The organism is Limnobacter sp. UBA3528, from assembly GCF_002377005.1.
Classification (GTDB): domain Bacteria; phylum Pseudomonadota; class Gammaproteobacteria; order Burkholderiales; family Burkholderiaceae_B; genus Limnobacter.
Genome location: NZ_DFOZ01000002.1, coordinates 56,499 through 97,261 on the forward strand (window position 1 = coordinate 56,499; position 40,763 = coordinate 97,261).

Sequence of the window (40,763 nt, forward strand, 5' to 3'; positions counted from 1 at the left end):
CTGCCCTTGATCGGTATCTGGGTGAAAATGATCTCCGTGCCGTATCACTTCCTGTACCCCATGATTCTGGTGTTCTGTTGTATCGGGGTATTCAGCTTGGGTAACAAGCTGTTCGATGTGTACCTGTTGGCAGGTTTCGGTGTCTTGGGCTACATTTTCTCGAAATTGAGGTGTGAACCTGCGCCTTTGTTGCTGGGCTTTATTTTGGGTCCAATGATGGAGGAGTACTTACGCAGGGCTTTGTTGCTCTCGCGTGGCGATTTCTCGGTGTTGGTGACACGCCCAATCAGTGCAACCATGCTGGCCATTGCAACCATTGCCCTGATCGTGGTGTTCATGCCTTCTATTCGCAAAAAGCGGGAAGAAGCATTCCACGAAGAATAAGTCTGAAACAGACGCACCGTGATTTAGGGCCACTGAAGCATTGTTTCAGTGGCCCTTGTTTCTTCCATGCACGTCTTCAGTATGAATTGAGTTGCATTGTGTTGTATTATCCATGTCGTAGCCCAGTAGCATTTGGACAGTACGAATGGACAGTCAGTTTCCCGCCGCATCCCCAGAAGAATCGAATTTCGGTGACAGCAAATTAGACCCGAATCAGGTCGTTCCCCTTTACCACCAAATTTATCTGATACTGCGAGAGCGCATTATCGAAGGTCACTACGACACCAAGCCATTGCCCGGTGAATTGGTGCTGGCCGAGCAGTTCAATGTGTCCAGGGTCACCATGCGTCGAGCACTTCAAGACTTGGTCAAAGAGGGTTTGGTTGCGAGGGGGCGAGGCAAGGGCACATTCGTCAAGCCGCGCACCGAGTCACGCAATTCTTCGGTGGGGCAAAGCCAGTTGCTGAGTGCATCGGCTATGCGTCTGCAGGCCAGCGGCGATTCTTCCGATTTACAACTCATCACCTCCAAGCGCATTTTGCCGCCACCCGATATCGCGACGCTTTTGCACTTGCCCAGCGATGCCATTGTCGAAAAACTGATTCGCATTCGTCAGCTTGATGGTCAGCCCGTGGCCCACTTAACCAGTTTTATTCCTCAAGATTTGTCAGGGCGCATTTGCCGTCGCCGTCTGCGGGAGTTTCCAATACTGGTGCTGCTTGAGGAAGCTGGGGTCAAAGTGGCCAAAGCCCGTCAAACCATTTCTGCGAGGCTCGCCGATGCCTCGGTGGCGTATGCCCTGGGTGTCCCCGTGGGTGCACCGTTATTGGCTATTTCGAGAGTGGCTTATGACGAAAACGGCAGACCTGTGCAGGTGCTTAAAGGCCTGTATCGCCCCGATCGGTACGATTACCGAATTGAGTTGTCGCGCAAGCAGGCCAAGGGTCAAAGCTCCTGGCAGCATGTGAATGAAGTCGAGTTTGCATTTGAAATGCATCAACAAGACCTCACGCACTTCTAAAACGGGTTTTGTTATTTAAGTGGGTCCACAGGGCGGGAATTCCGGTTCTCGTCTACCGCCACATAGGTGACATACGCCTCAGTTACTTTGGCTACATCATCTGGTTTCAAGCGACGTTGGGCAAATACCTCCAAATAAATTTGCATCGAGGTTCTGCCCACTTTCACCACTTCGGCATAAAAACTGCACAAATCACCCACAAACACGGGTTCCTTGAAAATAAATTCGTTCACCGCCACGGTCACAATTCTGCCTTTGGCATGTGCTGTGGCGGGTACAGAACCAGCCAGATCCACTTGCGCCATAATCCATCCGCCAAACACGTCGCCCGACGCGTTGGAGTCTTTCGGCATCGGAATAACCCGGATCACGGGTTCTCGGTCGACGGGTAACAAAATTGGTTTGGGTGTGTTCATGTTCAGGCGCTTTGTTGTTGGTTTAGCCGTTGATTGTAACGCTGGGCGCCTAGAGTCTGCATTTCATTCTAGGTGCTCGCTACCAACCCAATTTCATGAAACAGACGATAATGGTTTTTTATTGAGTCCATGAGTTGAGGAAGTGATGGCTGCAGGTTGGGTAACGGTGTTGCAAATGGTGCCTTGGGGCGAGGTCATTAAAAATGCGCCCAAGGTCGCCGATGGTGCGGTCAAGCTGTGGAACAGCGTGTCCAAGAAAAAGGTTTACGATGAAAACGGCAGTGAGGTGACCGATGTGCTTGTGGCCACTGATATTGCCGCAGTCGAACAACTGGAGCACCGCCTTTATGCCGCGGAACAAACCATTTCCGATTTGCAGGCCCAGGTGGTTCAATCCGCTGAGGTGATCAAAGAATTGGCCAGTCAAAATACACAGCTGGTGGCACAAATTGAATCCAACCGCAAAGCCGTCACTGTGCTGGGTGTGGCTTTGGCCTTGGCAATTTTGGCTGGCTCGGTTCAGGCGGTGATTCTGTTCAGCGCCTGAACCTGGGTATGGCGGCTCTCAGGCTGATTTCTTGCCGCCGTGTTCATCGTCCAGTGCGTCTTTGGCCATTTTGTCGATAACAGCTGGTACGAAAGGTTTCAGCTTCAGTCCCAAACGTCCTTTCGCGGTCATCACCCATTCGCGTTTGCGTTCAACCATCGCGTCCACAATCTCGTTGATGCATTGCTCAACAGTCATGGCACCTTTTTCGCGCAGGCCCGAAACACCGGCCCGTTCGCCATTCGGGTTCAAGCCGTTGCGGCGAATTTCGGTGTCCACCACACCCGGGAAAATGGCGCATACATCTACGCCAGTGCCCATCAGCTCAATGCGTAATGCTTCCATAAAACCACTCATTGCAAACTTGCTGGTGCAATAGGTGGTGCGGGCAGGTACGCCAGTTTTACCGGCCAGGCTGGAAACGCCGACAATCAAACCTTTGGATTTTTTGATGTGAGGCAGGGCCTTGTGAGTAATCCAAACCATACTCATCACGTTCACGCGGAACAGTCGCTCAAAGGTGCCCAAATCGGTGATGTCTTCAAACCAGGCGTGCATTGAAACACCCGCATTGTTCACAATCATGTCAATGCCGCCAAAGGCTTTCACAGACTCTTCCACCAGGTTCTCGCATTGGGCCTGTTCCATCACGTCACAGGCCACACAGTGCACCTGGCCGCCAGCCGCTTCAACCTGCTTTCCAACTTCCTGCAGTTTTTCCAGTCGGCGTGCTGCCAACACCAGTTTGTTGCCCGGAGCCAGTTTGATAGCCAACGCGGCACCAATGCCCTCGGATGCACCGGTAATTACGATCACTTTGTTCTGAATACTTGCCATTTGAAATTGTCTCCTGCGTTTTTGATTGGCTGGGCGAATGGTAGCATTGCCCATCGCCTCTTTTTTTGTACCGAGAAGTATCGCATGCGCAGAACCGCACCGGTGGAATCCGCCCCGCCAAGACCCCGAAAACGAAGCGACTGGGGCACCATTGCCCAGCTTTTGCCTTACCTTTGGGAATACAAATGGCGAGTCATGTTCGCGATCGCCTGCCTGGTGCTTGCCAAAGTCGCCAACATGGGCGTGCCTTTGGTACTCAAGGAGATCATTGATGAGTTAACGCCGCTTTTGCAAAGCAACGCCTTGCTGGCTGCTGCCTCCATGCCAATCGTGTTGTTGGTCGCGTATGGCTTGTTGCGCTTATCCACCACCGTGTTTACCGAACTGCGCGAATTCCTGTTTGCCCGGGTAACTCAAAATGCAGTCCGGGCCATTGCCATTCAGGTATTCGATTACCTGCATGCACTTTCACTGCGTTTTCATTTGAACCGGCAAACCGGTGGAGTGACCCGAGACATCGAGCGGGGGTCCCGTGCCATTTCAAGCCTGGTCAGCTACACCCTTTACAGCATTCTCCCCACGCTCATCGAGATTGTGCTGGTGGTGGGCTATTTGTTCATCAATTACGACATCTGGTTCTCGGTCATCACGGCAGTTGCGCTAACCCTGTACATTTTCTTCACCGTGAAAATCACAGAGTGGCGACTGCATTTCCGCCGCACCATGAACGATCTCGACTCCAAAGCGAATGTGCGGGCAGTGGATTCGCTGATCAATTACGAGACCGTGAAGTACTTCGGCAACGAAGCCTTTGAATCGAAGCGTTACAACAAAAGTATGGCGGCCTGGCAAGAGGCGGCCATTCGCTCACAAAAATCCCTCACCCTTCTGAACACTGGTCAAAGCGCGATCATTGCGATTGCTGTCACGCTGGTGTTGTGGCGGGCAACAGCCGGTGTGCTCGATGGCTCCATGACTTTGGGTGATTTGGTACTGGTCAACGCCTTCATGATTCAGTTGTACATTCCGCTGAATTTTTTGGGTGTGATCTACCGTGAAATCAAGCAAAGCCTGGCTGACATTGAACGCATGTTTGGCTTGATGGACGAAAACCTTGAAGTCAAAGACAAGCCCGGTGCCCCTGATTTGAAAGTGAACGGTGGCGCGATTGAATTTCGCAACGTGAACTTTGCCTACGACGAACGCAGAATGGTGTTGAAAAACATGTCGTTCACTGTGCCTGCAGGCCACACCGTGGCGGTGGTGGGGCACAGTGGCGCGGGCAAGTCTACCTTGTCACGCTTGCTGTATCGTTTTTACGAAGTCACCGACGGCGCCATCCTCATCGACGGCCAGGACATTCGCGATGTGGCGCAAATTTCACTGCGCAAGAACATCGGCATTGTTCCCCAAGACACCGTGCTGTTCAACGACACCATTGCCTATAACATTGCTTATGGCAGACCTGATGCCACACAGGCTGAAATTGAGGCTGCCGCCAAGGCTGCTCACATACATGAATTCATTGTGAATCAGCCCGATGGTTACAAAACACAGGTGGGTGAGCGAGGGCTGAAACTCTCCGGCGGGGAAAAACAGCGCGTGGCGATCGCCCGCACCATCCTGAAAAACCCGGCCATCCTGATATTCGATGAGGCCACTTCAGCCCTGGATTCCAAATCAGAACGCGCCATTCAGCAAGAGCTGCAAACGTTGTCGCGCAACCGCACAACGCTCATCATTGCCCACCGCTTAAGCACGGTGGTGCATGCTCACCAAATTCTGGTGATTAGTCAGGGTGAGGTCATTGAAAGTGGCAGCCATGAATCACTACTTGACAAGAATGGTGAATACGCCCGAATGTGGCTGATTCAACAGCACAGTCAACCCAACGCGTCTGCCCATGGAAACCAAATGGCTTGAAGATTTCATTACGCTGGCCCAAACCAAGAACTTCTCAAAAGCGGCCAACTTGCGGTGCGTAACCCAACCCGCTTTCTCGCGGCGTATACAGGCGCTTGAGGGCTGGCTGGGCTGTGAATTGATCGACCGGGGCTCTTACCCCACACGCTTGAGCCCACAAGGCGAGGTGTTCTACGAGCAGGCGCTCACCATGCTGGAGCAAATTCGGCAAGCCCGCACCATTGTTCGCGGTGGCAGCTTGCAAAGCCGGCAGCCCATTCGCCTGGTGGTGCCGCACACCTTGGCCTGTAGCAAAGCGCCACATTGGGTTCGCAGTTTGAAAACCAAGCTGGTCGACCGACTGCCTGACCTGAGTTTTCAATTGACAGCCAGTAATGTGCACGATGCAGTGCTGTACTTCACCGACGGTGCCAGCGATTTTCTGATCTGCTACCACCACAGTCGAGAACCGATTGAACTCGATCCCAGCAAGTTTGAAGTGCGGGTGTTGGGTATTGAACGATTTGCACCTTACAGCGCAGCAAGCGCTGAGGGCAATCCAATTTATTCCCTAGACCCGCTGGCGCCTTTGCCTGTGCCTTACCTGTCGTATTCCAAGCATGCTTACCTGTCGAAGATGACTGATATTGCGATGGAAGCGGGGCCGCTGTTCCTGAAAAAATCGCTGTTTGAAACAGACATGTCTGAAAGCTTGAAATCGATGTGCGAAGCGGGTTTGGGTGTGGCCTGGTTGCCTGAAAGCGCGGTGGTACCCGGTTCTGGTCTTTGCAAAATCCCGGGGCCGTATTACACCGACATGGAAATTCGCCTGTATCGCCGCATTCACCGCCACACCGAGAATTCCGCTGCCCACGAACAGGTGGATTTAATTTGGCATTATTGGCCAGACTGATCCCTCTCTGTGGATAACCCTTATTAGGGTTTCTTTGGATATGCGGGAAATGCATGGTTTAATGCTGATTAAGTATTGGAGTGCAGGCCACTAAAGATTTAGCATGGCCCACATTCAAATTCGTCAGGGGATGACATGGTCAAGCAGCACTCAGAGCATCGCGTGGAAAAAGATCTTCTTGGTGAAAAGAAGATTCCCGCCGAAGCCTACTGGGGTGTACACACCAGTCGAGCCCTCGACAATTACCAAATTACCGGATTTGCGCTGTTCAACGCGCCCGAGCTGATCAACGCACTGGCCGCAGTCAAATGGGCGGCCACCAAGGCCAATGCAGACCTGGATACTATTCCCCTCGACTTGGCCAAAGCCATTACCCAGGCTTGCAAGGAAATTCGTACCGGCAAGCTTCATGACCAGTTTGTGGTAGACGTCATTCAGGGTGGGGCAGGTACTTCCACCAACATGAATGCCAACGAGGTGATCGCCAACCGTGCCATCGAAATTCTGGGTGGTAAAAAAGGCGATTACAAAATGGTGCATCCCATCGAGCATGTCAATGCTTCGCAAAGCACCAACGATGTATACCCCACCGCGGTAAAAATTGGTCTGATCAACGCCATCTCAGGCTTGTTGCTTGCCATGGACGAACTCAAAGAAGCATTTGGCGAAAAGGCTTTCGAGTTCCGGAAAATCCTGAAAATTGGCCGCACCCAGTTGCAAGACGCCGTGCCCATGACTTTGGGCCAAGAGTTTGCAACCTTCTCGGTCATGTTGGGTGAAGACATGGCGCGCCTGCGCGAAGCGACCAGCCTGATTTCTGAAATCAATCTGGGTGCCACTGCCATTGGTACTGGCATCAACACAGATCCGGAGTACGCAGCGCGCGCGCGTCATTATCTGGAAGAAATTACCCAATTGGGCCTCGTAACCGCCGCAGACCTTGTAGAGGCTACCCAGGACACGGGCTCATTTGTTCAACTTTCCGGGGTGCTCAAGCGGGTGGCCGTGAAGTTGTCCAAAATGTGCAACGATTTACGTCTGTTGTCCTCTGGCCCCCAAGCCGGCCTGAACGAAATCAACCTGCCGCCACGCGCTGCGGGTTCGTCCATCATGCCTGGCAAGGTGAACCCGGTGATCCCCGAAGTGGTCAACCAGGTCGCGTTTGAGGTGATCGGAAACGACGTCACCGTGACCATGGCAGCCGAGGCCGGACAACTGCAATTGAATGCATTTGAGCCCATCATTGCATGGAGCCTGTTCAAGAGTATTTATCACTTAACCGCCGCTTGTAAAACGCTGACGAAAAATTGCGTATTGGGGATTACCGCAAATGAGTCACTTTTGCGTCAAAGGGTCGAGGAATCAGCCAGTTTGGCCACCTCACTGAACCCTTACATAGGCTATGATCAAGCATCTGAGATTGCAAAAACTGCACTGAAGACTGGCCGGAAGGTTTCCGAGCTTGTTCTCGAAAAAGGCTTACTGTCAGAGCAGCAGTTGAATGAAATACTCAGACCCGAGGTTCTCACCCGTCCTCGGAGAATAAAACTTTAGTACCGCCTCGAACCTGGTTCGCATGGCGTAGGGTGTGTGCACAGTTTGTGCTTAATTTTTTCATTCAAGGAGCAAAAATGAAAAGGAATCTCCTCGCAGCAGCGTTGGCCGTGGCCAGTGTAGCCGCTGTTCAGCCCGCAGTTGCCCAAGATCTCACGGGTACTTTGAAAAAGATTACCGAAACCAAAACCATCGTGGTTGGTTACCGTGAGTCCTCCGTTCCATTTTCATACCTGGACAACAACCAAAAACCCATCGGTTACCACATGGACATGTGTAACAAGGTTGTTGATGCAGTCAAAGCCAAGTTGAAAATGCCAAGCCTGAATGTGCAATTGCAACCGGTTACTTCTGCAAACCGCATTCCTTTGTTGCAAAACGGCACCATTGACATGGAATGTGGTTCTACCACCAACTCCGTGGCTCGTCAGGAACAGGTTTCTTTCGCAAACAGCACCTTTATCACCAGCGTGAAAATCGTGGTGAAGAAAAACAGTGGCATCAAGTCGCTGGCTGATCTGGATGGACAGCCCATTGCAACAACTTCCGGTACTACTTCGGTTCAGTTGATCAAGCAAAACGAGAAGGGTGCGAATATCAACTTCAAGGAAATTTACGGCAAAGACCATGCTGAAAGCTTCCTGTTGGTGGCCAACGACCGCGCCAAGGCTTTCGTGATGGACGACATTCTGATCGCTGGTTTGGTTGCTCAAAGCAAAAACCCCGATGAGTTCATGTTCCTGCCCGAAATTCTGCGTACAGAACCCTACGGCATCATGCTGCGCAAGGACGATCCCCAGTTCAAGGCTTTGCTCGATGAAACCGTAAACGGCATGATCAAGTCTGGCGAAGCTGAAAAGCTGTACACCAAGTGGTTCATGAACCCGATTCCTCCGAAGAACGTGAACCTGAACTTCCCGATGTCTCCGTTGTTGAAGGAAGCATTCGCGAATCCAAACGACAAAGGCGTTAAATAACCTGCCCTAGTCAGTCACGGGCCGGCTGTGCGTTTTAAACGTGAGCCGGCCTTTTACTTGTATTGGCCGAGAATATTGACTCGGGAGTATCCAAAATGAATAGCGACCTGAATTGGCTGTTGTTTTTTCAGCCGATCGTGGAAGGCGAAACCCTGGTTTGGTGGGAAATGTTATTTTCCGGCTTGCTGTGGACCCTTGCCACATCTGCAGTTGCGGGCGTCATTGCCTTCACTGTGGGTTCTTTGATGGGTGTATTGCGCACAGCCTCCAGCAAACCTCTGGCGTTTCTGGGCAATGCGTATGTGGAATTATTCCGCAACATCCCGTTGATTGTTCAATTTTTTCTCTGGTATTTTGTCGTGCCAGAGTTTATCCCGGCCCTGAAAGAGTGGTCGATTGAGCAAGACCCCACCTTCGTACAATTTCTAGCCTCTGTGGTTTGTCTGGGCTTGTTTACCGCGTCCCGGGTGGCTGAGCAGGTCAAGTCAGGCATCTTGTCGCTGTCTCGTGGGCAACGTGCAGCAGGCTATGCCCTGGGCTTGACCGAGGGTCAAACCTATCGCTTCGTGTTGTTGCCGATGGCTTACCGAATCATTGTGCCGCCCATGACCTCCGAGGCCATGAACCTGATTAAAAACTCATCGGTGGCATTAACCATTGGCCTGACCGAACTCACGTTCAGAACCCGTGAAATGGGTGAGGTTACCTTTGCGTTTTTTGAGGCCTACATTGCCGCCACGGTGCTGTACGTGATTGTGGCCATGTCGGTGAACCGTGTCATGGCTTTGGTCGAGCGCCGAACCGCGGTGCCCGGTTACATCACGGGGGGTAAATAATGAATGACTTTGACTTCAGTGCAATCAGCACTTCATTGCCCTACCTCATGCAAGGTTTGGGCTACACGGTGCAGCTTACCGTAGTGGCGTGTCTGGGCGGTATTTTCTTCGGCACACTTTTGGCATTGGCGCGTTTGTCCAGCATCAAGCCATTGGCAATGATCGCAGCAGGTTACGTGAACCTCATGCGTTCCATTCCCTTGATTTTGGTGATCTTCTGGTTCTACTTTCTGGTGCCGGTGGTTCTGCAGTCCGTGATGGGTTACGAACGTCCGCCGCAAATTGGTCCCGACCGGTCTGCCTACATCACTTTCATCATGTTTGAAGCCGCATTTTTCTGTGAAATCATGCGGGCCGGTATTCAAAGTATTCCCAAAGGGCAGGTGGCTGCCGCGCAGGCGTTGGGTTTGAACTACCGCTTGACCATGGCAAAAATTGTGCTGCCACAGGCTTTCCGCAACATGCTTCCCGTGTTGTTGACCCAAACCATTATTTTGTTCCAGGACACCTCGCTGGTGTATGTGTTGTCTGTTACCGACTTCCTGGGTGCTGCGTCGAAAATTGCGCAGCGCGACAGCGCGTTGGTTGAGATGTACACCTTTGTGGCCCTGGTTTATCTGGCGATCTGTTTCAGCATGTCCATGCTGGTCAAGGCGCTCCAGAAAAAAACTCAAATCATTCGATAACAGGAGAGCACTGTGATTGAAATCAATAAAGTAAGTAAGTGGTACGGTAGTTTCAAGGTGCTCACCAATTGCACAACCTCTGTTAAAAAAGGGGAAGTGGTGGTGGTGTGCGGTCCTTCGGGTTCTGGCAAATCAACCCTGATCAAAACAGTCAACATGCTGGAGCCTTTTCAAGAAGGCACGATCACGGTAGATGGCATCTCGGTGGGTGCCAAAGGCACCGATCTGCCCAAGTTGCGTTCACGCGTGGGCATGGTGTTCCAGAACTTTGAATTGTTCCCGCACCTGACTATCACCGAAAACCTGACCTTGGCGCAAATCAAAGTACTGGGTCGTTCGAAGGAAGAGGCTGTTGCCAAGGGTTTGGGTTTGTTGGATCGCGTGGGTTTGAAAGCCCAGGCCGAGAAATTTCCCGGGCAGTTGTCGGGTGGTCAGCAACAGCGTGTTGCGATTGCACGCGCATTGTCGATGGACCCAATTTGCATGTTGTTTGATGAACCTACCTCAGCGCTCGATCCTGAAATGGTGAACGAGGTGCTGGATGTGATGGTGGAATTGGCCCAAGAAGGCATGACTATGATGTGCGTAACCCATGAAATGGGTTTTGCACGCAAGGTTGCTGACCGGGTTATTTTCATGGACCAAGGCAATATTGTTGAAGACTGCACCAAAGAAGACTTTTTTGGCACACCACGCTCCGAGCGTGCGCAGTTGTTTCTCTCGAAAATTCTGGGTCACTGATCCGGAGTTCTGTGCTGCCAGGGCTTGGGCTCTGGCGGCAGCACCTTGATTCAACGCTGCGCCTGGATGCGGGCGCGTGCTGAAGAATTCCCACCTAGCCAAGCTTGCCCAACCGCCTCGCCCAAGGTGATGTGCGCGGCTGTGGCCGTTTCTTCTCCCATCTGCAATGGATGCCGCAAGCGCAATGGCGCCTTGCGGAGCCGCTTCGCGTCTAATCCATTTCAGATGAGGAAACGGCGGGCGAGACGTGAATGTTGGGCACACTCAGCTGGGTAGGAATTCTTCTAGCGCAAGCGACATGCAAGCTTGTGCTGCATCGGCGATGTATCAGCGATAATCCCGCGTCGCAACGCTGTGCGGGCATGTCATCTCAGTGAAAGCACCTGACCCTGCGCAAACGGGGCTTGCGCAGGGTCAGGTGCTTGACTAGTATCACGCACGCCGCACGCCAATCAGCGCTCACGTTTTTGCTGCATCAACTCTCGTGTCTTGGCGTATTTCAAGAAGCTGTTGAAGCACCCAATTGCAATGTGAACCAGCCCGGGCCAACCATCCAGAAAGCCCTTTCGCATCAGGTAGAACTTGATGAACCGCACTACCGGCGACAGCATCAGTTTTCCAAGCCCTGGCCATTTTCCGCGCACAGCCAAGCTGTGTGCCTGAATACTGGTGTATCGGTTTTGCTTGGTCATGTAGCTTTCAAGGCTTTCTGCAGATTCATGCAGCAAGTCGCCTTCAAGCTTTTCAAAGCGGGCACCTGAGGAGCTGCTTTCTACTTTTTCATGGACTGCGTCATTGCTCCAGTTGGCCATCTTTCGGTTGAACAAGCGGCGTGAATAGTCCGGGTAGCCTTCACCATGGCGAAGGTAACGACCCAAAAAAAAGTTGCAGCGGGGCATTTCAAACCCGGCAACATCGCTGGGTAAAAGGCCCTGTTCGTCTTGTTGAATGACCGCTCGAATAGTGCGTTCCAGCTCGGGCGTTACTCGTTCGTCTGCATCCAGGCAAAGTACCCAGTCGTAGGTGGCTTGGGCCACTGCAAACTGTTTTTGTGGTCCGAAGCCAAGCCAGTTTTGCTGCACAACACGTGCACCGAATTTTTCCGCAACTTCAACGGTGTTGTCACTGCTGTTGGAGTCCACCACGACCAGGTCAGCGCAAAATTGCAGCCTTTCCAAGGCTGCAGCGAGTTGTTTGCCGGCATTCAAGGTGATCAGCACGGCGGACAAGGCAATGCGGTTGTTGGCTGCTGTGTTCAAATTTATCGTTCCTTGGCTGAGCGGATTCGGAATGGTTACTCGCTTGCCGCTTACAATGATGCGGTTGCGATCACCCTAAGCGCTAGATGAAGCGTATCTTAATTGTTAAGACCACTTCCATGGGCGATGTCATTCATGCCTTGCCGGTTTTGAATGATGTTCATGCCCACGATCCTTCCATTCAGATCGACTGGATGGTGGAGGAGCCATTTGCTGACCTCGTGCGTGGCAGTAGCCATATTCACGAGGTAGTCCCGGTTAATTTACGCAAGTGGCGCAAGCAGGGACTTCGTTACACCTGGCAGCAATGGAAACTGTTGAGAAACAGATTGGCTGACAGGCAATACGATGCCATTGTTGATTTGCAGGGTCTGATCAAAAGTGCAGTGCTGGCGCGCACGGCCAAGGGTACCCTGATGGGCCCTGGTTTTTCTTATGCCAAAGAAAGCCTGGCTTGTCTCTTTTATTCCAAGCGGGCTGGCTGGGATCCGCAGGCCCATGCGGTCGAGCGTTTGCGAGAATTGGCAGCGGGGCTGTTGGGCTATCGTTTGCTTGGGAAGCCCGTTTTCTATGACGTTGTCCCTCAAAAGGTACTTCCTGCCATTCCCCGCGGCGCGGAAATCTGGTTTTTACATGCCACGGCCCGTGATGAAAAAAAATGGCCAGTCGTCAAATGGCGAGAATTGGCACATCGATTCTCCGACCTCGGATATGCAGTCAAACTGCCTTGGGGCAGCGATGCTGAACAACAGCAGGCAGAAAAAATTGCATCTGGTATTGCCCGGGTTGAAGTGCTGCCCCGCATGGCTTTGGGCGAATTGCGTCTCCGCCTGGAAAAGGCTGGTCTTGTGATTGGCGTGGACACCGGTATAACGCATTTGGCGGCCGCGCATTATTTACCCATGGTCGCTTTGTTTTTTGCCACGCCGGCCTGGCGATTCGCCCCGCGCTTTAACCCTCATGCCATTAGTTTGGGTGATGTGGGTCGAGAGCCTGCTGTGGGCGAGGTGTTCGAGGCGGCAACGCGTTTGCTACGGGGAAATAAACTTTGAGTGTATCGGCTCGCATCTTTTTGTGGCTTTACAGCCTGATTCTTTTTTTGTTTCAGCCAGTTTTAGCCTTGTATTTGCTCAAACGCGGTATTCGGCAGCCTGAATATCGTCAGGGGTGGGGTCAGCGTTTTTTGGCGAGCCTGCCTGAATTCAGATCTGTGCCCGGGGGGCAAAAGCGAATCTGGGTGCATGCTGTGTCAGTGGGCGAGGCCCATGCCATTTCCCCTTTGGTGCAGCATTGGGCCAAGGTTTATCCTCAACATGAATGGGCAGTTTCTTGTACCACGCCAACCGGTTTGGCCACATGCCGCCAGCTTTATTCGACATTGAATCAGGTTCAATTTTTTTATCTACCTTACGATCTGCCTTATCTGGTTGCGCGCACACTCAAACAAGTGCGCGCGCATTCCCTGTGGGTGGTTGAAACAGAGCTGTGGCCCAATTTGCTGTTGGGGGCAGCCAAGGCCAAAGTACACACTGCCTTGCTCAATGCCCGGGTTTCGCCCACCACTGGCAGGCGATTGGCGCAACTAAGACTGTTGAGCCAGCCCGTGTTGCAAAGTGTTGGTACCTTGATTGCGCAAACACAGACCGATGCGGCTGTGTTCGAGAAACTTGGTCGACCTGTAGATGCGGTGTGTGGCAACCTGAAATTTGATGTGGCGCTGAAGCCTGAGTTGGCCACCACGGGGCGCGCCTGGAGAGAGGCTACCCAGGCTGAGCAGGTGGTGTTGTTTGCCAGCAGTCGGGAAGGGGAAGAGGCGTTGTTACTCGATGCCTTGAACCGCTGTCAGTTTTTCAAACGCATGCCCAAAGCCAGTGTGTGGATTGTGCCGCGTCACCCTCAGCGTTTTGATGAGGTGTTTGAATTGATGGCGGAGGCAGCCACACGGATGGGCGTTGCTCGTCCCGTACGTCGAAGTGCCTCTTTCAATGCAGGCAGCAATATTGCCCTGGCAGGTTTTGGACAAGCCCGTTTGGTGTTGGGCGACTCCATGGGTGAAATGCCGGCCTATTACAGCGTGGCCGATCTGGCTTTGCTGGGTGGTTCCTGGTTGCCTTTTGGTGGGCAAAACCTGATTGAGGCCTGCGCCTATGGTTGCCCGGTATGGATGGGGCCCAATACTTTTAATTTTGCCAAGGCCGCAGAGGATGCGCTGGCCGCGAGAGCGGCTCGCCGATTCGAACATTTGCTGGCGGCATGTGAATTTTACTTGAGTGGTTTTCAAGGCTTCGATGAGGCCAAGAAAGCAGCCTTTGCGTATGCTCGAGGGCATCGTGGGGCTACCCAGCGTAGCTTCGATGTGCTGAACCTGCCAACACAATTGCCTGCGGCTGATAGGCTCAGTGAACCAAAAGCTGATTGATTTGCTGCACGCTTTCAGCATTCAACTGCCCCGCCACCGCTTGAAGCTCAAGCATATTGATCAGGCTGGTGTACTTGGCCTTTGACAGGTCGCGTTGCGTGGCATTGAACTGTTGCTGGGCATTCAATACGTCGACGTTGATCCGAATCCCTACTTCGTAGGCAGTTTTGTTGGATTGCAGTGCCAGTTCACTTGAGGCCAGCGCAGTTTCAAGGGCTTTGACCTGTGCAAGGCTGGTTTGAACTCCCAAAAATGCCGACTTCGCAGCCTGCGTGGCGTTTCTGCTTGCGAGTTCTACATTGTTTGTCGCTTTTTCCAGCAGTGCTGCTTGTTGGCGCACCTGGCTTTGAGTACCGCCACCGCTGAAAATCGGTATGTTCATTACCAAGCCAATCGTGGTGCTATCCACACCCAGGTCGAAGGGGCGTCCACTATTGCCATCAAAAATCTGCTGCTCGGTTTCAACCATTTGGGCGGTCAGGTCAAGAGTCGGCAGGTGACCATACCTGGCCTTGTTACTCTCGCCTTTGGCAATCAGTTTTGCCAGCCTCGCTTGCTGAGCTCTCAGGTTATTGTTTCGTGCTTGCTCGGCCCACGCTTCCGCGGTGTTTGGCGTGGGCGCACTCAGTTGCGTGGTCGGTGTCAGTGTGGCCAGTTTATCCACTGGAATACCCACAATGGTTTCAAGTTGTAGTTTGCGCTGAGCCAGCTGGTTCTGGGCGGCCAGTTCTTGAGCCACAGTCAGATCGAATCGGGCTTGTGCCTCTTGTTGGTCGGTAACAGTGGCACTGCCCACCTCAAAATTGGCTTTAGCCAAAGCAAGTTGCTCTGTAATGGCGACCTTTTGATCACGAATGCTGGCCAGGTCGTCTTGCGCAGTCAGTAAATCGAAATAGGCGCGGGTCAACCTTAAAACAAGGTCCTGTTCGGCCTGCTGAAAACTGAGCTTGGCCACTTCTCCGCTCAACTGGCTTTGTTTGTAAGTTTCCCAAGCCTGGGGGCGAAACAGTGCCTGGTTCAGTACCAGGCTGTAGGTGCCGGGGTTGCGGCTGGCGTCAATCGACATGCCAAACGCATCATAGGTGTTGTCCTGTTTTTCAATACGTGCTCCAAGATTGATGTTGGGCAGCAAAGCTGAAAATGCCTGGTTTTCAGTTTCAAGGTCGGCTTGCAATTGTGAAGCCGCCGCTCGAAAGGCAGGATCATTCTGTTTGGCCAGGCTGTGCAGCGCAAGCAGGTTTTGGGGAGTTTGGTTTTGTGGCGTATGGGTTTGCGCCCATGCCGAGTGGCTGGCGATTGCACAAATCAGCAACACCAGCAAAGCGCTGAGCAGCAAGTATTTGAAGCCCGATGTGTGTCGTATCAGAACGGGTTGATCGGGCTGGGTCATGAGTCCCGTGTCCTTAGAATACGAATTCGCTGGCTTTGGGTGCGTTGGTCAACACCTTGGTCATGGTTTCAAACAAAGGCGTTGTAATCAGTTGGCCATCGCGAGATTTCCGAGCCAGCACCAACTGCATGGCTGGAGCCTGACCGATCACTGCCATCAGGCGCCCCAGCGGATTGACTGCTTCAAGCAAGCCGGCAGGCATGATAGGAGTCGCGCCCGACAGCACGATCGCGTCAAACTGGCCAAGCGTTGGAGCCAGCTGAAATCCACAGCCCTCAAGCACCTTCACGCGTGTAATTCCATTTTTCTTCAAGTTGCTGCGAGCCAGTTCAGCAACAGCCGGGTTCAATTCGATGGTGGTGACATGGGCGCACTGTTGCGCCATCAGCGCGGCCATATAGCCTGTACCTGTGCCAATCTCCAAAACTTTTTCATGTGTGCCCAGTTCCAGCTCTTGAAGAATGCGGGCTTCCATTTTTGGGCTGAACATGGCTTCACCAGTGTCGGCGCCATTGACGCGAATGGGGAGGTCACAATCGGTAAAGGCCAGTTTCTCCAGCCCGGAACACACAAAATTCTCGCGTTTGATAATTTCAAGCAAATCAAGCACCTTCTGGTTCAACACGTTCCAGGGGCGGATTTGTTGTTCAATCATGTTGAAACGGGCTTTCTCGAAGTCCATGGCGGGTTCTCGCGTGGGGAAAATGGATAACTCGCTATTTTAGCAAATTTTATGCAACACGCGATGTCTGCGGGCAGGTCAAACCATTCAGCACCATTTGAATATGCGCTTCAATGTAGCGCATCGGGTTGGTTTCCACGCCGCAACAACCGTCCATGGTTCGCTTCCACAGCCCGAGTGTTACCAACGGCGCGCACAGCACTTGTGCGGCGTACTCCGTGTCGATGTCGGTGAATTCTCCGCGGGAAATGCCACGTTTCAGCACAGATTCCAGGTAGTCCCACCAAGGGCGAACGACCTCGTCATAGAAAAAGCGCGCCAATTCGGGAAAGGCATTGGCCTCAGAAAGCACAATTTTTGTGATGCTGCTCAGCTTGGTTGATCCGTATTTCAGCCACCACAGGTGAATGGCTTCGCGAATCAGGGTGGCCGAGCTTTTCTCGGGTTCCAGCAGGCTTTTTGCTTCTTCCACAATGGGTGAAACATGTTCCTTCACCACGGCTTTCAGCAATTCTTCCTTGTTGGAGTAATAAAGGTAGACCGTACCTTTGCTCACGCCTGCGCTTTTGGCCACGTCTTCAAGGCGGGCTCCAGCGAATCCTTTTTCGCTGAAAATGGTCAGTGCGGCATCGAGTAGTTCTTGTGGGCGCTCTTGTTTTCTACGCGTCCAACGGGGTTGAGCATTCGCCAGACATTGCTTCATAGGTGTACTTCTTTTTTTATGATGGTTGATTGCACTATAGTGGTTCATTCTTCACCGAGTCAACGTGATCGGCCCAAATCGGTGCTTGTTGGGTTGTAGAATATGACGGTTTGGTAAATCTTGGAATTTCGGAGAATTCAGCATGTCAATGGCCGATCGCGATGGCTTTATCTGGTTTGACGGCAAACTTGTGCCGTGGCGTGAAGCTCAAATTCACGTGCTTACCCACAGTTTGCATTATGGTTTGTCAGTGTTTGAAGGCGAACGTGCCTATAAAACTGACAAAGGGCCTGCCATTTTCAGGTTGAAAGAGCACACCGACCGCCTGTTCAATTCGGCCCACATTTATCGCATGAACATGCCATACACCCGTGAGCAGATCATGGACGCCTGTTGCGAAGTAGTGCGCGCCAACAACCTCGATTCCTGTTATATCCGCCCAATTGCCTTCTACGGCTCTGAGAAAATGGGTGTATCACCCAAGGGTGCAGCAACCCATGTGGCAATTGCGGCCTGGCCTTGGGGCGCCTATCTGGGTGAAGAAGGTTTGCAGAAAGGCATTCGGGTAAAAACATCGTCCTACGCACGCCATCATGTGAACGTGACCATGGCACGTGCCAAGTTCGCTGCCACTTACGCCAACTCAATTCTGGCCAATACCGAGGCAGTGCAAGACGGATACGACGAAGCGCTGCTGCTGGATGTGGATGGTTTTGTGGCCGAAGGCGCAGGCGAAAACGTATTCGTGATTAAAGATGGCTGTATTTTTGAGCCTGAAATCGCCTCGGCCCTGGTCGGCATTACCCGCTCAACCATTATTTCTCTGGCCCGTGAAATGGGACTGGAAGTAAAAAGCAAGCGCCTGACTCGCGACGATATTTACATTGCTGATGAGTGTTTCTTCACAGGTACTGCCGCGGAGGTAACGCCTGTACGCGAACTGGACAACCGAACCATCGGTGCCGGCACACGTGGCCCAATCACTGAAGAATTGCAAAAGCGATATTTCGATGTGGTGTATGGTCGAAATGAAAAATACGAACACTGGCTGACCCGGGTGTAAAACATCATGATCAGTGACAAAAAAGCAAAACACGAAACTGTGCAACTTGACGGCGACCAGCTGCCCGCGTTTTGTCCCAACCCGGCCATGCCGGTTTGGAACACACACCCCAAGGTGTACCTGGATGTGACCAAAACAGGCAAGGCGACCTGCCCTTATTGCGGCACGGTGTATACCTTGAAGCCTGGTGCAAAAGTACACGCACATTGAAGGTTTTAATTGTTGCTCCCAATTGGATTGGCGATGCGGTCATGAGCCTGTCGCTGATCCAAGCCTTGCATCAAGACAACACCCTGCGGTTTGCTGACGGCCGCCCCTGTGAAATTCATGTGCTCGCTCCGCCGGTGACAGCACCTGTATACCAGTTCAGCCACGCTGTTCGTGCTGTGCAGGTTGAACCCTTTTCCCATGGCAAATTACAGTGGCGCTTGCGCAAACAAGTGGGCGCCTCCCTTGCCGGGCGCGGCTTCGACATGGTGGTGGTTTTACCCAATTCCCTGAAATCAGCACTGGTGCCCTGGTTTGCTGGCATACCAAAACGGGTTGGCTACAGCGGAGAACTACGCACGGCGGTGCTGACGCATGCTCTGTCCAAGCCTTCCAAAAAAGCCAAGCCACCCATGATCGAGTGGTACGGACAACTTGGGGCTTATTCCGCTGATGTACTTGAGTTTCCGGTGTTGAATGTTGAGGCGGGCATGCGCACTGAGGCATGTGCCGAGTTTGATCTCCAACCCGGTTTTTTGGCCATTGCGCCAGGTGCTGAGTTCGGTCCAGCCAAGCGCTGGCCAGCCGGGCATTTTGCTGAAGTGGCCACCGAGTTTTTGCTGCGCAACCCCGCCCAGAGGGCTGTGCTGTTTGGTGGCCCCAAGGATTCTGGTTTTTGTGGGGAAATTCTCGGTCTGCTGCCTCTGGATTTGCAAACCCGCGCCTGTAGCCTGGCGGGTAAAACAAGTTTGGCGCAGGCTGTCGCGTTGATGTCGGCGGCAAGCCAGTTGCTGACCAACGATTCCGGCTTGATGCATGTGGCCGCTGCCCTGAATGTCCAGGTGCATGCCGTGTTCGGCTCCAGTAGCCCGCACCACACGCCGCCCTTGAGCAGCAAGGCCAAGGTGTATTACCTCAATCTGGAGTGTAGCCCCTGTTTTCAGCGGGAGTGCCCACTGGGCCACACCGATTGCCTGAAAAAGCTCCACCCGAAAATGGTGTCCGAACAGCTGGTGCCTGCTTCTCAGGGAGTATGATCTTACAAGCCCATTTTCAACGCACCCTGGCCTTACCATGCGTGATTACATCCTGACAATTTCTTGCCCCGACACCACGGGCATTGTTTACAACGTCAGCAAATTTTTGTTTGACCAACAGTGCAACATTCTTGACTCTGCCCAATTTGGTGACGAGTCCACCAATCTCTTTTTCCTGAGAGTGCATTTCTCATTGCCGCTTGAAAGCCAGTTGACCGAAGTGGAATTGCAGGCCAATTTCGCAAAGGTCGCAGCGCCTTTCGCCATGAAATACCAGTTTTTTGATGCCCGTGTGAAGCCTCGCGTGTTGCTGATGGTATCCAAGTTCGGGCATTGCTTGAACGATCTGCTGTTTCGCTGGAAAAGTGGCCAGCTTCCTTGTGAAATTCCTGCCATTGTTTCCAATCATCAGGATTTTGCGTTGCTGGCAGCCTCGTATGGTGTGCCGTTCTACCACTTGCCCGTGAAAGCGGAGGCCAAGGAGCTTCAGGAAACACAAATTCGCCAAATTATTGAGCGCGAAAAAATTGACTTGGTGGTGCTGGCCCGTTACATGCAAATTTTGTCGCCTGAATTGTGCCGCGACATGTTGGGACGTGTGATTAATATTCATCACAGCTTTTTGCCCAGCTTCAAGGGCGCCAAGCCCTACCAACAGGCCTTTGATCGGGGTGTCAAGTTGATTGGGGCAACAGCGCACTATGTGACCTCCGATCTGGATGAGGGGCCGATTATTGAACAAGACGTGGCGCGCGTTGACCATTCATTAACCCCAGAGGAATTGACCGCCCGAGGGCGCGACACCGAATGCATGGTGTTGGCCCGTGCGGTGAAATGGCATTGTGAGCACCGCGTGGTTTTGAACGGATCAAAAACAGTGGTGTTTCAGTGAGCCCCGTTAAAAACATCATTCAAAACACATTAATACCCATTGGAGTGCGTTGAATGTCCCGAGCCAAAGTTATTCATTCTTCACCGCAAGACATCGAGCAAGCTTTTTACGAGGCACTCGAAGCGGCCGATCTGGAAGCCCTGATGGACCTTTGGGCTGATGATGAGCATGTGGTGTGCATTCACCCTGGCGGCCCACGTGTGGAGGGTTATCACGATGTGCGTGACTCGTGGAAAGAAATTCTTTCTGCGGGCGCTCTGCAAATTCGTGTGGTGCCTGTGCACCGAGTAGAAGGCGTGATGGTGTCGGTGCACAACATTGTTGAGCAAGTGATGATGAGTAGCTCAAGAGGTGAACCCCATGTGGTGCAAGTGAATGCGACCAATGTGTATCACAAGGGACCGAATGGCTGGAAAATCGTGATGCATCACGCAAGCCCAGCCATGGATTCCGAAGAAATGGTCGAGGACGACCTGTCCGACTTCGACCCGCAGCCTACGCTGCATTAACCGGGCTTAGGCAGTATGGTGTATCGTCCGCCCTGGTGGCTTCCCGATGGCCACTCTCAAACCATCATGGCCGCTCGTTGGGCCAACAAACCCAGCGTGCACTATCACCGTGTGCGCTGGAACACGCCAGACGGCGATTTCATCGACCTTGATTTCACAGAATCTCCTGAACACGCGGCAAAACATCACACACTCTGGGTGCTTTTTCATGGATTAGAGGGTTGCTCGCGCAGTCACTACAGCCTTGCCGTGATGAATCAGGCTCGCTTGGCAGGGGCCTTGGGGGTGGTTGTGCATTTTCGGGGTTGTTCGGGCGAAAACAATTGGATGCCGCGCGCCTATCATTCTGGCGATTCTGCCGAAATGGACTGGATTTTGCGCCGCCTGCGCACTACCCTTCCTGGCGTAAGAAGCATGCATGTCACCGGTGTTTCATTGGGCGGCAATGTGTTGTTGAAGTGGTTGGGTGAGCAGCAGGAACAGGCTGGTGAAATAATCAGTTCCGCAGTGTCTGTGAGTGCGCCAGTTGATTTGCTGGCGGGTGCTGTGTCGCTCGCCAAAGGATTCAACCTTGTGTACACGCGCATGTTTTTAGGTACTTTGATTCCAAAGTCAATTGACAAGGTCAAGCGCTTCCCCGAATTGGGCAAGGCTGAAGACATCGCCAATTGCAAAGACTTCTTCGACTTCGACAATCGTGTCACAGCACCCTGGCACGGGTTTCGGGATGCAGAACATTATTACGCCGTGTCCTCGGCCAAGCCTTTGTTGAAACACATTGCAGTGCCCACGTTGATGATTCACGCAAAAAATGATCCCTTTATGAGCGGTCAACATTTGCCGACACCGAATGAAGTTTCTTCGAAAGTAAAGTGCCTGTTTACCGAGCATGGCGGCCATGTGGGCTTTGCCAATGGTCGCAGCTTGCGCTTGGGGCTGGACTGGTTGCCCAAGCAGTGCGATGCTTTCTTTGCGCAGCACTCGGCGAAGCACACAGGAGCAAGTGGTGGATGATCTTGTTGAAAAAGCACTGGCACGTTGGCCCAATGTGCCGGCCATCGCCGGTTGGCTCAAGCTGAGCCTGCAGGGCGACTGGTTGCTCACCGGGCCGGTGCCGGAAGGATTGACAATCAGCCATCCGCGGATTTTGAATTTCATGGCGCGCAATTACGGCTGTGAGGCCGATGGCCGCTACTATTTTCAGAATGGCCCTCAAAAGGCTTATGTGCACCTGGCCTACACACCTTGGGTGTATCGAATTCACCCGCTGGAGCACGGCGCTTTAATGTTGAGCACTCACACCGGCCTTGTGTGTTGGCCGTTGGGCATGTATCAGGATGAACAGGGTAGGGTGCTGATTGAGGGAGAGCACGGCATTGGTCTGTTGCACAGCAATGACATGGACCTGCTTGCTGAGGGTCTGCACGAGAGCAATAGCGAGCTGGTTCACAATGCCAGTTGGGCGGTGCCCGAAGTAGACCCCGATACCCTGATTGCGGCCCGCACCAAACTGCGTCGCGATAAAAACACGTCCACGGGGCAACGCACTTGCACGTTGAAATTGGTGCCCATCGAATCAAGCACGGTGGCGCAACGTTTTCAATTCAACCCGAATCCCGAAGTTAACCAGCAGGATCCAAATTCGTGAAACCGAACCAGAATCAACGCGGTGCGTCAGTCACCGCATTGCTTGCCTTTGTGTTGTTTGTGGCGTTGTTGTATGTGCTCTACAACCAGTCGAGCATCGAAAACCTGTTCACCAGTCGCCCCGAAAATGTCACACCACGCGTGGTGGAGGCACGGGGTGATCTCGCCGCTGGCGAAAAAAGCGTGGTTGAGCTGTTCGAGGTGTCCAAGGCCTCCGTGGCGTACATTTTTACGGAAAGCGTGCAGGGTCAACTGTTTTTCAGGCGTGTGGCTGAAGGTACAGGCTCAGGCTTCATTTGGGACGATGCCGGTCACATTGTGACCAATGCCCATGTGGTGGAGGGTGCCAGTCGCATTCGCGTTCAGCTTGATGATTCGGAACCACTGCCGGCTCGTTTGGTGGGTATTGCGCCCTCGTACGATCTCGCAGTGATCCGTTTGGTGAACAAGCCCGCCAACTTGCGGCCTATCCCTGTGGGAACGTCTGGCGACTTGCTGGTGGGGCAATCGGTATTTGCAATTGGTAACCCCTTCGGTTTGTCCAAAACGCTCACAGCGGGCATTGTCAGCGCCCTTGGGCGTACCCTGCCTGTAAGCAACGGGCGCGAAATACCCGATGTCATTCAAACCGATGCGGCCATCAACCCAGGCAACTCGGGGGGGCCTTTGCTGGATTCCGCTGGGCGCCTGATCGGTGTCAACACCGCCATTCTTTCTCAAAGCGGTACTTCGGCAGGTGTTGGTTTTGCAATTCCTGTTGATTTGGTCAATGAAATTGTGCCGCAATTGATTGAGCGTGGCACTTTACCCCGCCCCGGTATCGGAATTGCGGTGGCCGATGAGTCGCTGGCCCGCCGCCTGGGTATTCGTGGCATTGCAGTCATGGGTGTTGAGCCGGGTTCGCCTGCAGCCCAGGCTGGCTTGAAACCCTTTGATTTGCAGGCTGGTGTGGTGGGCGACATCATTATCGCCGTAGACCGCAAGCCAGTGGCCAATGTGTTGCAGCTGTCCAAAGCACTGGAGACAATCGGCGTGGGCGGCACTGCCAAGCTGCTGGTGATGCGGGGCGATGACACGCGAGAAGTGGCTGTCAGCATCGTGGATCTGGAAGCACGTTAATGGTTGAACCAACAGACGAGCACTCGGATCTGGATCGACGTTTTGGCGGAATAAGTCGCCTGTACGGTGATGGCACACATGCGTTTCTCAACCAGCGCGTTCATGCCCTGGTGGTGGGTGTGGGGGGCGTGGGTTCGTGGGCAGTTGAGGCTTTGGCGCGCAGCGGGGTGGGGCGCATTACGCTGGTCGACATGGACCACGTTGCTGAAAGCAACATCAATCGGCAAATTCAGGCCTGTGATGCCACCTTGGGGCGAGAAAAAATCAAGGCTTTGGCTGATCACATTCATGGCTATTTTCCGCAGTGCCAGGTTACCTTGGTGGATGCATTTCTGGAACCAGACAATGCACAGGCGCTATTGACTGAATTTGCTGCTGCGGCTGGCGAATACAAAGTGGTGCTGGACTGTTGCGACAATGTGCGTGCGAAGGTGGCCATGGTGACCTGGACCAAGCGTTTGAACCTTTCCGTGGTGTTGTCTGGCAGCGCTGGCGGAAAAACCAAACCTTGGCTGGTGCAACCGGCCGATTTGCGAGATACCATCAACGATCCCCTACTGGCCAAGGTGAGGTACACACTGCGCCGCGAGCATGGATACGCCAAAGACCCCAAGAAAAAACTGGGTGTGGCGGTTTTTTATTCAGCAGAGCAAGTCAAGCGCAGTGACACCTGCGAACCAGCGGCTGGCCTGAATTGCGCGGGTTACGGCTCGGTGGTCACAGTGACTGCCACCATGGGTATGCAAATGGCCGCATGGGCCATCGCGAACTGCATGGATAAACGCCAGATAACTAACGCTTAAACAGGTCGCCGAACAGGTCTTCGGCTTTTTCAACCTTGGGCGCCACCACGTAGGCGCAGTAGGGTTGCATGGGGTTGTTCTCGAAATATTCCTGGTGGTATTTCTCAGCCGGAAAATAATTCAGCAACGGCGAAATCTCGGTCACCACTTTGTCTCGGAAAATTTTCCGTTTCTCCAAGTCTTCGACGAACGCCACGGCTGTGTCGCGTTGCTCGGGCGTGTGAAAGAAAATAACCGAGCGGTATTGGGTTCCCACATCATTGCCTTGACGGTTCAAGGTGGTGGGGTCGTGGATGGCAAAAAAGACCGCCAGAATTTTGCGGAACGAAACGATTTCGGGGTCGTAGTGCAGCCGAATTACCTCGGCATGCCCGGTTCTCCCGCCGCACACCCTGTCGTAATTGGGGTTGGGGTCGCTGCCCCCGCTGTAGCCCGATTCACACAACTCAATTCCCTTGAGTTGCCGGAAAACGGCTTCCGTACACCAGAAACAACCCCCGCCCAAGGTTGCCTGTTCTATCTTGCTCGACATAGATCAAAGCCTGTTTTTATTGTTCCCACAATCGCTAAGTGAATCTTTAAGTGGAACCCAAGTCAAGCCTTTTGGTCTGAATTTTAAGTGTCAAGCGTTGTATACTCGGCGCGAACCCATCACAACTTTAAGGAGATGACTGTGATTTCATCCGCGTTTGCGCAATCCGCAGCCGCTGGCCCGGAAAGTGGCCTTTTAAGCTTCTTGCCCCTCATTTTGATGTTTGGCGTACTTTATTTCTTGGCCATTCGTCCTCAAATGAAGCGTCAGAAAGAACACAAAGCCATGGTTGAAGCCCTGCAGAAAGGCGATGAAGTCATTGCCTCGGGTGGTTTGCTGGGCAAAATCAGCAAGATCAACGAGTCGTATATCACGCTGGAAGTGGCTGAAATGGGTGACAAGCCCGTTGAAGTTGTGCTGCAACGCGCTGCTGTACAAAGCCTGCTGCCCCGCGGCACCCTGAAAGAAACACGTTAATTTGCTGTCATGAATCGATACCCTGCCTGGAAGTACCTGATGATCGCCATTGTTTTGGTGCTGGGTGTGTTGTACACCCTGCCCAATTTTTATGGCGAAGCGCCTGCTGTGCAGGTTTCAAGTGGCAAGTCCACATTGAAATTGTCACCTGATCTGGCTGGTCAATTGTCCAGCCAGCTTGAGGCGCAGGGTATCAAGCCCGACGGGGTGTTTTTCGAAGAAACACTGGGCGGTGGAACGCTTAAACTCAGGTTCAACTCGTCTGAAGAGCAGCTTAAGGCCAGGGACTTTCTTCAAAGCAAGCTCAACCCAGACCCGGCAGACCCCGACTACATTGTGGCCCTGAACTTGTTGTCTCGTTCACCCGACTGGTTGACCAACATCAATGCCCTACCGATGTACCTGGGCCTCGATTTGCGAGGTGGTGTGCATTTCCTGTTGCAAGTGGACATGGACGCCGCGCTCGAAAAACGCAAAGACGCATTGCTGGCCAGTGCCAAGCAAACCCTGCGTGAAGAAGATTTGCGGTATGCCAGTGCGCCGCGCACGCCTGCTGGCTTTAACCTGACTTTCCGCGATGCAGAAGCTCGCAACAAGGCACAAGCTGCTTTGGCCAAGGAATACCCGGACTTGCAGTTGGCCACGCCTGAGAACAGCTCGGAATTTGCGCTTGTGGCAACGCTGGCACCAGAAATTGAACAGCAGGCGCGCGAATATGCATTGCGGCAAAACATCACCACGCTGCACAACCGAATTAATGAACTGGGTGTGGCCGAGCCTGTGATTCAACGCCAGGGGGCAGACCGCATCGTGGTTCAGCTACCTGGTGTGCAAGACACGGCCAAGGCCAAAGACATTCTGGGCCGCACAGCTACGCTGGAAGTTCGGATGGTGGACGATAGCCCTGAAGCGCAATCTGCGTTGGCCAGCGGCATTGTGCCTTTTGGTCTGGAGCGATACACCGAACGCGGTGGCCGGGATTTGTTGCTGAAGTCGGAAGTGATTTTGACTGGTGATAACCTGACCGACGCACAAGCCGGCTTTGACAACCAAACTCAAGAGCCCGCGGTGCATTTGACGCTGGACAGCCAGGGTTCCCGTATTTTCCGGAATATCACTGCTGAAAATATCGGCAAGCGCATGGCGATTGTGCTGATCGAGAAAGGCAAGGGCGAGGTCGTAACTGCCCCTGTCATTCGCGGTGAAATTGGCGGTGGGCGCGTTCAAATTTCAGGCAGCATGAATACGGTTGAATCTGCTGACCTCGCTTTGTTGCTGCGTGCGGGTTCGCTGGCTGCGCCCATGGATATTATTGAAGAGCGCACCATTGGCCCAAGCCTGGGTGCCGACAATATTGACAAGGGTATTAACTCTACCTTGTACGGTTTTGTTGCTTTGGGCATCTTCATGATGCTGTATTACCTGTTGTTTGGTGTGTTTTCTGTGTTTGCCCTGGCAGTAAACGTGTTGCTGTTGTTTGCTTTGTTGTCGGTGTTGCAAGCCACCCTCACCTTGCCCGGTTTGGCTGCTGTTGCGCTTACCTTGGGTATGGCAATTGATGCCAACGTGCTGATCAACGAACGTATTCGAGAAGAACTCCGGGACGGTGCACAGCCACAACAAGCCATTGCTGCTGGTTACGAGCGTGCATGGGCCACTATTCTTGATTCCAACATCACCACCTTGATCGCTGGTTTGGCTTTGCTGATTTTCGGCTCAGGCCCAGTGCGTGGTTTTGCCGTGGTGCACTGCCTGGGAATTTTGACTTCAATTTTCAGTGCGGTTGTGGTGTCTCGTGGCGTGGTCAACCTGTGGTACGGCCGTAAAAAGAAATTGGACTCTGTCAGCATTGGGCAAATCTGGCGCCCCACTGACAGCACTGCTGTCGCAAAAAAAGCGTGACTCACACCAACCGAACCAAGTGAATTAAAAGCAAATGGAACTATTCAGAATTACAAAAGACATTCCGTTCATGCGGCATGCCAAAATTTTCAATATCATCTCGTTCCTGACTTTTGCGGCAGCGGTGTTTTTCCTGTCCACCAAAGGCTTGAACTTGAGCGTGGAATTCACGGGTGGCGTGCTGGTTGAGGCCCGTTATTCCCAGCCGGCTGAACTCGAGAAAATTCGCGAAGGTTTGCGCGCCACAGGAATTGACGAACCCCAGGTTCAAAACTTTGGTACCGCGCGTGATGTGTTGGTTCGCCTGGCGGTGAAAGATCTGCAGTCGGGCGTATTGGGCACTGAGGGCAAACTGAATCAGCGGGCAATGACCGAGCAGGTTTTAAGTTTGGGTGGCCCAGATGTGCAGTTGATGCGGGTTGAGTTTGTTGGGCCGCAGGTGGGTCGTGAGCTGGCCGAAAACGGCGTGATCGCATTGATGGTGGTGATCATCGGCATCATGATTTACCTGGCCCTTCGTTTCGAATGGAAGTTCGCGGTTTCAGCGATTGTGGCCAACTTGCACGACGTGGTCATCATTCTTGGTTTTTTTGCCTTCTTCAGTTGGGAGTTTTCCCTGTCGGTACTGGCCGCTGTGTTGGCAGTTTTGGGTTATTCGGTGAACGAATCGGTGGTGGTATTTGATCGAATTCGGGAAACATTCAAGAAAGTTCGAAAAATGACCGTTGAAGAGACCATCGACAACGCAATTACACGAACAATTTCACGCACCATCATCACGCATGGCTCCACCCAAATTATGGTGTGTTCCATGTTGTTTTTCGGTGGTCCCACCTTACATGGCTTTGCCTTGGCCTTAACTATCGGTATTCTGTTCGGTATCTATTCGTCAGTATTGGTGGCCAGCCCCATGTTGATGTGGATGGGCCTGACCAGGGAAGACCTGGTGAAACCCGTGAAAAAAGACAAAGAATTTGAGACTCCGTAAAGCGGAGTTAGCAAGCGAGGCAGTGTGGACAATCCCAAAGACCTTTCGCCACTGGCCAAAGGCGACATTGAAATAGGTAAAGCGCTGCCATTCGCGATTTTTGACAGAAGTGGTGTATTGCTGCTGGCTGAAGGCCAAGCGGTGAACAGTCAGAAACAGCTTGATGAACTGGCTGCCAAGGGCCTGTATCACAATCCCCGCTGGGCCTCCAAGTTCGTTATTCAACCTGGGAAACCTCAGCTTGATTCAACGGCTTTGCCTAGAATGCTTCCGGCGAAGCAGGCGTTCGAGGACCCCTTCGAAACGGGCAGTCAACTGAAAATGTTCGCGCCCGGTCAGGCCAAAGATCCCTTCCACGTTCGTTTAATTGGCAGCATTCCTCAAGCAGCCATTTTGATCACGCACCCCATGCGGGATGGTAAATGCGTATTTGCCAAAGAGGGGCAGGTTTGGGAATTTCAAGCCACCTACGGTTTGTCCATTTACCGCTTTAGTTCAATGATCGAAAAGGTATTGTTGTCGCCGCACCCACTGATTGTGATGTCATGGCCGCATGAAACTCACCTCGAGTCGCAGGCCATTCGCCGAGCCAGGCGGGTGAATTGTGATTTGCCCGCAACCATTCGTTTGAATGACAGTAAAGGTGGTTCAGTCGAGTCGATCACTGCGGTGATCGATAACATTTCCACAGGTGGGCTTGAGCTGTTGTTTTCCAAAGCGGTGTCGTTCAACATGGGGCAATCCATTTCTATTGCATTTCAAATTATCCTGGATGACCGCAAGTACCTGATTGAATGCGACGCCGAGGTGGTCTCAAAACCGCGTGACTCTGGCCCCACTTCATCAAGCTACGGCTTTGCCTTAAAGTCCTTGGGCGATGAGCAGTTTGCAGTCATTCACGCGTTTGTCAGCGATCGCCTGAATCACCGCCTTGGCCCACAACTTTATTCAAAGTAGCCTCACAGCGGGCTAACCAGAGTGTACACACTGACGTTTTCTGTTTGGTTGTCTCGTGTGTGCGCATCAATCCAACTGGCTTCAATGTGCACCCAAACCCCGTTGGTTTGCGTGTTTAAACTGGGCAAGGGCCGGATGCTGATGCATGAAGCAGCCCCCTGTGACCATGCTCGGGGCAAGGTAGCCTGGTTCACGTTAATTGCGTTATTGGGTGCCCCCAAGGCCCTTGGTCCATTGCTGGTGCATTCGTAGCCTCTTGCACCCGCATAACTGTTCAAGTGGTCTTCCAGTCGCCCCGAGAACTGTTGCATCCGGGAAATGATTTGCCCACGTGGCGTGTCCCTGTCTAGGTCTGAAATATTGGCCAACAACACATTGCCAATTTCCGCAACCTGAGTCGCCGCGATTGAACGCACATGGGTCGAGTTTTTGGCACCAAAATTGGCGGTCCAGTTTTTGGCATACAACACCAAACCAATCGACAGCACCAGTATAGCTATCAAGGCATCAACCATTGCAAACCCGTTTTTTCTAGAATCCAACTTCATGTTTACCCTTTGATTTCGGAGGTGGTGGTCGGGGTTCTTCCCGGGGCGGTGGCTCTGAAGGAGGTGGGTGTTGAACCGGTGGCGCTGGTGGAGGTGGCGGTGGCGGATTGGGGTCAGGTGGCCTGGGCGGTGGAGGTGGGGGTGGCGGTGTTTGAATTGGATTGTAGGGCAGACCGTTGCTGTCTTCCCGGTTGAATACAAATGAGCGTTTAACGCAGCCTGAATCTACACCGTCACTTCCGGAACAATTCACGCTGGCCACAATTTCAAAAGTCGCCCGATAATTTTCATCAGAAATGGCGTGGTCGCAATTGTAAGGAACCACAATGCCCCGAATCACGATGTCCTGCCGCACATCGACGGGTGTGTCAGGGCTGGCCAACTGTATTTGCGGGTTCAATGTTTCAGGCAAGGCAACCGTCAAAGAGCATTCGCCGATGATGCGGGTGTCGCCGCGGTGAGAATCGATTAATTGCTGAATGGCAGCATCGTTACCAAAGTTGTGGGTGTAGTGCCGAAGGCCGGCATAGGCCAGTTGACGGGCTTCTTCAATGTGCTGTTTGGAGTTGGACAAATAAAGATCAAGGCTTGTGGTGGTGATGTTTTGTAGACTGATGAGCCCGAACACAATCACCAACACTACACATACAAACACGCCGAGTGCGCCGGTTTGTAATTTCTCTTGCAAGCTGCGCCACTTTTTCATGATCCAACCCTTACCCGCGTCGTGTTCAGCAGGTGAATGATCCTGGCCTCCTCGTACTGTCCCTCGGTCAGGTTGTTGCCAATTTTGGCTTTGAACATGGCAATCCAGAACATATTGGATTCCGGGTTGTTCTCAATCACCGAGTTGCAGTTCTGTTCATAATGCGCTGTGACCTGATTGGGCGTATTGGCTTGAAACCTGCAAAAACGAATGTTGGTGAACTCAAAGTCGCGGGTGTTATTTAAATCAAGCCAGTCTGGGTTGTTGCCGCAGAATGAGCCATGGTCAAATTGCGCCATGTTGACGCCATTCAGTTGCCGTTGAGACAGCACGCCATTGATCAGACGAAAGCCCGTTAAGTTAATCACGTCATTGCCGCTGCGACTAACCCGGGTAGGGATACTCAAGCAAAAGTTTTTGTTGGTGGCTTGGTATCCATTGCATTGCGCGGCCTGGTTTTGCAAGCTGCACAGTTGTATGCCTTTGGCCTCGACGTCCGGGTTTTGGTAACTGCCGCCCCGGTTCAGGTGAACCGTTACAATTTCACCAATCCGGTTGACCTGGTCAACCAGGTTTTCGGTATTCAAATCGTTCTGCGCGCGCATGCTGACCCCCATTAACTTGAGTGCGCCAGTGATGCTGATTGCCAACAAGGCCATGCCAATCAGCAAACTGACTGAAGATGCGCCATGACAATTTGGTTTTTTGTCAGTCATAGCTCACCACTCCGTTGCCGATGCCCAAGTAGGTAATTTCTGCGCGTTTGTCACGGTAGTTCAGGGTTAGGCGTGTTTGGTTTTGTGTATCCAGTACACCCGACACGGCATTGAAATTCAGGTCCACTGCGCCAGCCAAGGTAACGTTACTCAAGGTGGCTGAAAATCCGCGGTTGTTTTGGCTGCCAGTTTGCGCGTACCACGCACTACAACCTTTCATAAACGAATCGTGTTGAACGGTTACATTTACGTTCACCGCACCATTGGCTGGCTGCAGATTCATCTTGACCGGGCATTCAGTGATTGCAGCCAAGTTACGGGCTTGGTCCACATAGGTGTCCAGCCGTGAAACTTTCACTTTTAGCGTTTGTTTGTTCAACACCGAGTTCATGCCGGGAATGACCGAAACCGCCAATACACCCACCACAGCAAGCCCAATCAGTATTTCCATCAACGTGAAACCCAGATTGGTATTAGCCATGGGGAACACACCTGTCAGAGGTGTTTTGATTGGCGGCAGAACGGGCACCAAAACGTTGAATACCCATGTCGCTTTCAACAATCAGGGTTCTGCAGGCTTCGGGCAATTTCAGTGGGGCGGCAGCGCTGGGTGTAACTTCTGCGCGATAGCCACGAAAGTCAGAATTCGAAACAAGCACCCGGTATTTGGCTGAGGACGGCAAAATCAAGCGATTGGCATTGGGTGTACCGTTGCTTGAAACACCTTGGGCGTAGCGTCCGTAGCGTTGCCGGTGCAGTTGCTGGCTTAATGCCAGTTCCACGCCAAACTCCCGCATGGTGCGAAAGTTTGATTTTTCCCAAGAGGCTTCATACCCTGCATAGCTGAGCGTCGCGAGTACTCCAACAATTGCAATTGCAACCGTCAGTTCAATCAAGGTAAATCCGAGGCCCGCACGCATGGTCAAACACCAAAAATAACTGTATGTGCTTGAGTATGCGTGGGTATTTCGTGCTCATCATCCCCGAGGCAGGGTACTTACAAACGGTGGTGGTTTGCCTCGGGTGTGATTGTTAAATGCGCTTGGCCAGTTCAGCAGCCTTGCCAATGTAGCTTGCCGGGGTCATGGCCAGCAAACGAGTTTTCTCGTTCTCGGGCAGATCCAGTTGCTGAATAAACTGTTTCAAACCCTCTTGGGTGATGCCTTTGCCACGGGTCAGTTCTTTGAGTTGTTCGTAGGGGTTGGGCAGACCGTAGCGACGCATTACAGTTTGTACCGGCTCTGCAAGCAATTCCCAGGCATTGTCAATGTCGGCAGCGATTGCAGCCTCGTTGACTTCCAGTTTGCCCAAGCCGCGCAGACAGCTTTCATAGGCCAGCACTGCATAGCCAATGCCCACGCCCAAATTGCGAAGTACGGTGGAGTCGGTCAAATCCCGCTGCCAACGTGAAACTGGCAGCTTTTCGGCCAAGTGCTTCAGTACCGCATTGGCCATGCCCAGGTTGCCTTCAGCATTTTCGAAATCAATCGGGTTGACCTTGTGCGGCATGGTGGAAGAACCCACTTCACCGGCTTTCAGCTTTTGCTTGAAATAGCCCAGGGAAATGTAGCCCCAAATGTCGCGGCTTAGGTCGATCAAAATGGTGTTGGTGCGGGCGATTGCGTCCATCAGGGCGGCAATGCCGTCGTGTGGTTCAATTTGAATGGTGTAGGGGTTGAAGGTCAGGCCCAGGCTTTCAATCAAGTCGCGGCTGAGTTTCTCCCAGTCAAATTCCGGGTAGGCAGACAAGTGGGCGTTGAAGTTGCCCACGGCACCATTCATTTTGGCGGGTAATTCCACAGCCTTGATGGCGGCAATTGCGCGCTCCAGCCGGTGTACCACATTAGCAAACTCTTTACCCATGGTGCTGGGGCTGGCGGGCTGTCCGTGGGTACGGCACATCATCGGCAGGTCTGCAAACTGGTGGGCGTAATTGCGCAGAGTGGTCACCATGCGGTCCAGTGTCGGCAAAATGACTTGTTCGCGCGTTGCTTTCAACATGAGCGCGTGGCTCATGTTGTTGATATCTTCAGATGTGCAGGCAAAGTGAACAAACTCTGCTGATTTTTTCAGTTCTTCATCGGCTTGAAACTTTTCTTTAATAAAGTATTCAACAGCTTTTACGTCGTGGTTGGTGGTGGCTTCGAATTCTTTGATGCGTTGGGCGTCGGCTTCTGAAAATTCGGTTTTGATGGCCTCAAGTTTCGCCAAGGCTTGTGCTGAGAAAGCGGGTAGCTCTGAAAAGCCGGCATTCGCAAGCGCTTTTAGCCATTCGATTTCTACAATGACGCGGTGATGCATGAACCCGGCTTCAGAGAGCAGGGGGCGCAAATTGGCCACTTTGGACTGATAACGGCCGTCAAGCGGGCTGATTGCGGTAAGGGTGCTTAAAGAGTCTGAAGAGATCATGCGGGCGGTAAAAATTGAGGTTTTTCAAAGCCTTGTATTGTAACCTGTCTCACCAGACTCTGTTCGGACAGAGTGATGTCCGTGGTGGTATTTTGGAATTCTGCTTGTTCAATTCGTAAAACTGTTAGACACTTTCAGGTCGTAAAAAACAAGACGCAATCTCATCCAGGATTGTATTTAGGAGAACTGTGATGAAACTAGTGGGATCCCTGACTAGCCCCTTCGTGCGCAAAATTCGCGTTCAGCTTCAAGAAAAAGAAATTCCGTACGAGTTTGTTCTGGAAAACGTGTGGGATGAAAGTACCCGCATTGCCGACCACAATCCGCTGGGCAAAGTGCCTTGCCTGATTTTGGATGGCGGCCAGACCGTGTTCGATTCTTTGGTCATTTCTGGCACGCTCGAGTACATGATGCCAACAGTGCCTTTGCTGCCCACCAACCCAAACATGCGTGCCTTGGTTCGTACCATGGAGTCTTTGGGGCAAGGTATCAGCCAAGCTGCGGTGGATATTATTCTGGAGAAGAAATTTCATGAAGGCGACAAAGTAAGCCAGGCATGGATTGATCGTCAAACCCAGAAAATTCACAATGGTTTGGCTTGGGTTTCTCATCGAATTAAAACCACGCCTGGTTTTTACCTGACCGAGCAGTTCAGCCTTGCGGATATCACAGTGGGTTGTGCCCTGTTTTATCTTGATTTCCGCATGCCTGAGTTGAAATGGCGTGAACTGTATCCGGAATTGAATGAGTATTCCGAACGCATCGCCTGTCGTCCAAGTTTTGAGGACACCAAACCTCAGTAACTGGCAATTACTCCGCCACCCAGGCACACGTCACCCCGGTAAAGCACAGCACTTTGACCGGGAGTGACTGCAAACTGGCTTTCCGCAAAGTTCAGCTCGAATCCTTGTTCGGTCAGTTTGAAATCACAGGAAGAGTCTTCCTGCCGGTAACGGGCTTTGCAAGCCATGTGCTGTGGGTCTGACGGGGCATGGCCTGAAATGTAATGGGCCTGCTCCGCCACCAGTACTTTTTGGTGCAACCAAGGGTGATCATGCCCTTGTACCACATACAAGGTGTTGTTCTGCAAATCTTTGCGAGCTACAAACCACGGCTCACCGTTGCCTTCTTTCTGGCCGCCAATGCCAATGCCTTTGCGCTGGCCCAGCGTGTAAAAGCTCAAGCCCACATGCTCGCCAATTTGTTGGCCTTCATCGTTCAGAATGGGCCCAGGTGCAGTAGGCAGGTAGCGATTCAAAAACTCACGGAACGGGCGTTCGCCAATGAAGCAAATGCCAGTGCTGTCTTTTTTGGTGGCGTTGGCCAAGCCCAGCTCAAGTGCAATTTTTCGAACTTCGGTTTTCTGGATTTCGCCCAGCGGAAACAGGGTTTTGCTGAGTTGCGCCTGGTTTAGCCGATGCAGGAAATACGATTGGTCTTTGCTGTGATCGACCGCTTTTAACAGTTGAAATTCGCCATTCAATTCCCGCACGCGGGCATAGTGACCGGTGGCAATGTAATCGGCCCCCAGGCTGTAGGCGTGGTCCAAAAAAGCTTTGAACTTGATTTCACTGTTGCAAAGAATGTCGGGGTTGGGTGTGCGGCCAGCCGAGTATTCACTCAGAAAAACCGAAAATACCCGGTCTTTGTATTCGCTGGCGAAGTTCACGGCTTCAATGTCCACGCCCACTACGTCGGCCACGCTGGCAGCGTCCAGCCAGTCTTGCCGACTGGAACAATATTCCGAGTCGTCATCGTCTTCCCAGTTTTTCATGAAAAGACCAATCACGTTGTAACCCTGCTGCTTTAGCAGCCATGCCGACACCGAGGAATCAACCCCGCCCGACATGCCAATAACTACTGTTTTTGCCATGATATTTACGATACGCCGGGAGGCATTGGCCCAGCAAGTACGCTGGGGTGCGTGTACACATGCTCAAGCGGCATAATAGGTTGCTTGCCCGCCTTCCAGTTCAGAAAGTCTTCAACGCAACGCATCACCAAGGGGCTGCGGTGTTGGTCTTGAGTGGCGCGCAGCTCCTCTGCAGTCATCCACAGGGTGCGGATAATGCCATCGTCCAGTGCCCGGTCGGTATGGTGTTTCACCACTTCAGCCGCGAAGGCAAAACGCAGGTAGGTGACGTCTTCCAGAGTGCGCGAGCTGGTATAGCGGCTCATGTAGATGCCCAGTAAACCAACAGGCTTTACTTCCCAGGCCGATTCTTCCAGCGCCTCGCGTGCAGCACCGAATTGTGGCGTTTCACCTGGGTCCAGGTGGCCTGCAGGTTGGTTCAGTTTGATGCCGTCGGTGGTGTGTTCTTCCACGATCAGGAATTTGCCCTGATGTTCAACAATGGCCGCGACTGTAACGCTGGGTTTCCAGACTTCTGACATGGTTTTCAATCGCACTACCTAAACAGGGTGCGCCGAGGTTTGGGAGTTAAAAAACACGTTAGAATAGCAGGGTTAAGGTGCTTGTGCTCATTTTTTGAGCGCAGTTAAACGGGAAGCAGGTTCAAGCCTGCGCTGCCCCCGCAACGGTAAGTAAGTGCGGGTGTGTCATTTTGCCACTGGTAGTAAAGCTGTTCTAAACGCAGCAACTGGGAAGGCGACACATCAAAACTTACAAGCCCGGATACCGGCCTTGACCGTTCAGCCTGTCCCATTCAGGCGAGCGACTGGTGCTGCGGGTAGGCAGTGCGCAGGCGGCTAATTGCTTCTAATCGAACTTTTTTCCGTAACTTACCCTGGCGTATTGTCCGTGGTTTTGTTGCGCGCATTGTTCTTTCGCCTGTTCTTTGTCTTCTCCAGTGAATTTATTGCTGCACGGTGGGTGCGGCTTTTTATCTGGATATCATGAAGAAAACTTTAGTATTTATCGCATGCACACTGGTGTGCACCTTCTCCCGCGCTGAACAAACATCTCTGGGCGAATCGTTCGAGGTTGCCAAAGCCAGCCATCGCGATTTGCCCTCCGTGGTTGTAGAGTCAAACCGAACAATTGATTCTAAAGACGATGCCCCTCCCTCCGTTACCTTGATTACTAGCGACGACATTGCACAATCAGGCTACACGTCAGTGGCCGAAATTGTTCAGAAGTTGGGGTTTGTCAATACGCGACCTGGATTAACTGGTAAACGAGATGCAACCTTCGACTTGCGCGGCTTTGGTGGGTCTGATGCATACACGAATGTTGCAATTATCGTGGATGGTATTCGATATAGCGAAAAAGAGTTGGCAACTGCTCGCATCTCCAACATTCCCGTTCACAGTATTGAATCAATTGAAATTGCGCGTGGTGGTGCCTCTGTGGCATACGGAGACGGTGCATCTGGGGGCGTAATTCGTATCTCCACAATTAGACCAAAGGGTGATGTTCCGTTTTCTGGGAATGCAACGTTATCGGTGGGATCCTTTGGTACTCAAGATGCCACAGTGGGACTTCGAGGTAGTGCAGACGGTTTTGGTTTTGCGGTGGATGCAACTGAAGCAAGTACCGACGGCTATCGTGAAAGCAGCGGAGAGGATTTTGGGAGTGCTGCTGCAACACTGAGTTGGACCGGGCAGCATATTTACACGGGTATTCGACTGGGAGCGGAGAGTAGTGACGCACGACTTCCCGGGGCGTTGAGTCCCTTGGAATTCAAGCAAAATCCCCGTCAGGCTGTTCCATCAATTAACAATCGCGGAGACTTTTCTCTGTTTAAGCGCGATTTCGTGACCGCATTTTTTCGCACACATGGATTAGATCGAGATTACGGTTTTGATGTGTCCCAACGTGACCAACGTTTATCGTTCAAGCTTGGTAATCCGACGGGTCAACGCCAGGTGCTTCAAGATCAGTTTTCAGGATTTGTCCGAGACTCCTTTGAGTATGCAGACACGGTTCATCAATGGACGGTGGGGTTGAATTCTGAGCGCGCTGAGCTGGACGCGCAATCGCAATTCTCATTCGGTAACTTTGCGGCCCGAGGGACACAAAGTTCGTACGCAGTATTTATAACCGATGATGTCACTGTGTCTGAATCGCTTCGTGTCAATGCCGGATATCGGGTTGAACGTTTTTATCAGTATCGCTATGACATGGGGCCTTTTGTACCTACAGAAAGCAGCACACGTCGAGACTTTAATTTGGAGGCGTTAGAGCTAGGTTTTGCAAAGTCACTGACAGATGAGTTGACTGGTTTCGGTAAGTACAACAAAGGCTACCGAGTTCCGAATGTTGATGAAAATGACCCTGCGGCACGACCACCCACGGGTTCATTTCTCAATCCTCAGAGATCAAAGGAATTGGAGGCGGGAATGCGCCGTCGCAGTGGCCAACAGGAGCAGGTCGTAAGATTATTTAAAATTTGGTTAGATGACGAAATTGCAAATGTAAGTTTTACCAATATCAATTTAGATCGAACACAGCGTACTGGTATTGAACTTGAGCACTCTGCTCCCCTAGGTGGTCACCTCGCTCTTCGCGCCGCATACACTTACATTGATTCAGAATTTCGATCGGGTAATCTCACCGGGTCACGCGTGCCACTTGTACCTAAGCATCGTGCGTTAGTATCGCTGACGCAGAATCTAAACGATCAAGCGCAAGCCGAATTGTTGCTGCAGGGGCAGTCGGATCAGCGCCTTGGCGGCGATGTGGGGGGAGTTCAAGAACAAGGAAAGGTGCCGGGTTATGCCGTAGCCGACATAAACCTTCGTTACCAATTGGATCGAGTTAAGTTGGTATTTTCGATCAACAATATATTCGACCGTGATTACTTTAGTCAGGGATTTTTTAACGAGTTTGCTGTTTTTTCTGGTCGTGATCCAATCGGCATTTATCCCGACCCAGGCCGAAATATGCGTGTAACTGCGCAGTTTGAGTTTTAATGATTTGATGAACTTGTATCTTAGAAAGCGGTTCGTATACGGTTTTTTTGTTGGTTTTTGGCTCTGTGCTGGCAATCCGGCGAGGGCAAATCAACCCTGCGTCCAGGACGACACCAATCAAACCGTCTGCGCACAGCAGGCTCAACGCGTGTTGGTGCTTGCCCCCCACTTGACTGAGATTGTGGATTTCGTGGGGGGGATGAGCAAGGTAATCGCGGTGGATGGTTCCAGCAATTTTCCGGAAAGCGTGAATACCTTGCCCAAGTTAGGAAACCCCTGGATGCTCAGCGCAGAATCCATTCTCGCCCGCAAGCCCGATTTGGTACTGGTGTGGCAATCGGGTATTTCAATGCAGGTCGTGGCACAACTTCGCAAAGCTGGCGTACCTGTATTTGTCAGCGAGCCCAAGAAAATTGAGCAGGTGGCCACTACTATGCGCCGGGTGTCGAAGCTGCTGGGCACAGAGCAGGGCAGTGCTTCCCGCATAGACGATTGGTTGCAGCAGTTCGAGGCCTTGCGCGCAGAGTACCGGGGTCGTACACAGGTGCCCGTGTTTTATCAGGTGTGGGGTCAGCCATTGATGACTTTGGGCGGGCAGCATGCCGTATCAGAAGTAATTGGCTTGTGCGGTGGCCGAAACGTATTTGGTGATTTGCCAAACCTTGCCGCGCAAGTCAGTGTGGAAGGGGTTTTAAAGCGCAAGCCTGAAGTGCTGCTGGCAAGTGGTTCTGGCCGGGATCATCAGGGTTTTGTAGTGCAATGGAGCGCCTGGCCGCAAATACCCGCCGTAAAGCGCAACCATGTGTACACCTTGCCGAACGATATTTTGGTGCGCAATGGCCCCCGTCTGATTCAAGCTGCCAAGCTGGTGTGCGCGCATATTGAGCAGGCTCGCCGCTGAATTTTTGATTCAGAAGCAGCCCTTCGCTTCTCACCTTTTGCCAAATGATGCTTAGATCATTGACTCAACACAATCTCAAACGATTCAATTATCATTTGACAAGAATTATTGTCAGATGCTGGGTTGTGGTTATCCCTTAGATTGGGTGATACTACCGTGCTATAGTCCGCACCAGCAGTGTATTTGCAGTTCCTAAACATCAAATAAAAGCGCTTTCCCACAAGGAGAAGTTCCATGAAAATCGGAATCCCGGCCGAGACAAGGTCCGGAGAAACGCGTGTAGCCGCAACACCTGAAACGGTGAAGAAGCTCATTTCTCAAAAACACGAAGTGTTTGTTCAAGCAGGTGCAGGTATTGCCAGCTCGATTACCGATCAGGCCTACAGCGATGTGGGTGCCACAATCGTTGATCGCGCAATGGATGTGATCAGCAACTGCGACATGATCCTCAAGGTGCGTGCGCCAGCAGAAAACGAGTTGTCTGCTTACCGTGCAGGCCAAGTGGTGGTCGGCATGCTGAACCCCTTTGACAATGCTTCACTGGAAGCCATGAATAAGGCTGGCCTGACCGCATTTGCGCTGGAAGCCGCGCCACGCACTACTCGCGCGCAAAGCATGGACGTGTTGTCATCACAAGCCAACATTGCCGGTTACAAAGCCGTGATGATTGCGGCCAACGTTTACCAGCGTTTCATGCCCATGTTGATGACCGCCGCCGGTACAGTCAAAGCCGCTCGCGTGTTGATTTTGGGTGTTGGTGTCGCGGGCCTGCAAGCGATTGCAACGGCCAAGCGTTTGGGTGCTGTAATTGAAGCATCGGACGTACGCCCTGCCACGAAAGAACAGGTGGAATCGCTGGGTGCAAAGTTTGTGGATGTGCCTTTTGAGTCGGATGAAGAGCGCGAAATAGCCCAAGGTGTGGGTGGTTATGCCCGCCCCATGCCTGAAAGCTGGATGAAGCGTCAGGCTGCTGCCGTTCATGAAAAAGCGATCAAAAGCGACATCGTGATTACCACGGCATTGATTCCTGGCCGAAAGGCGCCCACATTGCTGCATGAAGACACCGTGCGTGCCATGAAGCCCGGTTCAGTCGTGATCGACTTGGCTGTGGAGCAGGGGGGCAATTGCCCCTTGTCCAAACTGAACGAGATTGTCGACGTCAACGGCGTAAAAATTGTGGGTTATGCAAACCTGGCCGCCATGGTGGC

The 40,763-nt window shown here is 52.4% G+C and carries 44 protein-coding genes and 1 riboswitch (1 of these 45 only partly in view); of the genes, 29 read left to right on the top strand and 15 right to left on the bottom strand.

Translation table 11 applies throughout. The features are described 5' to 3' along the window. Together B4N58_RS01290 and B4N58_RS01295 are read left to right on the top strand one after the other, a co-directional pair. Positions 1 to 384: the final stretch of a tripartite tricarboxylate transporter permease gene (locus tag B4N58_RS01290; RefSeq protein WP_008249561.1), read on the top strand. The gene continues 1,119 nt to the left of window position 1, outside the view; the window shows 384 of its 1,503 coding nt (coding positions 1,120–1,503); its start codon lies beyond the left edge, outside the window; its stop codon occupies positions 382 to 384. Positions 385 to 529: 145 nt separating this feature from the next. Further along, positions 530 to 1,405 carry a GntR family transcriptional regulator gene (locus B4N58_RS01295; protein ID WP_008249562.1) on the top strand — a complete coding sequence of 292 codons (876 nt, stop codon included), beginning with the start codon at positions 530 to 532 and terminating at the stop codon, positions 1,403 to 1,405. Positions 1,406 to 1,416: 11 nt separating this feature from the next. On the opposite strand, the gene B4N58_RS01300 is transcribed toward B4N58_RS01295, so the two are convergent. Continuing rightward, a complete protein-coding gene (locus tag B4N58_RS01300) occupies positions 1,417 to 1,821 on the bottom strand; it encodes an acyl-CoA thioesterase (protein WP_291745113.1) in 405 nt (134 codons plus the stop codon). A 145-nt stretch (positions 1,822 to 1,966) separates the two neighbouring features. On the opposite strand from B4N58_RS01300, the gene B4N58_RS01305 reads away from it, so the two are divergent. Then, positions 1,967 to 2,368, top strand: a complete 402-nt coding sequence (locus B4N58_RS01305; RefSeq protein WP_008249564.1) for a hypothetical protein — start codon at positions 1,967 to 1,969, stop codon at positions 2,366 to 2,368. Between the two features lie 18 nt (positions 2,369 to 2,386). Here B4N58_RS01305 and B4N58_RS01310 read toward each other — a convergent pair whose 3' ends face one another. Continuing rightward, on the bottom strand, positions 2,387 to 3,205 hold the full coding sequence (locus tag B4N58_RS01310; protein ID WP_008249565.1) for an SDR family oxidoreductase: 819 nt from the start codon (positions 3,203 to 3,205) through the stop codon (positions 2,387 to 2,389). An 84-nt stretch (positions 3,206 to 3,289) separates the two neighbouring features. On the opposite strand from B4N58_RS01310, the gene B4N58_RS01315 reads away from it, so the two are divergent. The 7 genes from B4N58_RS01315 (at position 3,290) to B4N58_RS01345 (ending at position 10,814) form a co-directional block, all read left to right on the top strand. Further along, the gene (locus B4N58_RS01315) at positions 3,290 to 5,128 is read left to right on the top strand and encodes an ABCB family ABC transporter ATP-binding protein/permease (protein ID WP_083797127.1); all 1,839 of its coding nucleotides are present in this window, start codon (positions 3,290 to 3,292) and stop codon (positions 5,126 to 5,128) included. After that, a complete protein-coding gene (locus B4N58_RS01320; RefSeq protein WP_008249580.1) occupies positions 5,109 to 6,020 on the top strand; it encodes a LysR family transcriptional regulator in 912 nt (303 codons plus the stop codon). The genes B4N58_RS01315 and B4N58_RS01320 overlap by 20 nt, the downstream gene beginning before the upstream one ends. Positions 6,021 to 6,155: 135 nt before the next feature. Beyond that, positions 6,156 to 7,574: an aspartate ammonia-lyase gene (gene aspA / locus B4N58_RS01325; RefSeq protein ID WP_008249587.1), complete on the top strand. Its 1,419-nt coding sequence runs from the start codon at positions 6,156 to 6,158 to the stop codon at positions 7,572 to 7,574. A gap of 77 nt (positions 7,575 to 7,651) precedes the next feature. Next, positions 7,652 to 8,551 carry a transporter substrate-binding domain-containing protein gene (locus B4N58_RS01330; RefSeq protein ID WP_008249588.1) on the top strand — a complete coding sequence of 300 codons (900 nt, stop codon included), beginning with the start codon at positions 7,652 to 7,654 and terminating at the stop codon, positions 8,549 to 8,551. Positions 8,552 to 8,646: 95 nt separating this feature from the next. After that, positions 8,647 to 9,387 carry an amino acid ABC transporter permease gene (locus B4N58_RS01335; RefSeq protein WP_008249589.1) on the top strand — a complete coding sequence of 247 codons (741 nt, stop codon included), beginning with the start codon at positions 8,647 to 8,649 and terminating at the stop codon, positions 9,385 to 9,387. Beyond that, positions 9,387 to 10,073: an amino acid ABC transporter permease gene (locus tag B4N58_RS01340; RefSeq protein ID WP_008249590.1), complete on the top strand. Its 687-nt coding sequence runs from the start codon at positions 9,387 to 9,389 to the stop codon at positions 10,071 to 10,073. The genes B4N58_RS01335 and B4N58_RS01340 overlap by 1 nt, the downstream gene beginning before the upstream one ends. 12 nt (positions 10,074 to 10,085) lie before the next feature. Further along, positions 10,086 to 10,814, top strand: a complete 729-nt coding sequence (locus B4N58_RS01345; protein ID WP_008249591.1) for an amino acid ABC transporter ATP-binding protein — start codon at positions 10,086 to 10,088, stop codon at positions 10,812 to 10,814. A gap of 452 nt (positions 10,815 to 11,266) precedes the next feature. Here B4N58_RS01345 and B4N58_RS01350 read toward each other — a convergent pair whose 3' ends face one another. After that, positions 11,267 to 12,073: a glycosyltransferase family 2 protein gene (locus B4N58_RS01350; RefSeq protein WP_291745125.1), complete on the bottom strand. Its 807-nt coding sequence runs from the start codon at positions 12,071 to 12,073 to the stop codon at positions 11,267 to 11,269. 86 nt (positions 12,074 to 12,159) lie between these two features. Between B4N58_RS01350 and waaC the strand changes: the two genes are divergently transcribed. Both waaC and B4N58_RS01360 read left to right on the top strand, forming a co-directional pair. After that, positions 12,160 to 13,125 carry a lipopolysaccharide heptosyltransferase I gene (waaC, locus tag B4N58_RS01355; protein WP_291745127.1) on the top strand — a complete coding sequence of 322 codons (966 nt, stop codon included), beginning with the start codon at positions 12,160 to 12,162 and terminating at the stop codon, positions 13,123 to 13,125. Beyond that, the gene (locus tag B4N58_RS01360; RefSeq protein WP_291745129.1) at positions 13,122 to 14,492 is read left to right on the top strand and encodes a 3-deoxy-D-manno-octulosonic acid transferase; all 1,371 of its coding nucleotides are present in this window, start codon (positions 13,122 to 13,124) and stop codon (positions 14,490 to 14,492) included. Before waaC ends, B4N58_RS01360 begins: the two co-directional genes overlap by 4 nt. Here the strand turns inward: B4N58_RS01360 and B4N58_RS01365 are convergent. From B4N58_RS01365 to B4N58_RS01375, 3 genes are read right to left on the bottom strand one after another with little or no spacing between them, the layout of a single operon-like run. Next, complete coding sequence (locus tag B4N58_RS01365; protein ID WP_291745131.1) at positions 14,470 to 15,882, bottom strand: TolC family outer membrane protein; 1,413 nt, start codon at positions 15,880 to 15,882, stop codon at positions 14,470 to 14,472. The two genes, B4N58_RS01360 and B4N58_RS01365, sit on opposite strands and share 23 nt — an antisense overlap. 13 nt (positions 15,883 to 15,895) lie before the next feature. Continuing rightward, positions 15,896 to 16,564 (bottom strand): protein-L-isoaspartate O-methyltransferase family protein, encoded by a 669-nt coding sequence (locus tag B4N58_RS01370; RefSeq protein ID WP_008249598.1) that lies wholly within the window; start codon positions 16,562 to 16,564, stop codon positions 15,896 to 15,898. A gap of 49 nt (positions 16,565 to 16,613) precedes the next feature. Further along, entirely contained in the window at positions 16,614 to 17,267 is a 654-nt protein-coding gene (locus B4N58_RS01375; RefSeq protein ID WP_008249599.1) for a TetR/AcrR family transcriptional regulator, read from the bottom strand. Between the two features lie 142 nt (positions 17,268 to 17,409). Between B4N58_RS01375 and B4N58_RS01380 the strand changes: the two genes are divergently transcribed. The 9 genes from B4N58_RS01380 to B4N58_RS01420 are packed head-to-tail and all read left to right on the top strand — an operon-like array spanning position 17,410 to position 24,544. Next, positions 17,410 to 18,330: a branched-chain amino acid transaminase gene (locus tag B4N58_RS01380; RefSeq protein WP_008249600.1), complete on the top strand. Its 921-nt coding sequence runs from the start codon at positions 17,410 to 17,412 to the stop codon at positions 18,328 to 18,330. Between the two features lie 6 nt (positions 18,331 to 18,336). Next, positions 18,337 to 18,540: a zinc-finger domain-containing protein gene (locus tag B4N58_RS01385; protein ID WP_008249601.1), complete on the top strand. Its 204-nt coding sequence runs from the start codon at positions 18,337 to 18,339 to the stop codon at positions 18,538 to 18,540. Next, positions 18,537 to 19,574, top strand: a complete 1,038-nt coding sequence (waaF, locus tag B4N58_RS01390) for a lipopolysaccharide heptosyltransferase II (protein WP_291745136.1) — start codon at positions 18,537 to 18,539, stop codon at positions 19,572 to 19,574. The genes B4N58_RS01385 and waaF overlap by 4 nt, the downstream gene beginning before the upstream one ends. 37 nt (positions 19,575 to 19,611) lie before the next feature. Further along, positions 19,612 to 20,466 carry a formyltetrahydrofolate deformylase gene (gene purU, locus B4N58_RS01395; RefSeq protein WP_008249604.1) on the top strand — a complete coding sequence of 285 codons (855 nt, stop codon included), beginning with the start codon at positions 19,612 to 19,614 and terminating at the stop codon, positions 20,464 to 20,466. 53 nt (positions 20,467 to 20,519) lie between these two features. After that, the gene (locus B4N58_RS01400) at positions 20,520 to 20,975 is read left to right on the top strand and encodes a YybH family protein (protein WP_008249605.1); all 456 of its coding nucleotides are present in this window, start codon (positions 20,520 to 20,522) and stop codon (positions 20,973 to 20,975) included. A 15-nt stretch (positions 20,976 to 20,990) separates the two neighbouring features. Further along, entirely contained in the window at positions 20,991 to 21,989 is a 999-nt protein-coding gene (locus B4N58_RS01405; RefSeq protein WP_291745140.1) for a YheT family hydrolase, read from the top strand. Then, a complete protein-coding gene (locus B4N58_RS01410) occupies positions 21,982 to 22,623 on the top strand; it encodes a DUF2946 family protein (RefSeq protein WP_291745148.1) in 642 nt (213 codons plus the stop codon). Before B4N58_RS01405 ends, B4N58_RS01410 begins: the two co-directional genes overlap by 8 nt. Beyond that, a complete protein-coding gene (locus tag B4N58_RS01415; RefSeq protein ID WP_291745150.1) occupies positions 22,620 to 23,741 on the top strand; it encodes a S1C family serine protease in 1,122 nt (373 codons plus the stop codon). The genes B4N58_RS01410 and B4N58_RS01415 overlap by 4 nt, the downstream gene beginning before the upstream one ends. Then, positions 23,741 to 24,544, top strand: a complete 804-nt coding sequence (locus B4N58_RS01420) for a tRNA threonylcarbamoyladenosine dehydratase (protein WP_291745152.1) — start codon at positions 23,741 to 23,743, stop codon at positions 24,542 to 24,544. The genes B4N58_RS01415 and B4N58_RS01420 overlap by 1 nt, the downstream gene beginning before the upstream one ends. Here the strand turns inward: B4N58_RS01420 and msrA are convergent. After that, on the bottom strand, positions 24,534 to 25,076 hold the full coding sequence (gene msrA / locus B4N58_RS01425; protein ID WP_291745154.1) for a peptide-methionine (S)-S-oxide reductase MsrA: 543 nt from the start codon (positions 25,074 to 25,076) through the stop codon (positions 24,534 to 24,536). The two genes, B4N58_RS01420 and msrA, sit on opposite strands and share 11 nt — an antisense overlap. Positions 25,077 to 25,211: 135 nt before the next feature. Between msrA and yajC the strand changes: the two genes are divergently transcribed. From yajC to B4N58_RS01445, 4 genes are read left to right on the top strand one after another with little or no spacing between them, the layout of a single operon-like run. Next, the gene (gene yajC, locus B4N58_RS01430; protein ID WP_008249612.1) at positions 25,212 to 25,553 is read left to right on the top strand and encodes a preprotein translocase subunit YajC; all 342 of its coding nucleotides are present in this window, start codon (positions 25,212 to 25,214) and stop codon (positions 25,551 to 25,553) included. 9 nt (positions 25,554 to 25,562) lie between these two features. Next, complete coding sequence (gene secD / locus B4N58_RS01435; protein WP_291745157.1) at positions 25,563 to 27,455, top strand: protein translocase subunit SecD; 1,893 nt, start codon at positions 25,563 to 25,565, stop codon at positions 27,453 to 27,455. A 34-nt stretch (positions 27,456 to 27,489) separates the two neighbouring features. Continuing rightward, positions 27,490 to 28,443, top strand: coding sequence for a protein translocase subunit SecF (secF, locus tag B4N58_RS01440; RefSeq protein WP_291745159.1), 954 nt, complete (start codon positions 27,490 to 27,492; stop codon positions 28,441 to 28,443). A 24-nt stretch (positions 28,444 to 28,467) separates the two neighbouring features. After that, complete coding sequence (locus tag B4N58_RS01445; RefSeq protein WP_291745161.1) at positions 28,468 to 29,400, top strand: flagellar brake protein; 933 nt, start codon at positions 28,468 to 28,470, stop codon at positions 29,398 to 29,400. A gap of 2 nt (positions 29,401 to 29,402) precedes the next feature. On the opposite strand, the gene B4N58_RS01450 is transcribed toward B4N58_RS01445, so the two are convergent. From B4N58_RS01450 to purB, 6 genes are all read right to left on the bottom strand, one after another. Continuing rightward, positions 29,403 to 29,948 (bottom strand): type IV pilus modification PilV family protein, encoded by a 546-nt coding sequence (locus B4N58_RS01450; RefSeq protein ID WP_156799580.1) that lies wholly within the window; start codon positions 29,946 to 29,948, stop codon positions 29,403 to 29,405. Next, the gene (locus tag B4N58_RS01455) at positions 29,932 to 30,654 is read right to left on the bottom strand and encodes a hypothetical protein (RefSeq protein WP_040512630.1); all 723 of its coding nucleotides are present in this window, start codon (positions 30,652 to 30,654) and stop codon (positions 29,932 to 29,934) included. Before B4N58_RS01455 ends, B4N58_RS01450 begins: the two co-directional genes overlap by 17 nt. Continuing rightward, positions 30,651 to 31,370: a hypothetical protein gene (locus B4N58_RS01460; protein ID WP_291745166.1), complete on the bottom strand. Its 720-nt coding sequence runs from the start codon at positions 31,368 to 31,370 to the stop codon at positions 30,651 to 30,653. Before B4N58_RS01460 ends, B4N58_RS01455 begins: the two co-directional genes overlap by 4 nt. Continuing rightward, positions 31,363 to 31,851 carry a pilus assembly FimT family protein gene (locus tag B4N58_RS01465; protein WP_291745168.1) on the bottom strand — a complete coding sequence of 163 codons (489 nt, stop codon included), beginning with the start codon at positions 31,849 to 31,851 and terminating at the stop codon, positions 31,363 to 31,365. The genes B4N58_RS01460 and B4N58_RS01465 overlap by 8 nt, the downstream gene beginning before the upstream one ends. Beyond that, positions 31,844 to 32,290 carry a type IV pilin protein gene (locus tag B4N58_RS01470; protein ID WP_291745170.1) on the bottom strand — a complete coding sequence of 149 codons (447 nt, stop codon included), beginning with the start codon at positions 32,288 to 32,290 and terminating at the stop codon, positions 31,844 to 31,846. The genes B4N58_RS01465 and B4N58_RS01470 overlap by 8 nt, the downstream gene beginning before the upstream one ends. 112 nt (positions 32,291 to 32,402) lie before the next feature. After that, positions 32,403 to 33,779 carry an adenylosuccinate lyase gene (gene purB / locus B4N58_RS01475; protein WP_008249627.1) on the bottom strand — a complete coding sequence of 459 codons (1,377 nt, stop codon included), beginning with the start codon at positions 33,777 to 33,779 and terminating at the stop codon, positions 32,403 to 32,405. 191 nt (positions 33,780 to 33,970) lie between these two features. Here purB and B4N58_RS01480 point away from each other — a divergent pair, with 191 nt between their 5' ends. Beyond that, entirely contained in the window at positions 33,971 to 34,582 is a 612-nt protein-coding gene (locus B4N58_RS01480; RefSeq protein WP_008249629.1) for a glutathione S-transferase C-terminal domain-containing protein, read from the top strand. On the opposite strand, the gene mnmA is transcribed toward B4N58_RS01480, so the two are convergent. Further along, complete coding sequence (gene mnmA, locus B4N58_RS01485) at positions 34,576 to 35,655, bottom strand: tRNA 2-thiouridine(34) synthase MnmA (RefSeq protein ID WP_156799581.1); 1,080 nt, start codon at positions 35,653 to 35,655, stop codon at positions 34,576 to 34,578. The genes B4N58_RS01480 and mnmA overlap by 7 nt on opposite strands. A 2-nt stretch (positions 35,656 to 35,657) precedes the next feature. Further along, complete coding sequence (locus tag B4N58_RS01490) at positions 35,658 to 36,173, bottom strand: NUDIX hydrolase (protein ID WP_040512632.1); 516 nt, start codon at positions 36,171 to 36,173, stop codon at positions 35,658 to 35,660. A gap of 58 nt (positions 36,174 to 36,231) precedes the next feature. Beyond that, a riboswitch (cobalamin riboswitch) is annotated at positions 36,232 to 36,440 on the top strand. Positions 36,441 to 36,635: 195 nt separating this feature from the next. On the opposite strand from B4N58_RS01490, the gene B4N58_RS01495 reads away from it, so the two are divergent. The 3 genes from B4N58_RS01495 to B4N58_RS01505 form a co-directional block, all read left to right on the top strand. Continuing rightward, positions 36,636 to 38,654, top strand: a complete 2,019-nt coding sequence (locus B4N58_RS01495; RefSeq protein WP_291745174.1) for a TonB-dependent receptor — start codon at positions 36,636 to 36,638, stop codon at positions 38,652 to 38,654. Between the two features lie 7 nt (positions 38,655 to 38,661). After that, on the top strand, positions 38,662 to 39,555 hold the full coding sequence (locus B4N58_RS01500) for a cobalamin-binding protein (protein WP_291745175.1): 894 nt from the start codon (positions 38,662 to 38,664) through the stop codon (positions 39,553 to 39,555). Positions 39,556 to 39,789: 234 nt separating this feature from the next. Then, positions 39,790 to 40,763 (top strand): NAD(P) transhydrogenase subunit alpha (locus B4N58_RS01505; RefSeq protein WP_291745177.1); only part of this gene is annotated, 974 nt, incomplete at its 3' end.

Excerpts from the sequence above, each read along its gene's own strand:
- B4N58_RS01295 (WP_008249562.1), top strand. The coding sequence starts at position 530 with ATGGACAGTCAGTTTCCCGCCGCATCCCCAGAAGAATCGAATTTCGGT.
- B4N58_RS01300 (WP_291745113.1), bottom strand. The coding sequence starts at position 1,821 with ATGAACACACCCAAACCAATTTTGTTACCCGTCGACCGAGAACCCGTG.
- B4N58_RS01305 (WP_008249564.1), top strand. The coding sequence starts at position 1,967 with ATGGCTGCAGGTTGGGTAACGGTGTTGCAAATGGTGCCTTGGGGCGAG.
- B4N58_RS01310 (WP_008249565.1), bottom strand. The coding sequence starts at position 3,205 with ATGGCAAGTATTCAGAACAAAGTGATCGTAATTACCGGTGCATCCGAG.
- B4N58_RS01315 (WP_083797127.1), top strand. The coding sequence starts at position 3,290 with ATGCGCAGAACCGCACCGGTGGAATCCGCCCCGCCAAGACCCCGAAAA.
- B4N58_RS01320 (WP_008249580.1), top strand. The coding sequence starts at position 5,109 with ATGGAAACCAAATGGCTTGAAGATTTCATTACGCTGGCCCAAACCAAG.
- aspA (WP_008249587.1), top strand. The coding sequence starts at position 6,156 with ATGGTCAAGCAGCACTCAGAGCATCGCGTGGAAAAAGATCTTCTTGGT.
- B4N58_RS01330 (WP_008249588.1), top strand. The coding sequence starts at position 7,652 with ATGAAAAGGAATCTCCTCGCAGCAGCGTTGGCCGTGGCCAGTGTAGCC.
- B4N58_RS01335 (WP_008249589.1), top strand. The coding sequence starts at position 8,647 with ATGAATAGCGACCTGAATTGGCTGTTGTTTTTTCAGCCGATCGTGGAA.
- B4N58_RS01340 (WP_008249590.1), top strand. The coding sequence starts at position 9,387 with ATGAATGACTTTGACTTCAGTGCAATCAGCACTTCATTGCCCTACCTC.
- waaC (WP_291745127.1), top strand. The coding sequence starts at position 12,160 with ATGAAGCGTATCTTAATTGTTAAGACCACTTCCATGGGCGATGTCATT.
- B4N58_RS01365 (WP_291745131.1), bottom strand. The coding sequence starts at position 15,882 with ATGACCCAGCCCGATCAACCCGTTCTGATACGACACACATCGGGCTTC.
- B4N58_RS01370 (WP_008249598.1), bottom strand. The coding sequence starts at position 16,564 with ATGGACTTCGAGAAAGCCCGTTTCAACATGATTGAACAACAAATCCGC.
- B4N58_RS01375 (WP_008249599.1), bottom strand. The coding sequence starts at position 17,267 with ATGAAGCAATGTCTGGCGAATGCTCAACCCCGTTGGACGCGTAGAAAA.
- B4N58_RS01380 (WP_008249600.1), top strand. The coding sequence starts at position 17,410 with ATGTCAATGGCCGATCGCGATGGCTTTATCTGGTTTGACGGCAAACTT.
- B4N58_RS01385 (WP_008249601.1), top strand. The coding sequence starts at position 18,337 with ATGATCAGTGACAAAAAAGCAAAACACGAAACTGTGCAACTTGACGGC.
- purU (WP_008249604.1), top strand. The coding sequence starts at position 19,612 with ATGCGTGATTACATCCTGACAATTTCTTGCCCCGACACCACGGGCATT.
- B4N58_RS01400 (WP_008249605.1), top strand. The coding sequence starts at position 20,520 with ATGTCCCGAGCCAAAGTTATTCATTCTTCACCGCAAGACATCGAGCAA.
- B4N58_RS01405 (WP_291745140.1), top strand. The coding sequence starts at position 20,991 with ATGGTGTATCGTCCGCCCTGGTGGCTTCCCGATGGCCACTCTCAAACC.
- B4N58_RS01420 (WP_291745152.1), top strand. The coding sequence starts at position 23,741 with ATGGTTGAACCAACAGACGAGCACTCGGATCTGGATCGACGTTTTGGC.
- msrA (WP_291745154.1), bottom strand. The coding sequence starts at position 25,076 with ATGTCGAGCAAGATAGAACAGGCAACCTTGGGCGGGGGTTGTTTCTGG.
- yajC (WP_008249612.1), top strand. The coding sequence starts at position 25,212 with ATGACTGTGATTTCATCCGCGTTTGCGCAATCCGCAGCCGCTGGCCCG.
- secD (WP_291745157.1), top strand. The coding sequence starts at position 25,563 with ATGAATCGATACCCTGCCTGGAAGTACCTGATGATCGCCATTGTTTTG.
- secF (WP_291745159.1), top strand. The coding sequence starts at position 27,490 with ATGGAACTATTCAGAATTACAAAAGACATTCCGTTCATGCGGCATGCC.
- B4N58_RS01450 (WP_156799580.1), bottom strand. The coding sequence starts at position 29,948 with ATGAAGTTGGATTCTAGAAAAAACGGGTTTGCAATGGTTGATGCCTTG.
- B4N58_RS01455 (WP_040512630.1), bottom strand. The coding sequence starts at position 30,654 with ATGAAAAAGTGGCGCAGCTTGCAAGAGAAATTACAAACCGGCGCACTC.
- B4N58_RS01460 (WP_291745166.1), bottom strand. The coding sequence starts at position 31,370 with ATGACTGACAAAAAACCAAATTGTCATGGCGCATCTTCAGTCAGTTTG.
- B4N58_RS01465 (WP_291745168.1), bottom strand. The coding sequence starts at position 31,851 with ATGGCTAATACCAATCTGGGTTTCACGTTGATGGAAATACTGATTGGG.
- B4N58_RS01470 (WP_291745170.1), bottom strand. The coding sequence starts at position 32,290 with ATGCGTGCGGGCCTCGGATTTACCTTGATTGAACTGACGGTTGCAATT.
- purB (WP_008249627.1), bottom strand. The coding sequence starts at position 33,779 with ATGATCTCTTCAGACTCTTTAAGCACCCTTACCGCAATCAGCCCGCTT.
- B4N58_RS01480 (WP_008249629.1), top strand. The coding sequence starts at position 33,971 with ATGAAACTAGTGGGATCCCTGACTAGCCCCTTCGTGCGCAAAATTCGC.
- B4N58_RS01490 (WP_040512632.1), bottom strand. The coding sequence starts at position 36,173 with ATGTCAGAAGTCTGGAAACCCAGCGTTACAGTCGCGGCCATTGTTGAA.
- B4N58_RS01495 (WP_291745174.1), top strand. The coding sequence starts at position 36,636 with ATGAAGAAAACTTTAGTATTTATCGCATGCACACTGGTGTGCACCTTC.
- B4N58_RS01500 (WP_291745175.1), top strand. The coding sequence starts at position 38,662 with ATGAACTTGTATCTTAGAAAGCGGTTCGTATACGGTTTTTTTGTTGGT.